The 56387-nt window shown below is 67.0% G+C and carries 49 protein-coding genes and 2 tRNA genes (1 of these 51 running past the window's edge); 24 read left to right on the forward strand and 27 right to left on the reverse strand.

Going from position 1 to position 56387, the window contains the following annotated elements:
- The first annotated feature begins 159 nt into the window (after positions 1-159).
- Together ABZ720_RS16850 and ABZ720_RS16855 are read left to right on the forward strand one after the other, a co-directional pair.
- Positions 160-792, forward strand: coding sequence for a class I SAM-dependent methyltransferase (locus ABZ720_RS16850; RefSeq protein ID WP_366556695.1), 633 nt, complete (start codon positions 160-162; stop codon positions 790-792).
- A 140-nt stretch (positions 793-932) separates the two neighbouring features.
- Positions 933-1568: an FMN-binding negative transcriptional regulator gene (locus tag ABZ720_RS16855; protein WP_366556696.1), complete on the forward strand. Its 636-nt coding sequence runs from the start codon at positions 933-935 to the stop codon at positions 1566-1568.
- A gap of 32 nt (positions 1569-1600) precedes the next feature.
- Here ABZ720_RS16855 and ABZ720_RS16860 read toward each other — a convergent pair whose 3' ends face one another.
- On the reverse strand, positions 1601-1987 hold the full coding sequence (locus ABZ720_RS16860) for a PilZ domain-containing protein (RefSeq protein ID WP_366556697.1): 387 nt from the start codon (positions 1985-1987) through the stop codon (positions 1601-1603).
- 274 nt (positions 1988-2261) lie between these two features.
- On the opposite strand from ABZ720_RS16860, the gene ABZ720_RS16865 reads away from it, so the two are divergent.
- From ABZ720_RS16865 to ABZ720_RS16885, 5 genes are all read left to right on the forward strand, one after another.
- Entirely contained in the window at positions 2262-3029 is a 768-nt protein-coding gene (locus ABZ720_RS16865) for a hypothetical protein (protein WP_366556698.1), read from the forward strand.
- A complete protein-coding gene (locus ABZ720_RS16870; RefSeq protein WP_366556699.1) occupies positions 3029-6568 on the forward strand; it encodes a hypothetical protein in 3540 nt (1179 codons plus the stop codon). The genes ABZ720_RS16865 and ABZ720_RS16870 overlap by 1 nt, the downstream gene beginning before the upstream one ends.
- Before the next feature lie 141 nt (positions 6569-6709).
- On the forward strand, positions 6710-7009 hold the full coding sequence (locus ABZ720_RS16875) for a hypothetical protein (RefSeq protein ID WP_366556700.1): 300 nt from the start codon (positions 6710-6712) through the stop codon (positions 7007-7009).
- Between the two features lie 54 nt (positions 7010-7063).
- On the forward strand, positions 7064-7246 hold the full coding sequence (locus ABZ720_RS16880; RefSeq protein WP_366556701.1) for a hypothetical protein: 183 nt from the start codon (positions 7064-7066) through the stop codon (positions 7244-7246).
- Positions 7247-7364: 118 nt separating this feature from the next.
- Entirely contained in the window at positions 7365-8042 is a 678-nt protein-coding gene (locus tag ABZ720_RS16885; protein WP_366556702.1) for an RraA family protein, read from the forward strand.
- A gap of 27 nt (positions 8043-8069) precedes the next feature.
- Here the strand turns inward: ABZ720_RS16885 and ABZ720_RS16890 are convergent, their stop codons facing one another.
- Both ABZ720_RS16890 and arsC read right to left on the reverse strand, forming a co-directional pair.
- Positions 8070-8786 (reverse strand): GNAT family N-acetyltransferase, encoded by a 717-nt coding sequence (locus tag ABZ720_RS16890; RefSeq protein WP_366556703.1) that lies wholly within the window; start codon positions 8784-8786, stop codon positions 8070-8072.
- A 117-nt stretch (positions 8787-8903) separates the two neighbouring features.
- Complete coding sequence (arsC, locus tag ABZ720_RS16895; protein ID WP_366556704.1) at positions 8904-9251, reverse strand: arsenate reductase (glutaredoxin); 348 nt, start codon at positions 9249-9251, stop codon at positions 8904-8906.
- A gap of 125 nt (positions 9252-9376) precedes the next feature.
- Here arsC and ABZ720_RS16900 point away from each other — a divergent pair, with 125 nt between their 5' ends.
- Both ABZ720_RS16900 and scpA read left to right on the forward strand, forming a co-directional pair.
- A complete protein-coding gene (locus ABZ720_RS16900) occupies positions 9377-10273 on the forward strand; it encodes a TIGR01459 family HAD-type hydrolase (protein WP_366556705.1) in 897 nt (298 codons plus the stop codon).
- A 123-nt stretch (positions 10274-10396) separates the two neighbouring features.
- A complete protein-coding gene (gene scpA, locus ABZ720_RS16905; protein WP_366556706.1) occupies positions 10397-12553 on the forward strand; it encodes a methylmalonyl-CoA mutase in 2157 nt (718 codons plus the stop codon).
- A gap of 144 nt (positions 12554-12697) precedes the next feature.
- Here scpA and ABZ720_RS16910 read toward each other — a convergent pair whose 3' ends face one another.
- From ABZ720_RS16910 to ABZ720_RS16955, 10 genes are all read right to left on the reverse strand, one after another.
- On the reverse strand, positions 12698-14125 hold the full coding sequence (locus ABZ720_RS16910) for a hypothetical protein (protein WP_366556707.1): 1428 nt from the start codon (positions 14123-14125) through the stop codon (positions 12698-12700).
- Positions 14122-15717, reverse strand: coding sequence for a GMC family oxidoreductase (locus ABZ720_RS16915; RefSeq protein ID WP_366556708.1), 1596 nt, complete (start codon positions 15715-15717; stop codon positions 14122-14124). The genes ABZ720_RS16910 and ABZ720_RS16915 overlap by 4 nt, the downstream gene beginning before the upstream one ends.
- The gene (locus ABZ720_RS16920) at positions 15717-16202 is read right to left on the reverse strand and encodes a hypothetical protein (RefSeq protein WP_366556709.1); all 486 of its coding nucleotides are present in this window, start codon (positions 16200-16202) and stop codon (positions 15717-15719) included. The genes ABZ720_RS16915 and ABZ720_RS16920 overlap by 1 nt, the downstream gene beginning before the upstream one ends.
- Positions 16199-16903 (reverse strand): phytochelatin synthase family protein, encoded by a 705-nt coding sequence (locus ABZ720_RS16925; RefSeq protein WP_366556710.1) that lies wholly within the window; start codon positions 16901-16903, stop codon positions 16199-16201. Before ABZ720_RS16925 ends, ABZ720_RS16920 begins: the two co-directional genes overlap by 4 nt.
- Complete coding sequence (locus ABZ720_RS16930) at positions 16900-17223, reverse strand: c-type cytochrome (protein WP_366556711.1); 324 nt, start codon at positions 17221-17223, stop codon at positions 16900-16902. Before ABZ720_RS16930 ends, ABZ720_RS16925 begins: the two co-directional genes overlap by 4 nt.
- Before the next feature lie 8 nt (positions 17224-17231).
- Positions 17232-18761, reverse strand: coding sequence for a multicopper oxidase family protein (locus ABZ720_RS16935; protein ID WP_366556712.1), 1530 nt, complete (start codon positions 18759-18761; stop codon positions 17232-17234).
- A gap of 187 nt (positions 18762-18948) precedes the next feature.
- Entirely contained in the window at positions 18949-20079 is a 1131-nt protein-coding gene (locus tag ABZ720_RS16940) for a Fic family protein (RefSeq protein WP_366556713.1), read from the reverse strand.
- A gap of 151 nt (positions 20080-20230) precedes the next feature.
- Complete coding sequence (locus ABZ720_RS16945) at positions 20231-21445, reverse strand: CaiB/BaiF CoA transferase family protein (protein WP_366556714.1); 1215 nt, start codon at positions 21443-21445, stop codon at positions 20231-20233.
- A gap of 161 nt (positions 21446-21606) precedes the next feature.
- The gene (locus tag ABZ720_RS16950; protein ID WP_366556715.1) at positions 21607-22269 is read right to left on the reverse strand and encodes a hypothetical protein; all 663 of its coding nucleotides are present in this window, start codon (positions 22267-22269) and stop codon (positions 21607-21609) included.
- A gap of 96 nt (positions 22270-22365) precedes the next feature.
- The gene (locus tag ABZ720_RS16955) at positions 22366-23652 is read right to left on the reverse strand and encodes a hypothetical protein (protein ID WP_366556716.1); all 1287 of its coding nucleotides are present in this window, start codon (positions 23650-23652) and stop codon (positions 22366-22368) included.
- A 167-nt stretch (positions 23653-23819) separates the two neighbouring features.
- Between ABZ720_RS16955 and ABZ720_RS16960 the strand changes: the two genes are divergently transcribed.
- Positions 23820-24518, forward strand: a complete 699-nt coding sequence (locus ABZ720_RS16960; RefSeq protein ID WP_366556717.1) for a winged helix-turn-helix transcriptional regulator — start codon at positions 23820-23822, stop codon at positions 24516-24518.
- Positions 24519-24573: 55 nt separating this feature from the next.
- On the opposite strand, the gene ABZ720_RS16965 is transcribed toward ABZ720_RS16960, so the two are convergent.
- On the reverse strand, positions 24574-25068 hold the full coding sequence (locus ABZ720_RS16965; RefSeq protein ID WP_366556718.1) for a DUF892 family protein: 495 nt from the start codon (positions 25066-25068) through the stop codon (positions 24574-24576).
- Between the two features lie 170 nt (positions 25069-25238).
- Here ABZ720_RS16965 and dinB point away from each other — a divergent pair, with 170 nt between their 5' ends.
- Positions 25239-26381, forward strand: a complete 1143-nt coding sequence (dinB, locus tag ABZ720_RS16970) for a DNA polymerase IV (protein ID WP_438264117.1) — start codon at positions 25239-25241, stop codon at positions 26379-26381.
- Between the two features lie 18 nt (positions 26382-26399).
- Here the strand turns inward: dinB and ABZ720_RS16975 are convergent, their stop codons facing one another.
- From ABZ720_RS16975 to ABZ720_RS16985, 3 genes are read right to left on the reverse strand one after another with little or no spacing between them, the layout of a single operon-like run.
- A complete protein-coding gene (locus ABZ720_RS16975; RefSeq protein WP_366556719.1) occupies positions 26400-27635 on the reverse strand; it encodes an osmoprotectant NAGGN system M42 family peptidase in 1236 nt (411 codons plus the stop codon).
- Between the two features lie 5 nt (positions 27636-27640).
- Complete coding sequence (gene ngg, locus ABZ720_RS16980; protein ID WP_366556720.1) at positions 27641-29323, reverse strand: N-acetylglutaminylglutamine synthetase; 1683 nt, start codon at positions 29321-29323, stop codon at positions 27641-27643.
- Positions 29324-29358: 35 nt separating this feature from the next.
- The gene (locus tag ABZ720_RS16985) at positions 29359-31134 is read right to left on the reverse strand and encodes an N-acetylglutaminylglutamine amidotransferase (protein ID WP_366556721.1); all 1776 of its coding nucleotides are present in this window, start codon (positions 31132-31134) and stop codon (positions 29359-29361) included.
- Positions 31135-31477: 343 nt separating this feature from the next.
- Between ABZ720_RS16985 and ABZ720_RS16990 the strand changes: the two genes are divergently transcribed.
- Positions 31478-31562: transfer RNA gene (locus tag ABZ720_RS16990), tRNA-Leu, on the forward strand.
- Positions 31563-31580: 18 nt separating this feature from the next.
- Here the strand turns inward: ABZ720_RS16990 and ABZ720_RS16995 are convergent.
- The 3 genes from ABZ720_RS16995 to ABZ720_RS17005 form a co-directional block, all read right to left on the reverse strand.
- Positions 31581-31952 carry a hypothetical protein gene (locus ABZ720_RS16995; RefSeq protein WP_366556722.1) on the reverse strand — a complete coding sequence of 124 codons (372 nt, stop codon included), beginning with the start codon at positions 31950-31952 and terminating at the stop codon, positions 31581-31583.
- Positions 31939-32475 carry a Panacea domain-containing protein gene (locus tag ABZ720_RS17000; RefSeq protein WP_366556723.1) on the reverse strand — a complete coding sequence of 179 codons (537 nt, stop codon included), beginning with the start codon at positions 32473-32475 and terminating at the stop codon, positions 31939-31941. The genes ABZ720_RS16995 and ABZ720_RS17000 overlap by 14 nt, the downstream gene beginning before the upstream one ends.
- Before the next feature lie 180 nt (positions 32476-32655).
- A tRNA-Val gene (locus ABZ720_RS17005) sits at positions 32656-32730 on the reverse strand.
- A gap of 169 nt (positions 32731-32899) precedes the next feature.
- On the opposite strand from ABZ720_RS17005, the gene ABZ720_RS17010 reads away from it, so the two are divergent.
- The 3 genes from ABZ720_RS17010 (at position 32900) to ABZ720_RS17020 (ending at position 36525) form a co-directional block, all read left to right on the forward strand.
- Positions 32900-33379 (forward strand): hypothetical protein, encoded by a 480-nt coding sequence (locus tag ABZ720_RS17010; RefSeq protein WP_366556724.1) that lies wholly within the window; start codon positions 32900-32902, stop codon positions 33377-33379.
- Between the two features lie 100 nt (positions 33380-33479).
- Entirely contained in the window at positions 33480-34655 is a 1176-nt protein-coding gene (locus ABZ720_RS17015) for a pyridoxal-phosphate-dependent aminotransferase family protein (protein WP_366556725.1), read from the forward strand.
- 43 nt (positions 34656-34698) lie between these two features.
- Complete coding sequence (locus tag ABZ720_RS17020) at positions 34699-36525, forward strand: S49 family peptidase (RefSeq protein WP_366556726.1); 1827 nt, start codon at positions 34699-34701, stop codon at positions 36523-36525.
- Positions 36526-36773: 248 nt separating this feature from the next.
- On the opposite strand, the gene ABZ720_RS17025 is transcribed toward ABZ720_RS17020, so the two are convergent.
- From ABZ720_RS17025 to ABZ720_RS17045, 5 genes are all read right to left on the reverse strand, one after another.
- Entirely contained in the window at positions 36774-37520 is a 747-nt protein-coding gene (locus ABZ720_RS17025; RefSeq protein WP_366556727.1) for a TlyA family RNA methyltransferase, read from the reverse strand.
- Positions 37517-38953, reverse strand: a complete 1437-nt coding sequence (locus tag ABZ720_RS17030) for an MATE family efflux transporter (RefSeq protein WP_366556728.1) — start codon at positions 38951-38953, stop codon at positions 37517-37519. The genes ABZ720_RS17025 and ABZ720_RS17030 overlap by 4 nt, the downstream gene beginning before the upstream one ends.
- A 189-nt stretch (positions 38954-39142) precedes the next feature.
- Positions 39143-40390 carry an ABC transporter substrate-binding protein gene (locus tag ABZ720_RS17035; protein ID WP_366556729.1) on the reverse strand — a complete coding sequence of 416 codons (1248 nt, stop codon included), beginning with the start codon at positions 40388-40390 and terminating at the stop codon, positions 39143-39145.
- 223 nt (positions 40391-40613) lie between these two features.
- Positions 40614-42884 (reverse strand): putative bifunctional diguanylate cyclase/phosphodiesterase, encoded by a 2271-nt coding sequence (locus ABZ720_RS17040; RefSeq protein ID WP_366556730.1) that lies wholly within the window; start codon positions 42882-42884, stop codon positions 40614-40616.
- 320 nt (positions 42885-43204) lie between these two features.
- Entirely contained in the window at positions 43205-43939 is a 735-nt protein-coding gene (locus ABZ720_RS17045; RefSeq protein WP_366556731.1) for a leucyl/phenylalanyl-tRNA--protein transferase, read from the reverse strand.
- A 123-nt stretch (positions 43940-44062) separates the two neighbouring features.
- On the opposite strand from ABZ720_RS17045, the gene ABZ720_RS17050 reads away from it, so the two are divergent.
- Both ABZ720_RS17050 and ABZ720_RS17055 read left to right on the forward strand, forming a co-directional pair.
- Positions 44063-44812, forward strand: coding sequence for an ImuA family protein (locus ABZ720_RS17050; protein WP_366556732.1), 750 nt, complete (start codon positions 44063-44065; stop codon positions 44810-44812).
- Positions 44748-46289 (forward strand): Y-family DNA polymerase, encoded by a 1542-nt coding sequence (locus tag ABZ720_RS17055; RefSeq protein WP_366556733.1) that lies wholly within the window; start codon positions 44748-44750, stop codon positions 46287-46289. The genes ABZ720_RS17050 and ABZ720_RS17055 overlap by 65 nt, the downstream gene beginning before the upstream one ends.
- 12 nt (positions 46290-46301) lie before the next feature.
- Here the strand turns inward: ABZ720_RS17055 and ABZ720_RS17060 are convergent, their stop codons facing one another.
- Positions 46302-46865 (reverse strand): TMEM165/GDT1 family protein, encoded by a 564-nt coding sequence (locus ABZ720_RS17060; protein ID WP_366556734.1) that lies wholly within the window; start codon positions 46863-46865, stop codon positions 46302-46304.
- Between the two features lie 273 nt (positions 46866-47138).
- On the reverse strand, positions 47139-47849 hold the full coding sequence (locus tag ABZ720_RS17065) for a hypothetical protein (RefSeq protein ID WP_366556735.1): 711 nt from the start codon (positions 47847-47849) through the stop codon (positions 47139-47141).
- 343 nt (positions 47850-48192) lie between these two features.
- Between ABZ720_RS17065 and leuA the strand changes: the two genes are divergently transcribed.
- The 7 genes from leuA to ABZ720_RS17100 form a co-directional block, all read left to right on the forward strand.
- Positions 48193-49863 (forward strand): 2-isopropylmalate synthase, encoded by a 1671-nt coding sequence (gene leuA / locus ABZ720_RS17070; RefSeq protein ID WP_366556736.1) that lies wholly within the window; start codon positions 48193-48195, stop codon positions 49861-49863.
- 343 nt (positions 49864-50206) lie between these two features.
- Entirely contained in the window at positions 50207-50701 is a 495-nt protein-coding gene (locus tag ABZ720_RS17075) for a polysaccharide biosynthesis/export family protein (protein ID WP_366556737.1), read from the forward strand.
- Positions 50702-50796: 95 nt separating this feature from the next.
- Positions 50797-53022 (forward strand): GumC family protein, encoded by a 2226-nt coding sequence (locus ABZ720_RS17080; RefSeq protein ID WP_366556738.1) that lies wholly within the window; start codon positions 50797-50799, stop codon positions 53020-53022.
- 260 nt (positions 53023-53282) lie between these two features.
- Positions 53283-53810 (forward strand): transcription termination/antitermination protein NusG, encoded by a 528-nt coding sequence (gene nusG, locus ABZ720_RS17085; RefSeq protein ID WP_366556758.1) that lies wholly within the window; start codon positions 53283-53285, stop codon positions 53808-53810.
- 168 nt (positions 53811-53978) lie between these two features.
- A complete protein-coding gene (locus ABZ720_RS17090) occupies positions 53979-55319 on the forward strand; it encodes a nucleotide sugar dehydrogenase (RefSeq protein ID WP_366556739.1) in 1341 nt (446 codons plus the stop codon).
- A 39-nt stretch (positions 55320-55358) separates the two neighbouring features.
- Positions 55359-56324, forward strand: coding sequence for a Gfo/Idh/MocA family oxidoreductase (locus ABZ720_RS17095; protein ID WP_366556740.1), 966 nt, complete (start codon positions 55359-55361; stop codon positions 56322-56324).
- On the forward strand, positions 56321-56387 hold the start of the coding sequence (locus tag ABZ720_RS17100) for an acyltransferase (RefSeq protein WP_366556741.1). 479 nt of this gene lie beyond the right edge of the window; the window shows 67 of its 546 coding nt (coding positions 1-67); the start codon lies at positions 56321-56323; its stop codon lies beyond the right edge, outside the window. The genes ABZ720_RS17095 and ABZ720_RS17100 overlap by 4 nt, the downstream gene beginning before the upstream one ends.

Here is a 56387-nt window from a genome sequence, read left to right on the forward strand (position 1 = left end):
TCACAGCCATCATGCGCAAGCTCGTGATCCTCGCAAACGCCCTCCTCAGAGATCAGCGTCCATGGGTCAACTTTCCTTCTTGATCAACACGGATACTCTGGTCTTCAATATAGGTGCGAGTGTCTTCTTATCTTGCCTTTGGCACAGAGACGTCAAAGCTTGAATTACTTCATATTATACGGGAATAGATATGTGCCACGCTCGCTAATTAAGCGCAGTCGGGTTGTCCTGCCTGAGTTTATCACCCGCCGCCTGGAGGGCGATTATTACAAGGATCTGAAACTGGGCCTCACGGGCAAGAAGGATCCGCGCGGGCGTCTCGAAGCGATCCTGCCTCTCGCGCAGCGGGCGGCCGGGCGGTCCGTGCTGGATCTGGGATGCGCGGAAGGCCTGATGCTGCAGCCCTTTCTTGCCAACGGTGCGCGTTTTGTCCACGGAGTGGATGAGAGCGCGCGCCGAATTCAGTCGGCCCGAAGGCGGGTGGGTTTCGGGAATTGTCGGTTCGACGTGGTCGACTTGAACCGCCCGATGGTCATTCGAGACCGGAGGATCTTCTGCGAGAGCTACAACATCGTCCTCTTCCTTGGCATCTATCAACACCTCGAGAACCATGTCCGCGAGCGATCCCTGTCCTTCGCCCTGTCACTCGCTTCCGAATGGTTCGTCATTCGCTGCCCCCGCCCGCTGTTCGAAGGCGCGATGAGGCTGATCACGAACCAGGGCTTCACCATAGAGGAATGCGTCTCCGGAGGCGGAAACGGCAGGCTCGCGATCTGCAAGCGGGTGGGATAGACACAAAGCCGGAAAGCGGCAGTCTGCTGTTGAATGGCATCGCGATTGGTTCCTGCATATTACTGGAACCGGACGTTTCCCTTGGACCGGTTTCGCTGCCAAAGTCTCGGCGAGCAGGATCGGATTCCAAGAGGTAGAGCATGTACACGCCACCGGCTTTCCGCGACGAGGATGTCGAGAGTCTCCGGGCCACCATTCGTGCGGCGCGCCTGGCGCATTTCGTCACCGCGACGGCCGAGGGACCGCTTGCCACACCCCTGCCGCTGTTTCTCGACGAAAGCGAAGGGGAAGGCGAAGCTGAGTGGGGCGTGATCTACGGCCACTTCTCGAAGGCGAACCCGCAATGGCGCCAGCCGCCGCTGGGCGATGCGCTGGCGATGTTCATGGGGCCCGATGCCTACGTCACGCTCTCCTGGTACGAGACCAAGCGCGAGACCGGCAAGGTGGTCCCCACCTGGAACTATGTGGCGGTCCACGCCTATGGCCCGGTGGAGTTCTTCGAGGATCCGGACCGCCTGCTGGAGGTGGTCACCCGCCTGACCGATCTGCAGGAAGGCGCGCGCCCGGAGCCCTGGGCCGTGTCCGACGCGCCGGCCGATTTCATCAAGGCACAGCTGCGTGGAATCGTCGGCCTGCGCATGCCGGTCACCCGCCTGGAGGGTAAGCGCAAGCTGAGCCAGAACCGCAGTGCCGCGGATCGTGCTGGTGTGGCGGCCGGTTTGGCCGAAAGCGACGACCCCACCGATCGAGCGATGGCGGCGCTGATTCCTCGATAGTTTGATCCCAGGATAGCGCCGGAGGCTGAGGGTCAGACCCGTGTGGTCAGTTCGCGGATGCGCGCTTCCAGTGTCTTGACCGTGGCTTCCAGGGTGCCGACCCGGGCGCGGAGCAGGTCGACTTCGCAGGGTTCCCCGGCGGCCTCGGCGAGTGTTTCCGCAAACTCCACCCCCACCTCGCGGCCGCACTTCCAGACGACCCGCACCCGGCTGTTGACCTGGAGCTTGGGGATAGAGAGGAGGAGGTGCTCCGGCAGTGCCTGGATCATCTCCAACTGGAGCAGTGCGCCGTGCTGCGAGATGTTACGGATGATTGCGTCGAGCGGCGGCTCGTCCGCGCGCAGGGTGAGCTGCGCCGCCAGCAGCGTGCGCCGACGCGTTGAGCGCCGACTGTCCTCGGTCAAATCGTTCCCATTCATGCTATCGCCCCCCAGGGCCCCGTCCCGCGAGCCTACCGCCTGCCCGGCCGCTCTCATCGACCCTGGAGGATCATGGCATATCCGGCGCATGAGACAATCATAAAGTGCAGTGGCGAGCGGAGGAAATCGCCCCTGCCCCTTCGAACGCAGGGGGCCTTGGGGGCGGGACTTTGCTAGCCTGCCTTGAATTTTCCGCCGGCCCGAATGCACCCGCTTCGGGCCGGCGCCCGCGCGTTCGATCCCTGTGCCAATGATCAAGGAGGCCATGATCCCAATGATGCGACGCTCGCTGCTTTCCTCGTCCGGCGTTCTCGCCGCCGCAATGCTGGTCGGTTCGGCCCTGGCCCAGGACATGAACTTCCCCGAGCACGACTTCGAGGCGCCGGACGAAGTGGAGATCCTCGGCCATGTCAGGGCCACGCTGGACGGCGAGGATCGGGAGTGGGTGACCATCTACGGCGTCGCCGGCGGCGAGGCGGGGGCCAGCGCCAATTGGAGCAGCGGCTTGCCCGGGGGAATGCCCGGTGGCTCGCAAGACGATGCCTTTGCGCAGTTGCAGGAAGAGGGGAGCCTGTCGCCGCAGGAGCAGGCCATGCTGGAGTTGATGCAGGAACGCATGGCGCAGCAGCGCGCGGCCCTGCAGGAAACGGTCGACGTCTCCATCGCCGGCCACGATCCGGCCAGCGACAAGCTGCTGACCGAAGGCGTACTCTCCCTGCAACCCCAACTGTTTGGGGCCGGCCCGGAGGAGTGGCAGGCCAAACTCGGGGCGCCGATGGAGGCCGAAATCCTCTATGTGATTGAAAGCAATCGCGGCATGCCGGCGGTTTTCTATACCACCGATACCGACATGAACGCCCACGGCGAGATCACCTTCACCGACTTGAGCCTTGAGGAGCCCTTCGGCACCGCTGCCGGCACCTTCAACGCACGCCTCTGCCGCGTGGAGATGCCGAGCATGATGGAGATCAACACCTTCCCCGATGACTGCGTCGAGGTCGACGGCACCTTCGAGACGGAGCTCTTCGCGGAGCGCTACTGATGCGTCTCGGGCTGGCGGCAGGGCTGGTCGCTGCGCTGCTCCTGGCGGCCACCGCTGTCCAGGCGCAGCGCGAAACCCTGCCACTCTCGCCGGAAGCGCTGGAGGACGTCCCGAAACCGCCGGCCATGGACCTGCCGGAGATGGACCTCGAGTCCCTCGGCGGCATCTTTCAGGCCATCGAGGACATCGCCGGCGGCGAGTGGGTCGAGGCCCCGGACTACGACGATTGGCGCCTTTTCATCAACGAGTGGGCGGAGGATGCGGTCCTGCCGCCCCTGGTGACCATTCCCGTGGTCTGGGGTTGGCGGGCGCATGGTGACTGGTCCTCCGAGCACAGCGGGCAGGGCCAGCTCACCGGCATCGTCTTCCGCGATCGGGTGCAGCTGATCGCGCCCCTGCGGGCCGAGGGCTTCGACTTCCCACACCTCTTCTGGTCGTCCGTTCCGAACGAGAGCCCCGACATCTTCCACGCGCTCTTCCATCACGCCGAGGGTCGGGGCGGCACCGGCCTGGAGGCGATCAGCGACGATCTCTTTGCCAGCGAGCGCTTCCGGAACATCCCGCGCGAACAGCTGCATGCCGGCACCTTCGAGTCCCTGACCGGAGACTCGATCTTCGAGGGGCCGGAAACCCGAGTGGACGGCGGGCGCGTGCGGGTCGATCAGAGCCATGCCGCCGGCCCGGCCATCCAGTTCACGGCTTACGTCTCGGAGTATGCGGACGGGGTGGACGTCACCCCGCAGCCCACCGGTCGGAGGGCCGAGATCAGCGGCTACATCTGTCCCATCGAGGTTTGGGAAGCGGTGCCGGACTTCTGCCAGCCGGGCTTGAGGGTGGATGCGGTGCAGCCCCCGCCGGGGCGCGAGAACGTCAACTATCACGACCCGGGCATCGCGGTGACCTTCAGCGAGCCCGTCGACCCGGACTCGCTGGAGAACGGCTTCCGGCTGTACACCCGGGCGGCTGACGGCGAAGAACTGGAAGTGGAGGGTCGCTGGGAGCAGGGCGATGGGCCGACCAACTATCGTTTCGAGGCCACCGGGGGCTTCGAGATGCGCTCCGGGATCGTCATGGCGGCGCGCATCGCCGGGGGCGAGGAAGGGGTGACGACCACAGATGGGGAGCGGTGGCTGCAGCAGGATGAACCCTGGCGCTTTTCGACCCTGCTCAACATGGCGAAAGAAGACAATCCGCAGGATTTCTCTGGGCGGCTGCATAGTTTCCAGGTGGTGCGCGACGCACCGCTCACCCGGGGTAAGCCGAGCCTGACCCGGCTCTATCTGGATTGGCAGTTTCACGACGATATCGACGAGAACTGGCAACCGCGCAGCTATCCCACACGGCTCCAGATCACGCCGGACCACCCCCGTCTGGTGGGGCAGTACGGCATCCTGCCGCGCGAGGCTCCCGATGTGGTGCGGATCTGGCGCGATGAGGAGTTCGGCGAGGAGCGACGGCGTCTGGCAGAGCACACGGTCAACTTCTTCGGCTGGAAGCCCGAGCGCGGCACCCGCGAGATCGTGGTGAAGGCGCGCGCCCACGAGCCCTTTCCGTCGGCCAGTGCCGCCGATGAGGGACGGATCGACAAAAGCGTCGAAGTCTGGCGCCACGATCCGGCGCCGCACACCCTGCATTTCACTGCGGCCATGGTGGGAAGCTGGCGCGACGGCATCCCCGCGGGGCAGTGGCGGCGCATGCTGGCGACACTGGACGCAGCGCGGGTCATGGCGCCGCAGTTCTTCCCCTACCGCTCGGTGCGGGCGCGCTCTGCCAGCTTCATCCTGCTGGACGACGAGGCGCAGAATGAGGCGGACAGCCTTCGCAGCTTCAAGGTCAACGACCTGGTCTTCGGCACCCAGCCGGTCGGGGAAGAGGCGTCGAGCAGCCTCCTGCACGACGCACTGGAGAATGACGCGCTCATGCGCCTGCTGGGCTGGGACGAGGTGATCCCGGAGCATGAGCGCCGGCAAATACCCAACCAAGAGGAGCACGCCGCCGACTTCGCGGAGCAGGTCCGCAAGCTGATGGTGGCCTTTCTGGTGCAGCTCGACCGCCTGGCACGGACCATGTCACCCAACGACACCTTCCTGGTCTTCGTGCCGAGCGATTTCATGGACGCCTTGGGCGTCGGCGTGGGGTCCATGGTGCGCGCAAAGAACGATCCCGGGGTCTTTGTGGTCCCGGGCATGCGCGCCGCCCTGGTTGCCATTGGAGACGAGTACTGGCGCGGGGTCGACGACATGGCCCAGGTCCTGCTGCACGAGCTGGGCCACGAACATGGCCTGGCCCACAATCCCGGCGATGCGGATCGCATCCCGCCCGGCATGAAGCACGTGTCCCCCATCGAGATAGAAGCCTGGCGCATGGACCCGGGTGGACTCTCGGGCTTCAACAAGTCCTCCAGCGAGGGCAACGGCGAGCACCGGCAGGTCCTGGTGCCGATGATGTGGCCCTACATGATCCCCACGCGCGAAATGTCCATGACCGACGCCGAGTACCGCACCCTGCTTCGCTCGATCGAGGGGGGCACCGATGCCGTGCGCTTCGGATCTGCGGCGCCGCTCGAGCCCTATCGTGTGGCGGCTGCGGCGGAAACCAGCATGGTGGACCTGCCGCAGGCGCCGGCCGAACGCCTCGTGCTGCGCGGTCGCATTGCCGCTGACGGTGAGACGGCCGAGTTTACCTCCCTGGACCTGAGCGCGGCGCCGCAGCCGGCCAACGCAGAGGGCCCCTATCGCGCGCAGCTTCTGGATGAGCGGGGCGCGCCCTTGGCGGAGGTGACCTTCGGTCTCTACGACCCGCTCGACCCCGAGATTTGGGGCGAAGGCGGGGGAGCGCCCGAAGCATTGACGCGCTGGTTCAGCGTGAGCCTGCCGTGGCGCAGCGCTGCGGCTTCGCTTGTGGTGAGTAATGAAGGCCGCGAGTTGCTCCGCCTGGAAGCGCCGGCCCAGGCGCCGAGTTTCGCCGTGCCCCCGCAGGTTTTGGCTGAGGACGCCAATGCCCTGTTCGTCGGTTGGCGCATGCAGGATCCCGACCTGACCTACGACCTCGCCTACAGCCCCAACGGCACTGCGCCTTGGCAGGGGATTGCCTTCCGGCAGCAGGGCAATGCTGCCTTGCTGCCGCGCGCTCTACTGGAACCGGGTTTGGCGCCGACGCTTCGGGTCACGGTGCATGACGGTCTGCGCTTCCAAAGCGCCACGCTGTCACTGGCCGAGAGCCTGGTGCCCGAGATCCGCCTGGAAACGCTGCCCGACGGCGCGGCCCTGGCCGAGGGGGCGCCGCTCACTCTGGCCTACACCGCACCGCTCGGCCCCCAGGAACTCGAGCGGGGATTGCGGTTGGTTGATGCGCAGGGGGATGCGGTGGCGGCACGCTTCTACACCAACCCTGCCGCCAAGCGGGCCAGTTTCTTCCTGCCCGCCGGCCAGGCACTTGCCGAGCCCCTGACCCTGGAACTGGCACCGGAATTGGGCCGCCTGGTCGGGCTGGATGGCAGGACTGTGTCGCGGGTGACCATGCCGACGCGCGGCGAGTAGCGCTGCACTGGCGGGATGCGGTCGACGCAGGCGCGACTCTTTGTCGCCATTTGTTGATAATGCCTCGCAATAACCTTCCTGAGTGACCACATTATGGGTTAGGCCGCAGTGGCGGCCGTTCGGCAGAAGGAGACCGAGCCCATGTGGATGATCTATCCCGTTGCCGGCCCTGAGGACGCCCGTTGGCAGGGCCGCCCGGTGTGGGAGCGCGTCGTGGTGCAGGCCGAAACCCCGGCCCTGGCACGCTTGCGCGCGGCCGCCCTGGAGCGCCCGGCGGAAGAGGCCCGTCTGGGCAATGAATCCCTGCGCTTCCGCAGCGCCTTCGAGGACGAAAAGCTCTATTGGGTGCGTCCCCTGCGTGCCGCCGAGGCGGCGGCCTGCCGCGGCCGGGCACCCGACCCGCCGCTTGCCGACGTGCTGGCCGTGCTGCCGCGCCAGTAGGAGACGGCCTGACGCGGGCGCGGCTGGATAGAGTGGATGGAAAGGAGAAGGACAATGACTTTCTGGACGGACGGCGCAGGGTTGCGCCCGCGCTACGAGATAGACAGGCGCGACACCCGCGAGTACGGGCCGATGGAGCCCGTTCACAGCTTCTGCCTGTCGAACTGGGAGAACGAGGGCGGCGCTCTGCCGCCGTCGGAACCCCTTCTGGCTGACCGGACAACCAGCGCCCCCTGAGAGTTCGTGCCTGTTGCAGGTGCGGCTTGGCCCTCCCATACTCCGCCCACCCTCGTTCCGCCCTGCCACTCACAGGCATGGAGCCGGGCGAGAGAAATTGATTAGGGGAGGATAGGCGATGCCGGCGTCACAGGCGCTTTTGGAGACCATTCGCAGCAAGCTGTTCAGCGCGGTGATCGGCGATGTGCTGGACAGTCGCGGGTACCACCATCAGTTCCTGCCGCCGGAGATCCGGCCGCTGACCCCCGACATGGTCGTGGTGGGCCGGGCCATGACCGTGCTGGAGGCCGACTGCACCGGGGACCGGATGGGCCATAGCGGCGAGGCGGCGGCCTTCGGCCTGATGTTCAAGGCGCTGGACGAACTGCAGGCCGATGAGGTCTATCTCGCCACCGGCGGCTCGCCGGACTATGCCTTCTGGGGCGAGATGATGAGCACCCGCGCCCGGGTGCTGGGGGCCGCCGGCGCGGTGCTGAACGGTCCCCACCGCGACACCGCCGGCGTGCTGGAGCAGGGCCTGCCGGTCTTCTCCGTCGGCGCCTTCGCCCAGGACCAGCGCATGCGCGGCCGGGTGATCGACTACCGCTGCCCCATCGAGTTCCCCAACCGCACCCGGGTCGAGCCGGGCGACATCGTCGTGGGCGACCGCGACGGCGTGGTGATCATTCCCAGTGCCGTGGAAGCGGAGATCGTGGAACTCGCGCTGGCCAAGGTGGCCGGAGAGCAGGACGTGCAGCGTATGCTGGAAGAAGGTGTGAGCACCCAGGAGGTCTTCCGGCGCACCGGCATCATGTAAGGCGGATCGACGGGCCGTGCGGCCCGATCACGGGGCGGCGCGGCAGTCCGCAAGACTGCGCCGCTGCCGCCCCTCCGCGTCGAAGTTGGCGGGGTCGAGCCAGGCTTCGAAGCCGGCTTTGACCGCCGGCCAGTCCCGGTCGACAATCGCGAACCAGGCAGTGTCGCGGTTGCGCTGCTTGTAGATCGTCGCCTGCCGGAAGATGCCCTCGTAGACAAAGCCCAGCCGTTCCGCTGCGCGGCGGGAGGGGGCGTTCAGCGCATCGCACTTCCACTCGTAGCGGCGATAGCCCAGTTCCTCGAAGGCCCGGCGCATCATCAGGTACATGGCCTCGCTCGCCAGGCGGCTGCGCTGCAGCGCCGGAGCGAAGTTGATGTGGCCCACCTCGATCACCCCCACCTCCGGCTGCAGCCTAAGATAGCTGGCCACGCCGACCGCCCGGCCGCTCTCGCCGTCCAGGATGGCATGGAAGAAGGGGTCGCTGCCCCCGGCCGCCGTCTCCAGCCAGGCGCGATAGGCGCTTTCCTCGGCAAAGGGGCCGATGGGCAGGTAAGTCCAGTTGCGGCCTTCGCGGTCGGCGGCATTGGCGGCGAAGAGCTCGGCAGCGTGGCGTGCGGCCTCGAGCGGCTCGACCCGTCCGTAGCGCCCGACCATGGGGCTGCGCGGCGGCAGCGGGCGGGCCGCCCAGTCGGGCAGGGGCTCGCCGATGGGCTGACCGAGATCGTTGATGCGCGGGGAGGGCATGGCGGTTCCGGGCTGGTGGAAGCGGCTTTCCCACCCCTTAACCTTTCGATCACCCAGGCGACAGAGCCACTTGCCGTGCGCAGACGGCGCCAAAGCAAGCGGGCAGGGGCCTTCGGATCAGAGAACCGACAGCACCTGTTCCGGCGGGCGGCCGATGGCGGCGCCCTTGGGGCCGACCACGATGGGGCGCTCGATCAGGATGGGGTGCTCGACCATGGCGGCGATGATCTCCGCCTCGCCCTTGTTCGAATCGTCGAGGCCGAGCTCCTTGTAGGGCGCTTCCTTGCGCCGCAGCAGGTCGCGTGCCCCCATGCCCAGCAGCGAGAGCAGGTGCGTCAGCGTCTCCGCATCCGGCGGCGTGCGCAGGTATTCCACCACGCGCGGCTCGATCCCCTGCTCTTCCAGCAGCTTGAGGGTCTGCCGCGATTTGCTGCAGCGTGGATTGTGGTAGATCGTGACAGGCATGGTCCAGACTCCCGCTTCGGGCGGTTAGCTAGCCCGCTTCGCGCGTCTGGCGCAAGGGCGACCTGCGTCGCGGTGCCGGCAAAGCGGCTTTTCGGATGGGGCGGGCTGTGGCAGAAGTTCGGCCCATGAGCCAGACAGAAACCACTGCGGGCCGGCCGGTCGTTCTCGACGGCTTTGCCTCCCTCGCCGAGCGCTATGATGCGCTGATCTGTGACCTCTGGGGCGTGCTGCACGACGGCGTCGTCGCCTTCCCCCACGCGCTGGACTGCCTGGAGCAGCTGCACAGCCGCGGCACGCGCATCGTCATCCTCTCCAATGCCCCGCGCCGGGCCGCCGAGGTCGAGGCGCGGATGAACGAACTGGGTATTGCGCCGCGCTTCTATGACAAGGTGCAGTCCTCGGGCGAGGACACCTGGCAGCATCTGGCCACCCGCCCCGACGCCTTCTACCGCGACCTGGGTCGCCGCTGCTTCCACTTCGGCCCGGACCGGGACCGCGGCATGCGCGAGGGCCTCGACCTGGATTTCGTCGAGGAGCTGGAAGCGGCCGATTTCGTGCTGAACACCGGCGCGCACATGGCCGAGGACACCATCGACACCTACGGCAAGGAACTGGAGGCCGCGGCGGCGCTGGGCCTGCCGATGATCTGCGCCAACCCCGACCTGGAGGTGATCCGCGGCGGCAACCGCGAGATCTGCGCCGGGGCCCTTGCCGCGCACTATGAGGCGCTGGGCGCGCCGGTGCGCTATCACGGCAAGCCGCACCGCTCGATCTACGAGACCTGCTTCGCCGCGCTCCCGGACGTGCCGCGCGAGCGCATCGCGGCGGTGGGCGATTCCCTGCGCACCGACATTGCCGGCGCGCAAGGGGCCGGTATCGACGGGGTGCTGGTCGCCGGTGGCATTCACGCCGAAAGCCTCGGCATCCGCGAAGGCGACATGCCCGATGCGGAGAAGCTCGCGCGCCTCTTCGCCGCCGACGAGCAACAGCCCGTAGCCACCCTGCCGGTCTTCCGCTGGTAGGCGGCCGGCGAAGCCACCGACGGATCGCTGTGAGGCGGGTGCGCCCTGCCGGGCGTTGGACAGGCGGGGGCACAAGGATTTAAATGCCGGCAAGACTGCAGCTTCCTCAAGACGGGTAGGACCATGGCCGATTTTCCCAAGCGGAGCCTCGACGACTGGAAGGAACTGGCAGGCAAGGAGCTGAAGGGCGGCGACCCGGAAAGCCTCGTCTGGCACACGCCCGAGGGCATTGCGGTCAAGCCGCTCTACACGGCGGCCGACCTGGAGGCCATGCAGTTCGAACCGGGTCTCCCCGGCTTCGAGCCCTTCATGCGCGGGCCGCGGGCCACGATGTACAGCGTGCGGCCCTGGACCCTGCGGCAGTATGCCGGTTTTTCCACCGCGGAAGAGTCCAACGCCTTCTACCGCGCCAATCTGAAGGCGGGACAGAAGGGCCTGTCAGTCGCCTTCGATCTCGCCACCCACCGCGGCTATGACAGCGACCATCCCCGCGTCGTCGGCGATGTGGGTAAGGCCGGGGTGGCCATCGATTCCGTCGAGGACATGAAGGTCCTGTTCGACGGCATCCCGCTGGACGAGATGTCGGTCTCCATGACCATGAACGGGGCGGTGCTGCCGGTGCTGGCCGGCTACATCGTCGCCGCCGAGGAGCAGGGCGTGCCGCCGGAGAAACTGAGCGGCACGATCCAGAACGACATCCTCAAGGAGTTCATGGTCCGCAACACCTACATCTATCCGCCCGAGCCCTCGATGCGGATCGTCGCCGACATCATCGAGTACACGGCGCAGAAGATGCCGCGCTTCAACTCGATTTCGATCAGCGGCTATCACATGCAGGAGGCCGGCGCGACCGCGGTGCAGGAGCTGGCCTTTACGCTCGCCGACGGGCTGGAGTATGTGCGCGCGGCGACCTCCAAGGGCCTGAAGGTCGACGCTTTCGCGCCGCGGCTGTCCTTCTTCTTCGCCATCGGCATGAACTTCTTCATGGAGGTGGCAAAGCTGCGCGCAGCGCGCCTGCTCTGGGCGCACTACATGAAGGACCTGTTCGGCGCCGAGAACCCGCGCTCGCTGATGCTGCGCACCCACTGCCAGACCTCGGGCGTCAGCCTGGCCGAGCAGGATCCCTACAACAACGTCATCCGCACCACGGTCGAGGCGCTGGCCGCCGTGCTGGGCGGCACCCAGTCACTGCACACCAACGCACTGGACGAGGCGGTCGCCCTGCCCACGCCCTTCTCGGCTCGCATCGCCCGCAACACCCAGTTGATCCTGGCCGAGGAGACGGGGGTGACCAACGTGGTCGATCCGCTCGGCGGCAGCTACTACGTCGAGAGCCTGACCTCCTCGCTGGCCCAGGAAGCCTGCAAGCTCATCAAGGAGGTCGAGGAACTGGGTGGCATGACCAAGGCGGTCGAAAGCGGCATGCCGAAGATGCGCATCGAAGAGTCCGCCGCCCGCCGCCAGGCCAGTATCGACCGGGGCGAGGAGACCATCGTCGGCGTCAACAAGTACCGCCCGGAAACCCGGGACGAGGTGGAGATCCTCGACATCGACAACCGCAAGGTCCTGTCGCAGCAGATGGAGCGCCTCAAAAAGCTCCGGGCCGAGCGCGACGGGGAGGCGGTGCGCGTCGCGCTCGACCGTCTTTCGGAGGCGGCCGAGAACAAGAGCGGCAACCTGCTGGAACTGGCGGTGGAGGCCACCCGCCACCGCGCAACGGTCGGGGAGATTTCCGATGCACTGGAACGGGTATTCACCCGCCACCGCGCCGTGATCCGCTCGATCTCCGGCGTCTATGGCGCTGCCTGGGAAGGCGATGAGGGCTTCAAGCGCATTCAAGACGAGGTCGAGGCCTTCGCCAAGGAGGAGGGGCGGCGCCCTCGCATGCTGGTGGTCAAGCTGGGCCAGGACGGCCATGACCGCGGCGCCAAGGTGATCGCCACCGCCTTTGCCGACATCGGCTTCGATGTGGACGTGGGCCCGCTGTTCCAGACCCCGGAAGAGGCGGCGCGCCAGGCCATCGAGAACGACGTGCACCTGATCGGTGTCTCCAGCCAGGCGGCCGGGCACAAGACCCTGGTGCCGGCGCTGGTCGAGGCGCTGCGCGCCGAGGGCGCGGGCGAGATCCTGGTGGTCTGTGGCGGCGTCATCCCGCCCGCGGACTATGCCTTCCTGCAGGAGCAGGGCGTGGCAGCGGTCTATGGCCCCGGCACCAACATCCCCCAGGCGGCCCATGAGATTCTCGAGATGATCAGCAAGGCCCAGGGTGGCGCCGAGTAGTGCAGATCGCGTTCCACTAGAATCGCTTTGCGATCCAAGTGGAACGCGTGAATCTGCACTATCTCTTTAATGTTAGACCGGATTCACGCGTTTAATCTGAAACCCTTGTGGTTCAGATTGAACGCGATCCGGTCTAATCTCTGCTCAGGCGGTCTGTTGCCGGGCGCTTAACCCGGCGGCCAGGCTCCGCAGCCCGGCCAGCAGCGGCAGCGCCGCTACGGCGACGGCGGCGATCTGCAGCAGGAAGACCAGTCGGTAGGCGCCGAAATCGTTGGCGCCGAAGGCCTTGGCGACAGCGAAGGCAATCTCCAGCAGTTCGAGACCCGCTTCGGTGCCGATCATGATGGCGCCGGCGGGGAGCAGTGCCAGCAGGGCGTAGCGGTCGGCCTGCCGTGTCGCCGTGACCACCACGGTGGCGGTCACCAGACCCATGCCCAGACTGGTGGCCAGTCGTGCCCCGATGAACAGCCAGTCTTCCGGCACCGTCGGATAGAAGGCGTAGCCCACGATGCCGAGGAACACGAGCGGCAGGCTGGCGGCGATCAGCGGCACCGCCAGCGCGGCATTGCGTGCGACCAGGGCACCGGCCAGCAGCACCGCCACTGCCTGGCCCAGGGCGCCGATGCTGGCCCGGTCGGCGATCAGGCTGGCGCTGCAGAGGTGACGCACCAGATAGACCGTGTCGAAGAACCCCGTGGTGGGTATCTGCAGCAGGAAGAGGCCGAGCAGGAGCAGCAGGGGCGTGTTGGGGATCCCGGACAGCGGCTTGACCCGGTGCATGTGGCTGGCGGTGACGAAGAGCGCTCCGGCGAAAAGCGCGAGCGCTGCGACGGTTGCCACACTGCTCCAGCCCACCAGCGTGCCCAGGGCGGTCGCGATCTGGAAGGCGAGGACGCTGCCGACGAAGAACAGGATGCTGCGCCGGTCCAGGGCCAGGCGTTTTGCCTGGGCGTTGCGGTCCCGTCCGGCGATCCGCCGCAGCGAGGGCAGAGCGAAGAGGAGATAGGCCAGCGGCAGCAGGGCGAAGATCAGGAAGAAGTTGCCGATGCCGATGTCGTGGGCCGTGTACTTCACCAGTTGCGGCGTGACCAGGAAGGCGAAGGGCGTGGCAAAGGACCAGAGGGTGGTCAGCATGCCCTGGGACTTCTGATCATCCAGCGCGCTGATATGGAACTGTGCCAGGGGCGCCAGCAGGCCGAGCGAGAGGCCGCCGGCGACAAAGGAGAGTGCCACCCCGAGTTCGCGCACCGGCAGACTCGGCTGGGTGTTGAACAGCAGCCCGAGCCCGGCAAAGGCCGCCGCTGCCAGCATCGAGGCCAGTGCCGCCAGATAGGGCGCCCGGCGCCGGGTGATCAACAGTGGCGCCAGGGCGAGCGCGATCACCATGCTGCCGACGATCAGCTCGACGATGAAGTTGGTGCGCTCGACCGAGATGGTGAGGAAGCTGGCGAACTCCCCCTCGGAGATGAAGAGCGTCGAGGTGATGACCGACTTGAGGCCGTTGCCCAGCAGGGCGGCCATGCCGAGGCCGCCGAAGGCCAGCACTCCGAAGCCTGAAGCCCGCTGTGTCACAGTCGGCGTTGCACCTCTTCGGCGGCCCGGATGGCCAAGGCAGCGACGGTGAGCGTTGGCGCGTTGACCGGCGCGGTGATGTGCGTGCTGGTGCCCAGGATGAAGAGGTTGGTGTGGTCGTGCGCCACCATCTGCGTGCCCACTACTGAGCGCGTTGGATCCTCGCCCATGCGCGTCGTGCCGCCGATGATGGCATTGGAGAGATAGGGCTCGTTCGACTGCACCTCGGTGGCGCCCAGCGCCTCGAAGATGCGGCGGTTCAGTTCCTCCGCCTCCTCCAGGCCGCGGCGGGTGTAGTCGTCCATGTGGACCGTCACCTGCGGCTTCGGCACCCCGGCGCTGTCGCGCTCCTCGGCCAGCTCGACCCGGTTGTCGGGGTCGGGCAGAATCTCAGCCGAGGAGTTGAGACGCAGGTGGCGGGAGACCTGCTCCGCCACCGCCCGCGCCAGCTCGGGCCCGCGCTTGCCCTCGCCAATGAGCTTCTTCGCCAACTCCGTGGCGTCGCTGTTGCCTGACCAGCCGCTGTTCATGAAGGAGGTGCCGATGGCGGCCTTTTCCCCGCGGAAATCGCCATCGCGCAGTTCGATCAGGCCGGCGGTCTGCTGCGGTCCGCGGTAGGGGAAGACCGGCTCTTTCGTCAGACCCCAGGTGTCCTGATTGGCCTGGGTCAGGAGATAGCGGCCCACCACCCCGGAGGAGTTGGCCACGCCCTGGGGTGCGGCCTCCTGGGCGGAGTTGAGCAGCAGGCGCGGGTTCTCGATGGCATGGCCGCAGAGCGCGAAGATGCGGCCCTCGACCCAGAAGTTCTCCCCGTCGGGGCGGCGCACCTTCACGCGGCGCACCTGCTGCGCCTCGTCCAGTTCCATGAAGGTGACCAGCGCATCGCACTCGACCCGCGCGCCCAGGGCCTCGGCCTTCTCGGCATGCATCGAGGCGTCGTACTTGGCGCCGATGGGGCAGATGGGCACGCAGGTGTTGTTGCCGCAGCAGGGCGGCCGACCGTCGAACTCCACGGAGTTGCGGGCGTGGGAGAAGGGGCCGGCGTGCAGGCCGAGTTGGTCCAGCGCCTTGATCACCTGCTGGTCCATGTAGCTCATGGGCACCGGGGGCAGGGGATAGGGCTCCTCGCGCGGGGCGCCCCAGACGTGATCGGGGTCGCCGGCCACGCCCCAGCGCCGCTCCGCCTGCACGTAGTAGGGCAACAGGTCCTCGTAGCCGAGCGGCCAGTCATCGGCCACGCCGAAGCGGCTGCGCATGCGGAAATCGTTGGGGCGCAGGCGGTCGGCGAAGCCGGTCCAGTGCCAGGTGGTGCCGCCGAACAGGCGCAGGTAGGCGCCGATGAAGGAGATGGAGCCCTTCTGAACGTAGAAGTCGTCGTAGCCGCCGTCTTCCGGGTGCGGGGCGGAGGGCGCGCTGGGATAGGCGGCTTGCGGGCCCTTCACCGGATTTTCGTAGAAATGCTTCACGTGGGCCGAGCGCGGACGCCGGGGGCCGGCCTCCAGCATCAGCACGTCCACACCCTGCTGCACCAGGGAATAGGCCAGGTGCGCGCCGGCCATGCCGGCGCCGATGATGACGACGTCGGCGCGCATCAGGCCGGCCCCTTGTCGGCGGGGGCGTCCTGCCAGTGCCCGAAGGGCATGCCGCAGAGCCCCGGCGCCGTGGCGAAGCCGAGACCCGACCAGGCCAGCGCCCAGGGATACCAGGCAACGCGCGTGCTGCCGTCGTCGCGGGTGACCTCTCCGGTGTAGAGGAAGGCCGCAATCCAGCGCAGCTGATCTTCCAGGTCAGTGTCGCTCACCCCGGTCTGTGCGGTGGCCGGTGGGCCCAGGGCATCCAGCGGCTGCCCCGCAACGGCCTGCAACAGCGCCGGCACGGCTGCATCGCCGTAGTGCTTGCGAAAGGCCGCGGCGCAGCCCTCGACCAGGATGTCGGGGATCGCGCTCAGACCGCCGACCGCCCGGATCACCTCGGCAAAGGCCGCGGCTTCGCGGTCGCTGCCCAGCGGACCGGCCAGCGCGCGGCTTGCCGGCAGGGCGGCGAGTGCGGCCAGCAGGCTGCGGCGGGTGACATTCATGGCGTGCGCACCACCACCAGGCCGCGGGCGAGGCCGGAGCCGCTGTCCACCGCCTGCATGGCGGCCAGCATCTCGTCCAGCGGCAGCCAGGAGGGGGGATACTTGTACTTGGCGACGTCGAGCACCAGCAGGCTGTCGCTCTCCGGGTGGTAGGCGCCGATGGGCGAGACATGGCCGGCGCCGATCTGGCCGATCACCTCGCGGGTGTAGTTGACGATCAGGCGGACGTCGGGATCGGCCAGCGTGTCCTGAGCGATCCGGCGCAGCGCGTCCGTATCGAGCTTGTCGGCGTAGTGCACCTCGGCCTCGACACCCAGGTTGGTGAGGAAGGTCCCGATCTCCTCAAGGGTCATGCCCTCGTGCTCGACCTTGGCGTAAGCCTTCACCGCCTGGTTCTCCTTGGTGAAGATCGAGTCCTGGGTGAACAGCTCGAAGGGGTAGATGCGCAGCGGCTTCGGTCGCTCGATGTCCAGGCTGTTGAGCACGCCGGCCATGGTGGCCGGGGCGCAGAAGGTCTGGATGTGCTCGTACTCGAGGTAGGTGGCGAGAGCGATGTAGTCGTTGAGCGGCTCGCTGGCGAGCAGTCGCTCGTCGCCCTCGGGAGTGGTGAGGTAGACCGGCTCCGCCGCCGCAGGCGCTGCCAGGACGAGCAGGGCACCCAGCGCCGCGCCCTTGAGGGCCGAAAGGACGCTCACTTTCATCGTTGTTCTCCAAACCATTTGGCCAGGGCCTTGATGTCCTCGTCGCTGAGGTCGGCGGCGATGCCGGACATGACCAGGGCGGGGCCGCCGTTGCGCAGCCCCTCGCGGTAGCTTTTCAGCGCGCGCTCCAGGTAGGCCGGCTGCTGCCCCGCGATGATCGGCACCTCCGGCAGCACCGGGCGGCCTGATGCGCCGTGGCAGGAGAGGCAGGAAGCCGCCGCCTCCGGCATGGCGTTCGCGCTCTTGTCGTCGTTCGCCAGCGCTGCTGCCGGGCTCAGGGCCAGCAGCAGGCCGGCCAGCAGGATGCCGTGTCGCGCCATGGCCCCGGTCACTCCTCGATGTTGATGTTGAGCATCATCCCCAGGTCCTCGTGCGGCAGGATGTGGCAGTGCATGACGAAGCGGCCGGTGAAGTCGGTGAAGCGCGTGCGGATCGTCACCGTCCCGGCAGCCGGAACGGCAATGGTGTCCTGCCAGTGCTTGTACTCTTCCGGCTCGCCGTTGATCGCCACCACCTGGAAGGGATTGACGTGGATGTGGATCGGATGCGGGAAGGGTGTCTCGTTGATGAGAACCCACTCCTCCGCCGTGTTCAGCTTCGCCACCACGTCGTCGCGCCGCGGGTCGAAGGCCTCGCCGTTGATGGTGAAGGTCATGTTCTTGTACATGCCCTCCACCGTGCGGGTGCCGAGCACGAACTGCCGCTGTGCGACGATCTCCTCGTCGGTGATCTCGGTGAGGATGCGGTTCTCCGGCAGGACACCGGAGGGCAGGGCCGTGGCCATGGGAATGGAAGGATCGACCCGGTCGGAAGCGGCCGGCAGCACGATGACGTCGGCCAGATGCATCTCCGGGAGCGCCTGGATGCCCTGGTGGAAGGCGGGGCGGCGCAGCTCGTAGTAGCCGGCCTTGCCGGCCTTGACCATGAGGTTCACCCGGTTGCCCGGCGCCAGGTCGACCTCGGTCATTTCCTCCGGCTCGTCCAGGGGATTGCCGTCGCGGCCGATCTCCAGGATCGTCAGGCCGTCGAGCGTGAAGGGCAGGAACTGTGCGTCGCCGGCGTGCAGCACGCGCCAGTGCTGCACCTCGCCCTCGCGCAGATAGATGCGCGGGCGGTACTGGCCGTTGATGAGGAAATCGCGCTCGGCGGTGAGCTCCCAGATCGAATCCATGGATTCGATCAGCCCGCCCTCCACGGCAATGGGGGCCTGGAGCACAAGGATCCGCTCCACCGCATCGCGCACCTCCGGCACCTCGTCCAGGGTGCCGTTGACGATCATCATGCCGGCGGCGCCCGAGGCGACCTGGGCGGCGACCGAGCCGTGGCGATGGGGGTGGTACCAGTAGGTGCCGGCGGGATGGTCGTCGGGGAGCTGCACCACGTAGTTGAAGGTCTGCCCGGGCTCAATCTCCAGATAGACGTTGTCGCTGTTGCCGCGCGGGCTGACGTGGAAGCCGTGGAAATGCAGGTTGGTGCTGTTGAAGCGGTTGGGGGTGTTCATCACCGGCGTGCCGCGGTCGGGATTGGGCGGCAGGCGGTTCTCGAGCCGGATCTCCAGGGTGTCGCCCGGGTGAACGCGCAAGGTCGGGCCCGGCAGGGCGCCGTAGTTACGCAACTCCGTGGCGCCGTCCGGCAGCGTCACGGATTGCAGCGCCATGCGCAGGGTGGCGCGCAGAACGCCCTCGCTGGCGTGAATTTCCGGGGGATTGGCCAGATCGTCGGCCAGGCCGAGCGGGCTTGCCGCCTCCACTGTGTCGCTACCGTCCGCGGCCGACAGGCCCCTCAAGGGATAGTAGGCAAGTCCGCCGACGGGCAGCAACAGCCCGGCGGCCAAAAGTCCGCGGCGTGATAAGCCCATCCCCGCCCCTTAGTACTTCGTTTTATCCGGGAAGGAATCCTATGAGCGCTCGCAGTCGAGCGCAAGTGTGCAGTGGCCCGGTCTTGGCCAATCAAGCCCGCCGCCAACTTGCTATGTTTACTTTACGAAAGGATGCCAACCAATGGTCGTGGCATGCAATCGGACAGGTAGATCGGGCCGGCTGCTCTCACCGTTCCGTTTCTGCAAGTTCACCCCGGTCCGGCAACCTGTAACTGCTGCTGCGGCCGCCGCCTGGATTTCGGACCAGCACGCCTGCATCAAGCAACTCCCGAATATCGCGCAGTGCCGTGTCGGCGGAGCACTTCGCAAGCTTGCCGTACTTCGTGCTCGTCAAGTGGCCTTCCCAGCCCTGTTCGAGCATGCGGTTGAGCACCAGTTGCTGGCGTTCATTCAGGGGGCGGCGATTTGCCGTCTCCCAGATAGTGGCGCGGTGGTGCACTGCGTCGAGTGTCACCCAGGCCAGCTCGAGGGCGCGCCGAAGGCAGACGAGAAACCAGGTCAGCCACGGCGTGATGTCGAGGCCATTGTGCTTCTGGTCCTCGAGGCGGCTGTAGTAGTCCTTTCGCTCCGCTTCGATCTGCGCGGACATGCTGTAATAGCGCTCCTGGGACCCGTCGGCGCGCGCGAGTGACATGTCGGCAATGGCGCGCGCTATCCGACCATTGCCGTCCTCGAAGGGATGGATTGTCACAAACCAGAAGTGCGCGATCCCGGCTTTCAGCACCGGGTCGAGGGCCAAGTCTGCGTTGAACCAGGCGAGAAAGCGCGCCATCTCGCTCTCCAGACGGTCCGCTGAGGGCGCCTCGAAGTGTATCTTTTCGCGCCCCGGCGGGCCGGAGACGACCTGCATCGCGCCCGCTGTCTCAGGCCGCCAGGCACCCACCGTGATCCGACGCAGCCCGCTGCGACCGACGGGAAAAAGCGCCGCGTGCCAGGCGAAGAGCCGTTCCTGGGTGAGGGGCTGTGCGAAGTTCCGCGTGGCATCAAGCAGCATTTCGACAATGCCGTCGACAGCCCGGCTCGATGGCACCAGACCGCCCGCCTCAATCCCCAGGTGCCGCGCAATGGAAGAGCGCACTTCCTCGGCGTTCAGCGCCTCGCCTTCGATGGCCGAGGATTTCACGACGTCATCGGTCAGGGTGCCGAGATTGGCTTCCTGCCGATGCGCGAACCCCAACGCTCGCATCCGGCCAAGAATCTCGCCCTGCCGGAAGCGCAAATCGGAGAGCCTGGGCGAAAGCGCGGTGCTGTCCCAGGTGAAATGCGGCCAATCCGGCTGCTCGTGGATATAGGCCATCGTTGCATTGCCTCCTGGCGTGACAATGCATCGAGCGTGCCTTGGCCGCAACAATCACCGCAAAGTTTGCGGTGATTACCGGCCTAATCACCGCACATTCTGCGGCGAATAGCGCGCTCAATCACCGCAAGCGCGCAGGCCGGCTTGGCTTTCAGAGGACGCCCTTGTCGCGCAGCTCGGCGATCTCCTCCTCGGACAAGCCGAACTCGCGCAGCACCTCCTCGCTGTGCTCGCCCACATGCGGGGGCGGCCGGCGATAGGCCACGGGGGTCTCGGAGAACTTGATGGGGTTGCCGATCAGGTCGACGGTGCCGGTCTCGCTGCCGGGGAAGGGCAGGGAGACCTTCATGCCGCGGTGCAGGATCTGCGGGTCGGCAAAGACGCGGTCGATGGTGTTGACGGGGCCGGAGGGCACGCCCAGTTCCGCCAGTCCCTCGACCCACTCGTCCAACGTCTTGCGGCGGGTGAGCGGCGGCAGCAGCTCATAGAGCGCATCGCGATTGGCCACGCGCAGCGAGTTGGTGAGAAAGCGCGGGTCCTCGGCCAATTCCGGCGCACCGGCGAAGGCGCAGAAGCGCTGGAACTGCCGGTCGTTGCCCACGGCGATGATGAAGTGGCCGTCGGCGCAGGGCAGCACGTTATAGGGCACGATGTTGGCGTGCTCGGTGCCACGGCGATGCGGCACCTTGCCGGAGGTCAGGTAGTTCAGCCCCTCGTTCACCAGCCAGGCCACCTGGGTGTCCAGCAGCGCCAGGTCGATGTACTGACCCTGGCCGGTCCGATCGCGGTGACGCAACGCGGCCAGGATCGCGACGCTGGCGTACATGCCGCACATGATGTCGGCGATGCCCACACCCACCTTCATGGGCTGGCCGTCGGGTTCGCCGGTGATCGACATCATCCCGCCCATGCCCTGGGCCAGGTAATCGTAGCCCGCGCGCGGCGCATAGGGGCCGGTCTGGCCGAAGCCGGTGATGGAGCAGTAGACGATGTCCGGCTTGACCTCCTTCATGGCGAGGTAGTCGAGACCGAACTTGGCCAGTCCGCCCACCTTGAAGTTCTCCGCCACCACGTCGCAGGAAGCCGCCAGCCGCCGGATCAGCGCCTGGCCCTCGGGCGCGGCGATGTCGACGGTGAGCGAGCGCTTGTTGCGGTTGGAGGAGAGGTAGTAGGCGCTGGCATCGCTGTCGCTGCCGTCGGCCTTCTTCACGTAGGGCGGGCCCCAACGCCGGGTGTCGTCGCCTTCGCCCGGCCGCTCGATCTTGATCACGTCGGCGCCGAGATCGCCCAGCAACTGGGTCGAGGTCGGTCCGGCGAGGATGCGCGTGAGGTCGAGAATGCGAAGGCCAGATAGGGGTCCGGACATGGGCGCCTGCCGTTGGAGGGTCTCAAGAAAAGCGGAGCCGTCTTGTCGCCCGCCCCCCAGCGGGGGTCAAGGGAGGCGCTGCGGGGAATGTCCTCACGCTTTACGGTTCAGCCTTGCGGTGCCGGTGCAGGGCAGCATGAGCTACAGGATCGGAAGGTCTGTCACAGACCGGCAAAGTAGGTGTCTGCCGGCACGAAGCCCGGCAGACGCAGCGCCGCGGCCCGCTGCTGCTCCAGGAAGCCGTCACCGATCATGATGACCTGGGCCGGCGCCAATCCCTGGCGTCGCAGCAGCGCCTCGCCGCCTCCAGCCGGAGAATCGGGGCCGCGCCAGCTGACCGGTTCCTCCAGGTCGAGCTGACGGTCGTTCAGCCGGCCCTCCAGAGCCGTCGCCACGCTGTCGAGGCAGGCATCGAGTTCCGGCTGCAGCGTCGCTTCCTGCGGGCCGAGTGGGTGGCCGCCCAGCACGAGAATGCGGCAGTCTTTCAGTCGGTCCAATTTCGCCAGCCGCGCCTGCAGCAGCTCCGGCCGCCCGTGCCGATCCACCCAGATGCGTCCGTTCATGCCCCGCACCAGCGTGCCGCCCATGCCGAACAGCAGGCTGTCGGGCCAGCGGCCAGTGTCCTGGATGGCCGCGTTGAAGACGGCGAAGGACAGACCCAAGTCCGCTGCCGCCCGTGCCCGCCGCGTCGCGATCCGGGGCAGCAGCTTAGCCTTCTGCTGCGTGTGGGCCTGCGTCCAGCAGTAGTAGGCCCAACCGCCTCCAGAGGAGGTCAGCGGCGGGCCCTGGTTGTGCCCGAGGAGAGAGGAAGTGGCGACGACCATTCAGAAAGTGTGCTGCAAAGCGCGCGCAGCGGCAAGCGAGCAGAGCAAGGTGTGCAGTGACTGAAGGGGCGCGTGAGTGGCGGTTGCCGTTTGTCCTCAGTCCCCATGCCAGTGCTGCATGTGATCGGCGTGGGTATCGAGATAGGCACCTTGGCGGTAATGGCTGTCGTAGAAGGCCGTGTCGAGATGCACGGCCTGCACGAAGCCCGGCAGCACGATTGTCGTGAAGGTGCCGGGAAAGCGCCCTTCCGTCTCCAGGATATAGCGGGCTACTTCCCCGAGGCACTCGACGAAGGCCTCGCTGTAGGGCGCGACCCCCGCCTTGACGCGCGCAGCATGCTTCCAGGCGCCGGGCGTTGCCGGATCATAGGCGCCGCCGGGCCCGAACTTGCGCTGCACGAAGGCCGCCACGGCCGCGCTCATGTCCGAATAGAAGGGCGGGCAGAGCGCCTCGTAGACCCCGTCGAGACCGACTGGATCGGGCAGGGTCCAGCGCGCGTCGCGCAGGAAGCGGAAGCCGAAGCCCGCCACGCCCTGTTCGGCAAAGGCGCCCAGGATGCTCCAGCGGTTCAGTCCGTTGAAGTAGAGACCACCCAGGCCCATGGCTTGCAGAGTCAGCACCATGTTGTGGCCCATGAAGGCGAGTTCTGAACAGTTCGCTTCGTAGGCGGACTGCCGGAGCACCGACAGCGGCATGCGCTTGTTCCCGTCGAGCAGGCCGCTGCGGATGAAGGGCTCGAGGTTGCCCGCCGGGCGCCCGTACTGGTCATCCATGAGGACGTTGCCGTTGCCGATGGCCATCGCCATCAGCGCCAGTACCTGCTCACTGGCGTCACCAATGGGCATGAAAAGGGTCGACCCCGGCGCATTGGCCATCCAGAGATTGGGCTCCAGCATGTGCGGCGGCGCGGCGGGCAGGTCGAGGCGCCTGTCCGAGAGCTTGACGGTATGAGCGCGGGCCACGGCGATGATGCGCTCCGCATCGTCGCGGATGCCCTCGAACTCGCGCATGCGTTCGGGCTGCACGTCGCGGGTGTTGGTGATGTAGCAGCCCTCGTCGTCGGTAAACAGCAGGGCCGGCGTCCCGAAACCACCGGCGGTCGGCGCCGTCCTGCCGGTAAAGCGCAGCGTATAGTGCGCGTGCTGCTCCGGGCGGTCGGGACCGTGTGGCACGCCGAAGCTCCAGCCGGTCACTCCCGTGGCGGCGGCAATCAGCACCGCCCGCTCCAGTTCCGACAGCGGCAAAGGAGCGTGGCGAGAGCGAAAGGCAAGTGGGCCCGAAGTGATCTCCATGCCGAGGCCGAAGCGACGCGCCCGGCGTCCCAGAATGGCCTCGAGCAGGGGATAGCGGAGCAGCCGATCCAGTGGAGCTTGGTGTTTCATGACACTGCCTCAGTCGCGCGGTTCAGGTAGAGTGGCTTGCGATGCCGGCTGCGCGAGCGCCGACGGGATGCAGCGTCGCAGTGCGGCAGCGGCACGGACAACTTCTGGATCTGTAGCGATCGGCCTTTTTGTCGGCGTGTGGATCAAGCCAGGAAGGATTCCGGGGCATGAAGGGTTACGGACAGTTCTGCCCGCTGGCGCTCGCCTCCGAGATCGTCGGCGCTCGATGGACGCTCTTGGTGCTGCGAGAGCTCTGTCTCGGCAGTCGGCGCTTCAACGAGATCCACCGCGGTGTGCCGCGCATGTCGCCGGCCCTGCTCTCGCGCCGGCTGACAGAGCTCGAGAACGCAGGAATTCTTGAACAACGATATACCGGCAGGCGCAGCGAGTACCGGCTGACCGAGGCCGGCCAGGCGCTGGTGCCGACCATCGAAAGCCTGGCAAGCTGGAGCAAGCAGTGGCTGCCAGCCACCCTCAGCAGGGATCGGGCCGATCCCGATCTCGTGATGTGGGACATGCACCGCCGCATGCATTGCGAGCGCATGCCAACGGCGCGCACGGTGATCCAGTTCGAATTCACCGATCAGCCGGAGACCAGGCGCTGTCGCTGGATCGTGGGGGAAGCTGGCGGTGTCGAGCTTTGCATCACCGACCCGGGCTTCGAGGTGGACCTTTTCGTGACCACGGACAGCCGCACCGTGACCCTGGTCTGGTATGGCGACATTCCACTCCGCCGCGCCCTGGCCGACGGCAGGATCGAGGTGCACGGACCCAGGCAGCTCTGCCGGGACTTCCCCTCCTGGCTGCAACTCAATCTGCTGGCGGAGGTGCCGAGGCGGCACGCCGTTGGCGAGGATCGGCTTTAGCCAGGATGGAGGACGGCCCCGATACAGAAGAGCAGGGTGAGCGTTCTGCTGCGCGCTATGTCTCCCCGTCAGCCGGATCCTTTGCCTGCAGGGCAAGATCCCCGAACTGCCGGTCCCAGCGCTGACCTTCTTCCAGGGCGCTGGCGAGCTGCTCCGCTGCGGGTTCATCGCCCAGGCGGGTGGTGAGCAGGTGCAAGTTGGCCCAGCCGGCGAGGCAAAGGTGCTGCAGGCGGCGGGCGGCCGCCGCGGCTGCGAGTTGCTTCAACTCCGACGTTCCGGCTGCCGCGATCATCCGTCGCGTGTCCTGCACCAGGGCCGCGATCGGTTCGTTGTGGACCTGGCCCTCCTCCTCGCTGTGGAGTTCCAGGCAGCCGCGGATGTCGCTCAGCACCCGTTCACCTTCGCAGCGGCGCTGATCCAGCAAATGCTGCAGCCGGGAGCTGGGCGTGGCGGACAGCAGACTCGGCATGATGTCGCGCAGCTGTTCCTCGGCGTTCTCGGCCAGGCGCAGCTCGTGCAGTAGCAATGCTTGCGGACTGTTGATCACCATGCTCTGCGCACCTCTCGCCCTTGCCTGACCTCGCTCCGGTATAAATCGCCTGTGCGGGCCGCAGTTCCGCACAGGAGAGGCAGTCGCGGCCTTCTTTCGCACGGGAGGGACTTGCGAACAAAAGGGGAAAAGAGTTCTCTGCCGCCTGGGATTGAAGGTAGGCAGTGTGCGTGGCGGGCGCAACGACGGTGACGCAGCAACAGGCGGCAGCAGAGCAGGGTAACGCGGCTCAAGGTCAGGCAGAGCCGCTGCGCAAGATCATCCACATCGACATGGACGCCTTCTACGCTTCGGTGGAGCAGCGCGACGATCGGGGCCTGCGCGGTCGTCCCGTGGCGGTGGGCGGTGCACGCGAGCGCGGGGTGGTGGCCGCCGCCAGCTATGAGGCGCGCCGCTATGGCGTACGTTCGGCCATGCCCTCGGTCACGGCGCGGCGCAAATGTCCGGAGCTGATTTTCGTCAAGCCGCGCTTCGAGGTCTACCGCGCGATTTCGCGGGAGATCCGTGAGATCTTCGCCCGCTACACGCCCCTGATCGAGCCCTTGTCCCTGGACGAGGCCTATCTCGACGTGACCGAAAACCTGAAAGGCCTGCCTTCCGCGACCCACATCGCTCAGGCGATCCGTGCTGCCATTCGGGCAGAGACCGGGCTGACCGCCTCGGCCGGGGTCTCCTACAACAAATTCCTGGCCAAACTTGCCTCCGACCAGCGCAAGCCCGACGGGCTCTTCGTGATCACGCCGGCCGAGGGCCCGGCTTTCGTCGAGGAGCTTCCGGTGGGGCGCTTTCACGGCGTCGGTCCGGCCACCACGGCGAAGATGCAGGGGCTGGGCCTGCACAGCGGCCGCGATCTGCGCGGCTGCAGCCTCGCCTTCCTGCAGGCGCATTTCGGCAAGGCCGGGCCGCACTACTACTGGATTTCCCGCGGCATCGACCGTCGACCGGTGAAACCGGATCGGGTGCGCAAATCCCTGGGCGCGGAGAACACCTTCTTCGAGGACCTCTACACCCCGGAGGACCTGCGGGCGGCCCTGCAGCCGATCCTGGACAAGGTCTGGAAACACTGCGAACAGGCGGGCCTGCGCGGGCGCACCGTGACCTTGAAGGTGAAGTACGCCGATTTCCGCCAGATCACCCGCAGCCGCACGCTGCTGCAGCCGGTGGCGAACCGCGAGGAACTGGAAGCGGTCAGCGTCGCCCTGCTTTCGGCCCTGCTGCCGGTGCCCAAGGGCGTGCGCCTGCTGGGGGTGACGCTTTCATCCCTGCTCACGCCTGCCGAAGACACCGACAGGGAGGGATTGCTGCCGCTATGAGGTTCGGGGCTGACAGCCTCAGCTGTTGCGCCAGGCCTCGGGGTAGGGCTCGGTCTGGGCGGTGGCGGCTTCCGGGCCGGGGTCCGGGTGTTCCCCGGCCTCTTCCATGGGCTGCTGGTTGAAGTCCTCGCGATGGGCCAGCTTGCGCTGGTCGCTGGAGGAGACCGGCGGAGCCTGCATGTAGGCGGAGAGCAGGCGCGCGACGCCTTCCAGGGCGTGCAGGTGCGTGCGCTCATAGCCGTGGGTCGCGTCGGTGCCGAAGCAGACGATGGCGGTGCGGATGTCGTTGCCCGCCTCCAGGGCCGCTGCCGCGTCGCAGCGATAGAAGCGGAAGACGTCGCGCACATGGGCGATGGAGTTGACCTGGGACAGCGCGATCAGCTTGCGCGTCAGGTGCCAGTCGAAAGGCCCGGAGGAGTCGCGCATGCCGATGGTGACCCGGGTCTCGATCGACTCCTGCCCCGGCGCCTGGGGCGCGGTGTCGATGGCGACCATCTCGGCCACGTCCTGGTGCAGCACCGCCGAGGCGCCGACCCCCACCTCCTCGGAGATGGTGAAGAGCGGATGGCAGTCCACCGGCAGCACCACGCCGGAGTCCATCACCGCCTTGACCGCGGCCAGCAGGCAGGCCACGCCGGCCTTGTCGTCAAGGTGGCGGGAATCGATGAAGCCGGCCGGCGTGACGCGTGGGTTGGCGTCCACGGCGACAAAGTCGCCCACCGCCAGGCCCAGCATCTCCAAATCGGTGCGGGAGTAGACCTGCTCGTCGAGGCGCAGTTCCACCTGGTCCCAGGTGACCGGCTGGGTGTCGACGGCGGTGTCGAAGGCATGGCCGGACGCCAGGAGTGGGACGATGGTGCCGCTGCGCGAGCCCTGATCGGTATAGACAGTGACCCGCGCGCCCTCGGCAAAGCGGCTCGACCAGGTGCCGATGGGCGTGATGACCAGCCGGCCATTGTCTTTCAGGCCGGAGACCATGGCCCCGATGGTGTCCAGGTGCGCCACGATGGCCCGGTCCGGGGCGCGGCGGCTGCCCTGGATGTTGGCGCGGATGGCGCCGCGGCGGGTCAGTTCGAATTCGACCCCCAGGCGCTCAAGCTCCTCGCAGGTCCAGTGCACCACCTGGTCGGTGTAGCCGGTGGGGCTGGGCAGCTCCAGCAGGGCGAGCATCACCTGCTGGAGGTAGTCCATGTCGATGGGAAGGGCTTGCGGCAGGTCTTGGCTGAAGCCGGTGGGTATCTGGTGTAGGTCCATGGACCCTAGCTTGCCAGATGAGGGAACAGTAAGTCCATGAAGCGTTGTGCGGTGGGTGCCGGCTCGTGGTTGGCCAGCCCGGGACGCTCGTTGGCCTCGATGATCACATAGTCGCTGCCTTCCGGGCTGGGCACCAGGAAGTCGAGGCCCACCACGGGAATGTCCAGCGCCCGCGCCGCCTGGACAGCCGCCTCCTCCAGTTCGGGATGCAGCTGCTCGGTGACGTCGTGGATCGTGCCGCCGGTGTGCAGGTTTGCGGCCTTGCGCACCACGAGGGTTTCCCCCTCGGGCAGCACGGATTCCATGATGTGGCCGGCCGCCTTGACGCAACGCTCGGTCTCCTCGTCCAGGGGGATGTGGCTTTCGCCCTGGGTGGCGGCCTCGCGGCGTCGGCTCTGCTTTTCGATCAGCTGCGCCACGCTGTGCCGCCCGGTGCCGATGACCTCCGCCGGTCGCCGCACCGCCGCAGCGACGACCTGGAAGTTGATGACGATGATGCGCAGGTCCTGGCCTTCGACGAACTGCTCGAGCAGCACGGTGTCGCAGTGCTGACGCGCGGTGGCGACGGCGGCTTCCACATCCGTCGCCCGCTGCAGGTCCACGGCCACGCCCTGGCCCTGCTCGCCGCGCAGGGGCTTGACCACCACCCGGCCGTGCTTCTTGAGGAAGGCCGCGTTCTCCTCCGGCGTGCCCGCCTTCTGCTGCGCCGGTACCTTCAGGCCTTCACCCGCCAGGATGCGGTGCGTGACCGCCTTGTCGTCGCAGCGGCTCATGGCCACGGCGGTGGTCAGTTCCGACAGCGATTCCCGGCAGACGATGGAGCGGCCGCCGTGGGTCAGGCGGAAGAAGCCGCCCTCGGCATCCAGGATCTCCACGGCGATGCCGCGGCGGCGCGCCTCGTCGACGATGATGCGGGCATAGGGGTTGAGGGTCTCTTCCGGCGGCGGGCCGATGTAGAGCTTCTCGTTGATGGAGTTGCGGGTCTTCAGCGCAAAGCGCTGCACAGGATAGAAGCCCAGCTTCTCGTAAAGCGCGATGGCCTCACTGTTGTCGTAGAGCACCGATAGGTCGACGAAGGCGCGCCCGCGCGCCTTCAGACGCCGGGCGAGATCCAGCACGAGCGACACACCGATGCCCGGATAGGGCGCCTGGCTGTCCACCGCCAGGCACCAGAGGCTGGAGCCGCGCTCCGGGTCGCCGAAAGCCGCCTCATGGTCGATGCCGGTGACCGTGCCCAGAACCTCGCCGGAGGCCGCATCGCAGGCCACCAGGTGCAGATAGCGCTCGTCGCCGCGGCAGGCGAGCAGGAAGTCCCGGTCGACCTCCACCATGCCGCGCCGGGCATAGCAGTGGTTGAGCGCCTCGGCATCGGCGAGGCTTTCCAGCGGCCGGATGACGAAGGGGGGATCGCGCTCCTCCGGCAGTTCCCGGTGCAGGTCGAGGCGGTAGGTGTGGGAGGGGTCGAGGAAGATCTGCTGCGGTCGGCGCGACAGCAGTACATGCGGATCGTCCACATAGAAGGCGATGTCGCGGCGGCCTTCCTCCTCGCTGAGCAGCGCGTCCAGCAGCGCTTCCCCATCGGCGAAGGTCTGGGCGAAAAGCAGCCGGCCCCAGCCGCAGTCGAGAATGATGTCGCTCTGCGTCGGGGGTGGCTGATGGCGGGCGACCATTTCACTACGCGGAAGCATGACCTCGTCTTCCTCATCCTGCATGGCGGAGGGGCTCACAGTTCGTGGGTTTGCATCCACGACTCGAGCAGGGCGATCTGCCACAGCTTCGAGCCGCCAAGCGGCGTGATGTGTTCGCTGGGGGCCTGGAGCAACTGCTGCACGTAGTCCTCCCGGAAGAGGCCGCGGCTGCGGGCCTGCGGGTCGTCGAGTACGCCGCGCACGAAGTTCAGCGCCTCACCCTCCAGGTACTTGAGCGCCGGGACCGGGAAGTAGCCCTTGGGACGGTCGATCACCGCTTCGGGGATCACCTGGCGCGAGGCTTCCTTGAGGACGTACTTGCCGCCCTCGCGGATCTTCTGCTCCGCCGGGATGCGCGCGGCCAGTTCCACGAGCTCGTGGTCCAGGAAGGGCACGCGCGCCTCCAGGCCCCAGGCCATGGTCATGTTGTCGACCCGCTTCACCGGATCGTCCACCAGCATCACCGTGGTGTCGATGTGCAGCGCCTTGTCCACCGGCCGGCTGGCCCGGGCGCGGGCGAAGTGCTCCTCGACGAAGCGCCGGGCATGGTCCTCGCCGACCAGTTCCGGGTTCACCGCCTCGGCGAAGCCGCGATGGTCGCGGTCGAAAAAGACGCGAGCATAGTCGGCCACCGGGTCCCGGCTCTCCAGCATCGGCGGATACCAGTGATAGCCGCCGAAGATCTCGTCGGCACCCTGGCCGGACTGGACCACCCGCACATGCTTCGAGACCTCCTGCGAGAGCAGGAAGAAGCCGATGGCGTCGTGGCTGACCATGGGCTCCGACATGGAGGCGATGCAGTCGGGCAGGCTGGGCAGCAGCCGCTCGCGGCTATCGACGAAGATCTTGTGATGGTTGGTGCCATAGCGCTCGGCGATGATGTCCGAGTACATGAACTCGTCACCGACCTCCTCGCCCACGGTCTCGAAGCCGACGGAGAAGGTCTGCAGGCCGCTCTGGCCTGCCTCGGCCAGCAGGCCGACCACCAGCGAGGAGTCCACGCCGCCGGAGAGCAGCACGCCGACGGGGGTGTCGGCGACGAGACGCCGCTTGACCGCCGCGCGCATCTTTTCCAGCACCAGATCCTGCCAGTCGCGCTCGCTGAGGGACTCGTCCCCCGGCTGCGGGCCGAAGGAGAGCTCCCAGTAGGAGCGCTGGTCGCGCGTGCCGTCGGGCTCGATCTGCAGGGTGGTTGCGGGCGGCAGCTTGCGCACGCCCTTGAGGATGGTCCAGGGCGCCGGCACCACGGCATGGAAGCTCATGTAGTGGTTCAGCGCCTCGGGGTCGACGCTGGTGTCGACGCCGCCGCTCTTGGCCAGGGCCGGCAGGTTGGAGGCGAAACGCAGGCCGCCGGGCACTTCCGAGAGATAGAGCGGCTTGATGCCCAGGCGGTCGCGCGCCAGCAGGACGCGACCCGAGTCCCGCTCCCAGAGGCAGAAGGCGAACATGCCGGCGAAGCGGGTCACGCAGTCGCGGCCCCAGGCGTGATAGGCCTTGAGGATGACCTCGGTGTCGCCGTTGGTGAAGAAGTGGTAACCGAAGCCCTCCAGCTCCTGCTTGAGCTCGGCGAAGTTGTAGATTGCGCCGTTGTAGACGACGCCCAGCCCCAGTTGGGGGTCGAGCATCGGCTGCTGGGAGCGCTCCGCGTGGTCGATGATTTTCAGCCGCCGGTGGGCGACAGCCAGCCCGCGCTGGGAATAGACGCCCAGGGCGTCTGGCCCGCGCCTGGCGATGTGTTCGGACATGGCATGGACGCGCGCGAGGTTGGCCTCGGCGCCGTCAAAACGAATCTCACCGACAATTCCACACATGGGTTCGGCGGTCTGCTCCTTTCGTGTGGGGCGCCACCGAAATGAGGGCGGGCGCGTAAAGTCTCCCTCTTGCCCGGCCGATGTTCCGCCGCGGCCCCGAGATTTTCTGTTTCTCAAGCAAGCGATGTGGGGAAGAAGTAGGCAGAGGCAGGAATGTTTCAAGGGAAAAGCGCGCTTGCTTCAGTGCGCAGGCCCGAGCGAAGTCATTGTTATGACAGTAAAAGGCCGATCGATGGAGCCGCATGTACCTCGATCAGCGCGACCGCTCCCGGCCCCCGCGCCCCGCCACCTGTTGCTTGCATTGGCCCGCGCCTCGATTAGACTGCGGCCCGCTTGGTGTTCGGCCCCTGTGGCGGAACCGGTAGACGCGCGCGACTCAAAATCGCGTTCCGAGAGGAGTGGGGGTTCGAGTCCCTCCAGGGGCACCAAGACCTGTTCGGCCGGCTTCAGCGCCGAGAGAACGCATCCCGGATCAATTGGGCATGACGTGTAGGCAGTGTCTCGATGCCCGCCTCCACCATCTGCACGATTCGTTCGCGCAAGGCATCCGATATCGTTCCCCGATGACGAGCCGTCGCGATCTCGTTGGGCGAGAAGCAGGTCAACCTGGAGAGGTCGAGATAACAGTCGTGGCTGAGTGCGGGGTGGTCTTCGGCCGTGCAAGGAAGTTGACCGAAGCCGTGCGGCTGCGGTTTGGTATTGAACCAGAGGAAGTAGTTTTCTCCCGCGGCGACGCAGATGGTTATCTTGTCCTTGGGCAGAGGCTTGTTCAGCGTGGTTCTGACCACGTAGACATGACCTACCTCAAGCGACGCCATACTGCGCAAATTCCTCAGCCACTAGAACGAGGCTTTCGCGCTGATCGCCCTCGATCATCAGCAGTGGATCCATTTCGCAGTTCAGGTTTGCTGCCTGCCAGGAGGGGTCACGGTGGGTGACCGACGAGAGATAGCCGAAGTCTTTCCCGCGGCAAAAGGCGACGGCCTGCTCGAGCGCGGCCACGTCCGACGGTGAGAAGTATGAGAGATCGGCGGCACGCTTAGCTGTGGCAGTGGGGGGACGCCTATTGTGATTGAACTCGACAGCGTCGCTGATGGCCGCAGGGTCCTCCATGAGATCGAGGTTGCCCTTGAACCAGTCGTAGATGACCGAGGGCACCGGACCGTTCTGCATCGCGATGTAGCGATCTCCGACAACCGGGCGGCCGTACCGGCTTAGATGGTTCTTGTCGGCGAGGAAAAAGATCTTTGCGGCATAAAAAGGGGTGATGCCCGGCCAAGCCTTCGCGACCAGGACCACGGCCTCCAGAGCTTTTTTCTCGTCAAACGGAAATCGCAGCATGCAAATTTCTCCCTCGCCCTTATACCAGCGTCGCCTTCCTCACTCAATCTTGAGGCCATAGAGCGTCCTAAATATGCTGTTGCGCGTGCGTCTTGCTGACGTCGTGGTGACACGGAAAAAGGGGATTCTTGAACTGCCTGATCGGTAGCTTTGATGTGGCCGATTTTTCAGGAAGTTAGGTGGTGGGCGCGGCTGGGATTGAACCAGCGACCCCTACGATGTCAACGTAGTGCTCTCCCGCTGAGCTACGCGCCCTTACCTGCGCCGAATTTCGGGACTGCGGGGTTCCCGGCGGCGCGGCAGGTGAGTAGCATCGGGTTTGGCCTTTGGCAAGACCCGCGTCGCGCCCGGCCCGGCGGCATCTTCCGGTGCCGGAAAGCGGTCAAGGACGGCGCGAAGGACGCATGGATTAAGGAAGGTTTGCATGAAGCTCGGTCTCACGATTTTCGCCCTCGGTACGGCGCTGCTGCTGGGGGCCTGCCAGACCACAGGGGAGGGGGATTCCGCCTCTTCCGAACCCTCGCCCCAGGGCGCCGGCACCATGACCAAGGCGGAGCTGCTCGCCGGCGAAGGCATGGAGGAGGTGAGCAGCGAGGAGGTGCGCAGCCACCTTGCCGGCAACACCGCCTTCTGGGAGCCGGTGGGCGGCACGCCGCAACTCTTTGCCTCCTACTATGACCCCTCGGGCAGCCAGCGACAGCGCGAGCGGCGCGCCACCGAGGTGATGGCCGGTTCCTGGCGCGTCGAGGAGGAGCGTTTCTGCCACCAATTGGGCGACAGCAATGACGAACGCTGCGGCTCCTTCGTGGCTACGCCCGAGGGTATCCTCGCCTTTTGTGCCGAGGGCGGACGCTGTGACTGGCTGGTCGTGGGGCTGAACGAGGGCAACAGCCTCGAACTCTGAGCGGGGGCGCGCGGCCGCTGGCCCGGCTTGCCGTGGCGGGGCGGACATGCATTGAATGTCCGCACGCAAAGGGTGAGAGACAGTTCGAGGACCAGCCCCCATGACCTATCACAGCGGTCGCCATTTTCTGCAGATTCCCGGTCCCACCAACGTGCCGGATCGGGTGCTGCGGGCCATCGACGCGCCCACCATCGATCACCGCGGGCCGGACTTTGCCCGCCTCGGGGCCGAGGTGCTGGAGGGGCTGAAGCCGGTGTTCGGCACACGGGGCCCGGTCGTCATCTATCCCGCATCGGGTACTGGGGCCTGGGAGGCGGCGCTGGTCAACACGCTCTCCGCCGGCGACCGGGTGCTGATGTTCGAGACGGGGCAGTTCGCAACGCTCTGGAAGCAGCTGGCCGAGCGCCTGGGGCTGGAGGTGGAACTGCTGCCCGGCGACTGGCGCAGCGGTGTGGACGTGGCGCAGGTGGAAGCGCGCCTGACGGAAGACCGGGAGGGCGCGATCAAGGCGGTCTGCGCCGTGCACAACGAGACCTCCACCGGCGTCACCAGCGACATTCCCGGCCTGCGCCGGGCCATGGACCGCGCCGAACATGGTGCGCTGCTGTTGGTGGACACCATTTCTTCGCTCGGCTCGATCGACTATCGCCACGACGAATGGGGCGTGGACGTCACCGTGGCCGGCTCCCAGAAGGGGCTGATGCTGCCGCCGGGCCTCTCCTTCAATGCCGTGAGCGAGAAGGCGCTGACCGCCTCCAAGCAGGCCGGGCTGCCCCGGTCCTACTGGCGCTGGGAGGAGATGCTGGGGCCGAACGCCCGCGGCTTCTTCCCCTACACCCCGGCGACAAACCTGCTCTACGGCCTGCGCGAGGCGCTTGCCATGCTGCAGGAGGAGGGGCTGGAGCAGGTTTTCGCCCGCCACGCCCGCCACGGCGAGGCGACCCGTCGGGCGGTGCAGGCCTGGGGTCTTGAGGTGCTCTGCCGCAATCCCGCGGAGCATTCCAACTGCCTGACCGCCGTCCTCGTACCCGAAGGGCACTCCGCGGACGCGCTGCGGCAGACGATCCTGGAGCGGTTCGACATGTCGCTGGGCGCCGGGCTGGGCCGGCTGGCCGACAAGGTCTTCCGCATCGGCCATCTGGGCGACTTCAATGATCTGACCCTCGCCGGCACCCTGTCGGGCGTGGAGATGGGCCTGGGCCTGGCCGGCGTGCCGCATCAGCGCGGCGGCGTGCAGACCGCCCTGAGCCACCTTGCAGAAACGAGCGCTGCCTGAATGAGCGGCTCAGCCTGCAGCGGCCGGACGGGAAGGGACTGACGTGGACCGGATCCTGCTCTTCCTGCTGAAGTCCCTGGTGGCGCTGCTGGCCACCCTGGGACTGGTGCTGGTCGTGGTCGCCATCGGCCTCTGGTTCTTCTGGCAGGAGGTGCGCGACTGGCGCCTGGCCGATGACGACGGCTTGCCCGAGCGCATGGTGCTCACTCTCGACACCGCCGAGGGCTTGCGCGAAGGCCCGAGCCAGGGGCCCTTGGGGCTGCCGGGTCTCGACGGCACCCCCAGCCTGAACCAGGTTCTGGAAGCGCTGGAGCGCGGCGCCGAGGATCCGCGGGTTGAAGGGGTGGCGCTGCGCTTGGGCTATGGCGCGCTGTCGCCGGCACAGGCGCAGGAGATGCGCGGCGCGCTCCTTCGCTTCCGCGAGTCGGGACGCTTCGCCATGGGCTTTGCCGAGAGTTTCGGTGAGGCCGGCGACGGCAACGAGCACTACCACCTTGCCACGGGCCTGGAGGAGATCTGGCTGCAGCCCTCGGGTGACCTCGATCTGCTGGGCTATCACCTGGAGCAGCCCTTCCTGCGCGATCTGCTCGACGACTGGGACCTGCGGGTGCAGGCGGACCAGCGCGAGGACTGGAAGGGGCTGGTCGATCTGGCGAATCGGCGCGAGCTCGCTGAGCCGGTACGCGAGAATCTGCAGGCAGTGGTCGACTCGCACTACGAGCAGCTTGCCGCCGCCGTGGCTGAGGGGCGCGGCCTGAGTCCCGCCGAAGCCGCGGACCGGATCAATGCGGGTCCATACACCGCCGAGGCGGCGCTGGAGGCCGGTCTGGTGGATCGTCTCGACTATCGCGACCGCTTCGAGGCCGCGGCCCTGGATGCAGCCGGGGAGGCGGCCGGGGACGCTGCAGGCCTGGTCGGGGTGCAGGACTACCTGGACGGCGCACCGGAACCGGCAGCCGATGCCGCGACGATTGCGCTGCTCTATCTCGAGGGGCCGCTGCGCCTGGGCGGTGAGACCGAAGGGCTGGCGCCGGGGGTGACCGGTGCCGAGGCCTTGGTCGGGCAGTTGCGGGCAGTTGCCGAGGACGAAGAGATCGCAGCCGCGGTGCTGCGCATCGACAGCCCCGGGGGCTCGCCGGTGGCCTCGGACATGCTCTGGCGCGCGGTGCAGCAGGTGCGCGAGGCCGGCAAGCCCGTTGCAGTTTCCCTGGGCAGCGTTGCGGCCAGCGGCGGCTACTATGTCGCCGTGGCCGGCCAGCCGCTCTTGGCTCAGGGGGGAAGTCTCACCGGCTCCATCGGCGTCGCCGGCGGCAAGCCGGTGCTGGCTGACTTCTGGCCGCACCTGGGCCTGAGCTGGGACGGGGTGCAGGCCGGGCGCAACGCTGGCATCTGGTCCACCAACCGGGACTTCACGCCCGAACAGTGGGAGCACTTCCAGGCCAGCCTCGACCGCACCTACGCCGATTTCACCGCCAAGGTGGCGGAGGGCCGAGACCTGGAGGGTGCCGCGCTCGAGGCGGTGGTGGGCGGCCGGGTCTTCACTGGAGAGCAGGCCCTGGCCCTCGGCCTGGTGGACGAACTGGGTGGCCTGCGCGAAGCGGCGAGGGCGGCGGCGCGCGAGGCCGGGCTGGAGCCGGAGAGGCCGCTGGTGCTGCTGGACTACGCCGAGCGGGGGCGGGGCTTCGGGGCGCTGCTCACGGACCTGCTGCGGGGTGAACTTTCGGGAAGCACCGCAGGCGAAGCCGAGGCATTGCGCCTGCTGGTCGAGCTGCAGGCGCTGCTGCGCCCGTTGCGGCAGGCTCTGGCACCCTTCTCGGCCGATCCGCGCGAGAGCGTGCTGCAGGCCCCGGCGCTCGGCTCAGGCGAGTGATCGGGTCCCACTCTCGCTCCAATGGGTCGCCGGCAAAGCCCAAAGCGCCGTCACTGCGAACCCCTAACTCCGCTGGACGGTGGTTGGTCTGGGAGGGGCCCTTTATCACAACTGTCATTGCGAGGAGGCGAAGCCGACGCGGCAATCTAGGGCGGCTGCCTGTGGCCCTGGACTGCCGCGCTCCCTGCGGTCGCTCGCAGTGACGGCGGGGTGTGCCCTGTCGGCGTCGCACTGCCTGCTCGTTCTCCTCACGGCCCGAGCTTCCGGGCGGCCAGCAGGAACTCGCGATTGCCATTGGGGCCGGTGATCGGGCTGTCGGTCAGCCCCAGGATCTCCCAGCCCGAGCGCGCGGCCAGCCAGTCCCGTACCCGGGCGCAGGCGCGCTGGTGCAGTGTCGGGTCACGCACCACGCCGCCCTTGCCCAGGGCCTCGCGCTCCAGCTCGAACTGCGGTTTCACCAAAACCAGGAGCCGTCCGCCGGGGGCGACCAGTTCCAAGCCGGCGGGCAGCAGCAGGGTGAGGGAGATGAAGCTGGCGTCGCAGACCAGCAGGTCCACCGCGTCGCCGATCTGCGCCGCGTCCAGATAGCGGGCATTGACCCCCTCCAGTGAGACCACCCGCGGATCGGCGCGCAGATTTGCCGCCAACTGATCGCGGCCCACGTCGACGGCATAGACCCGCCGCGCGCTGTGGTGCAGCAGCACGTCGGTGAAGCCGCCGGTCGAGGCGCCGATGTCGAGGCAGACGGCGTTACGTGGATCGATGTCGAAGTGTTCCAGTCCGTGGGCCAGCTTGAGCCCGCCGCGCGACACCCAGGGGTGGTCGCGGCCGGTGATGGCGAGCGGCGCGTCGACCGGCAGCTGCTCGCCTGGCTTGGTAATGACCCGGCCGTCGCATTCCACCTTGCCGGCGGCGATCAGGGCCTGGGCCCGGCTGCGGCTTTCCGCCAGCCCGCGATCCAGCAGCAGGCGGTCGACGCGAATGCGCTCGCTCATGAGGTCTGCGCCCGCTCCAGCAGGGCCAGGCGTTCACGCCGGGCGAAGCGGCGCACCAGCAGGATGGCGGTGGCGGACAGGCCCAGCGCCCAGCCGATCCAGATGCCGACGCCCCCCACGCCGAGCGGAAAGGTCAGCAGCCAGGCCGAGGCGAAGCCGATGATCCAGTAGCCGACGGCGCTGTAGACCATGGGCACACGCGTGTCGGAGAGGCCGCGCAGCACCGAAGTGCCGATAACCTGGGCGCCGTCCGCCACCTGGAAGAGCGCGGCCACGGCCAGGAAGCGGATGCCGAGCGCGATCACGGCGGCGTTCTCGACATCGGAGAGGTCGAGGAAGAGCCCCATCAGGGTTTCGGGCAGCAGCCAGAAGGCCAGCGCGGCGATACACATGAAAGCCGTGCCCAGGGCGAGCGCGCTCCAGCCGGCCCGGCGGACGCCTTCGGGGTCGCGCCCTCCGGCGGCCAGGCCGACGCGCACCGAGGCCGCCTGGCCCACCCCTAACGGCACCATGAAGGTGACGTGGGTGCACTGGGCGGCCACGGCGCTGGCGGCCAGGGCGGCAGTGCCGACCCAGCCCATCATGAATGTGCCGGAGGTGAACAGTCCCACCTCGAACAGCAGGATGAACCCCACGGGCCAGCCCACCCGCAGCAGTGCGCGCATGCGCGGCCAGTCGCTGCGCCCGAAGCGGGCCAGCAGGTAGTAGCGCCGCAGGCGTCGCTCGCGCTGCACATAGGCCAGCATGCCAAGGAACATGACGGTCTGCACCAGGGCCGAGCCAAGGCCGGCGCCGGCCACCTCCATCCGGGGCAGGCCGAAGTTTCCGAAGATCAGGCCGTAGTTGACCAGGGCGTTGAGCAGCACGGCGCCGAGCATGGCCACCATGGCCGAAACGGGCCGCGAGAGGGCGGAGACGAAGCCGCGCAGCACCACAAAGCCCATGGAGGGCACGAAGCCCCAGAGCGCCATGCGGGCATAACCGCCGGCGGTGTCCGCCAGGCCCGGGTCCTGTCCCACCAGACGCAGCAGCGCCGGCGTTTGCCAGAGCAGCAGCATGGCCGGCAGCGAGAGTCCCATGGCCAGCCACAGTCCCTGGCGCACGGTGCGGCGGACGCCGCGGCGGTCGCGCGCGCCCAGCGCCTGTGCGGCCAGGGCCGGCACGCCACTGAGCACGCCCAGGCAGAAAAGCCAGGGCAGGATGAACCAGTGCATCGCCAGGCTGCCGGCCGCGAGGGCTTCCGGGCCCAGCCGCCCCATCATGACCACGTCGGTGGTGTGGATGCCGACCTGGCCCAGCTGCATCAACACCAGCGGCCCGGCCAGCCGCAGCGTGGCGCGCAGTTCCACAAGCCAGGCCTCGGCCGCAGCGGAGCGGGCAACTGGCAGCGAAGCGCGCTGGGAAGGGGGGCGAAGGCGGCGCAGGAGGCTCATGCCGTCACTCTATCCTTGGGTCCTGCGGTCGCCCAGCGCCAGCAGCACAGACCAGATGACGAAAAGCATCATTTACGAAAACAAGGGGCCCGCACCGGTGCTTCGGTACGGGCCCCTGTCGGAAGCTGCGGCTCCTGCCGTGGCCTCCGGCTTGGGTTCCTTGTCAGACCGCAGCCTGCGCGGTCTGTATTACTCGGCGCTGGGGTCGAAGACCCGCACGGTGGCGATCTCGCCGTCCTGGATCGCCCAGTGCTCGAAGGTGCCGGAGACGTCACCGTTCTCGTCGAACTCCTGGTCGCCGGCGGCGCCGAGATAGTCGATGTCGGTGCCGGCTGCGATCAACTCGCGTGCCTTTTCCACTTCGCCCGGAAGGATGACTTCGCCCGGGGCGTTGGAGACCTCGCGGATGGCGTCGCGAATGGCGGTGCCATCGGTGCTGCCCGCCTTCTCGATGGCCAGGAGCAGGATCATGGCCGCGTCATAGGCGGAATCGATGTAGGGCAGCGGCGGCAGTTCGCCGTACTCTGCTTCGTAGGCCGCACGCCAGAGCTCGCTGGCCTCGCTCTGCACGCCGCGGGCGGCGGTGCCGTAGGCCCCTTCCAGATACTGGGCGCCGATCTCGGTCAGCAGGCCCTCGGCCTTCATGCCGTCGGTGAAGACGAAGCGATCGAAAAGGCCTTCCTCAAGCGACTGGCGCACGATGGTCAGGCCGCCGTCGTCGGGATAGGCGATCAGCACCAGGGCCTCGGCTCCGGTGCCGGCCAGCCCGGAAAGCTCGCTGCGATAGGAGGCCTGGTTCGGTTCGAAAGCCTCGGAGCGGGTGACGGTGCCGCCGGCCTCGGTCAGTGCCTCCTCGAAGGCCTCGGCCAGGCCTTCGCCATAGTCGTTGTTGACGTAGAGCACGGCGACGTTGGTGTCGCCGGCCTCGGCCGCGATCTGCGCCAGGGCCACGCCCTGATAGGCATCCGAGGGAACGGTGCGGAACAGGAAGTCGTCATCCTCCAGCGTGGTGAGCGCCGGTGCCGTCGAGGCGTTGGAGATCTGCGGAATGCTGTTGGTCGAGGAGACGGTCTGCGCCACCGGAATGGTGTTGCCGGAGCCGAGTGCGCCAACGATGCCCGCCACGCCTTCCACCGATACCAGTCGCTGTGCCGAGTCCACCGCCGGCTGTGGGCTGGTCTGGGTGTCGCCGACCACCAGTTCCACCTCACGGCCGTCGAGCAGACCACCAGCGGCATTCACCTGCTGCACCGCCATGCGCACACCGCGCATCGATCCCTCACCATAGGACTGCAGGCCGCCAGTGAGCGGGATCAGCGCACCCAGCTTGACCGTCTCCTGCGCCGAGGAGGTGCCGGGCTGCATGACCGCGACTGCAGCGGCCATGGCAACGCCGAATCCAAGCGCTGCGCGTCGCGAAAAACGGGAACCAACCATCCAGGACATGCTCTCCTCCGAGTGTAAGTTTATCGATCTTGTGCTGACCGCAGCCCCTGCGCGGCAGCAAATCTCTTTGAAAGTAGACCCGATCCACGCGATTGAGCGGGGGGTGTTTGTTCCCGCTCAACTGCGATCGGGTCTAACCTATCCAGCAGTCTGAAACCGCGCAACCAGTGCTTCACAGTTGCGCGCAGCATTCCACGCGGTGGCGGCCGGGCTGTCAGGAGGCCTGTTGCCTGCTGTCATCGTCGGAGGTCTGGTCCATGCCCGCGGTGTTGCCCAGCCGCTCCGGCGGGTGCAGATGGAAGCCCTGGCCGAAGTCGACGCCCAGGGCCCGAAGATGGTTGAGCGCTTCCGTAGAGGCGACGGACTCGGCCACCACACTGATCCCCATGTTGTGGGCGATGCGGGTGATGGATTCGACGATCAGCGCATCGGTGGAACTGGTCAGGCTGCGTTCGATCAAGGCGCCGTCCATCTTCACCGCATGCACCGGCAGCTGCTTCAGGTAGGAGAAGGAGGCCATGCCGCTGCCGAAATCGTCCAGCGCGAAGCGGAAGCCCCGGTCCACCAGGTGCTGCATGACGGTGGCGGTCTGCTGCAGGTTGTAGATCGCGGCTGTTTCCGTCACCTCGAAGCAGATCTGTTCCGGCTGTACCTGGGGGAAAGCCGCAAGCAGATCGTCGACCAGGGCGAGGAAGTCGGCGGAGCCAAGAGTGAGGCCGGAGAGATTGACCGAGTAGCGAACACGGCAGCGGGCTTCCGGTTGCATCTGCGCGATCAGGGCGAAGATCCGGCGCAGGACATAGGCATCGAGCTGCGTGATCAGGCCGAAGCGCTCCGCGGCGGGGACGAAGCTGTCCGGTGGAATCAAGGGTCCCTCGGCTTCCTGGAGGCGGGTGAGCACCTCCCAGCGCCTGACGCCATCGATCTGATCCGTCTGCAACTGCACAATCGACTGGGCGAAGAGGACGATCCTGTCCTCGCGCAGGGCGTCCTGCAGCCTCTTGTTCCAGTCCATGTCCCGCTGCTGCCTGCTGATATCGATGTCGCTGGGCTTGCTGAGCTGGGTTCTGTTGCGTCCCTTCTCTTTCGCTAGAAAGCAGGCGGCGTCGGCAAGACTGAGCGCTTCGGCGTAGCTCAGCCCATGGTCCCGGCCGAAGAGAACCAGGCCGATGCTGATGGTCACCCCGTAGCGCTGGCCCTCCCAGAAGAAGTCGAGTTCCCTGACCTCGCGACAGAGACGCTGGGCGAGATTGAGAGCGCCTGCCTCGTCGCTCAGCCGCAGGACCAGGGCGAACTCGTCTCCGCCCAGGCGGGCGAGCAGGACTTTCTCGCCGACGGACCGGCGTAGCAGGGTGGCCACCTGCTGCAGGAGCGCATCGCCGGCGGCGTGGCCGCAGCGGTCGTTGACGATCTTGAAGTGATCCAGATCCATATAGAGCAGCGCGTGCGGGCCCGGATGCCGCTCGATGTCGATGATGGCCTGCGCCAGGCCGCGCCGGTTGCTGAGGCCGGTCAGGGAGTCGTGGGCGGCCTGATAGGATACCTCCTGCGCCAGTTCGTGGGCTTCGGTGACGTCGTGTCCCTGCACGAAGATGCCGCTGATCGCGCCCTCGAGCTCGCGGATCGGCTGGTAGATCAGATCGATGTAGCGCTGTTCCAGGCCGCCGCCGGCCACCCGCTGCAGCTTGATCGGGACGGCGCGGCCGATGAAGGGCTCGCCGGTTGTGAAGGCGCGGTCGAGCTTGGCCAGGAAGCCCTGGCCGACCACTTCGGGCAGCACCTGCGCCAGAGGATGACCGATGATCCGGCGGTGGCCGATGAGCTGGTAGTAGGCGTCATTGGCCAGTTCGTAGATGTGCTCCGGGCCGCGCAGCACGCAGATGAAGCCCGGCGCCTGCTGGAAGAGCTGTTGCAGGTGCGCACGCTCGGCCGAAAGAATCCGCTGCACATCACGAGCCCAACTCTCTAGTGAGTTTGTCGCAGGGCTCGAATCCTCCGCCCTTTCTGTGGTTCCTCGGCGCGCACCAGAGGTCTGATCATCCGGTTCGGCCGGCGGCTGGATTTCCTGCTGCTGGGCGAGTTCGGTGATGTCGGTCGGCTGATGCAGGATGGCCCAAAGCTCGCCCTCGTCGTTCAGCAGCGGCAGGTTGGAGATCATCCAGTAGCGATCCTGGATGTAGGCCCCCTCTGGTGCCTGCGGCACCGTCACCGGATAGTGCAGCAGTGGAATGTGGTGCGGCCGGCGGTGGGCGATGACGTAGGCGAAGGAGGCGCGCAGGACCTTCTCGCCCGGCGATCCGTGGCCGGGGAAGGTGGAGAAGACCGGCCGGGAGATAATCGCTTCGCGCTGTATGCCGCCGGCGGCCTCGTAGGCCTGATTGCAGTCGAGAATGGTCAGATCGGGACTGAGGATGGCCGCAGCGTTGGGCGCACGGTCGAAGATCTGCTGATAGTTGGCCGGGGCGAGCGGAGCGTGCGGGCGCATGGTGGGCGTTCCTGACGGCGAAGCGACTGGGGTGTCGCAATCCTGCGGGTGATCGTGCTCTGGCTCCGCAACGCTTCTGCCCCGCCGGGGAACGCCGTCGTGCGGCTTCCTGGAAAGGTTCGGCATGCCGTCACGACCCGAGGTTGGCTAAACTACGGTCTTCTCTTGCCTCAATAGCACGAGTCCTGCTTTTGGGGTCAAGTGGATTCGGTGCTACTTGGCTTCATCTTATGGTGTTCTGTGACCGCTTTGCTTGTGTCATGTGCCAAGGGTTCGTTAGAGCCATCCGATCCCCATTAAAGAGATAGAGACGGTCGGCTCTAGTCGCACTTCGGCTTGGCGCTTGGACTGCGCAGGGCCGCCAACTGCTCGGCAAAGGCCTCCTCGCTCAGTTCCACGGGGAAGACCGCCGTCTCGCGCAGGGCGCGGCCGAGCAGCGCCTTGTAGTGGGCGCGCGGCAGGTCGATCGCGCCGAATTGGCGCAAATGCGGCGTGGTGAACTGCGTGTCGAGAAGCTGGAATCCCCCCTGGCGCAGCCGCATGATCAGGTGTATCAGCGCCACCTTGCTGGCGTCGGTGACGCGGGTGAACATCGATTCCCCGAAGAAGGCCGCGCCCAGCCCGACACCGTAAAGGCCGCCGACCAGCCGCCGGCCGTTTATTGCCGGAACGTTGCTGCTTTCTTCCGTGAGGGCGGCGTCTGACGGATCGGCCGGTGCTTCAGGCAGCCAGACCTCGATGGAGTGGGCAAAGCCCATGCGGTGCAGTTCGCTGTAGAGCTGCTCGATGGTGCTGTTGATCCAGGTTTCCGGCCGGTTCTCCATGGGTGCGGCGCAGGCCTGGATGACAGCGGGAAAGTCCTGGTTGCAGGTGACCAGGAAAGCATTGCATCGCAGCCGGCGATGGAGGCGACGCGGCAGGTGCACACTTTCGAGCGGCAGCACGCCGCGCAGATCGGGGTCGACCCAGTGCAGCTCCTCTGCCTGGCGATTCTCCGCCATGGGGAAGACGCCGAGCGCATAGGCGCGTAAAAGCAGGTCGGGGGTAAGCCGCATGTTCCCAGTTTAACCGCGTACAGGCCCGACGGGAACGACGAAGACGCAAGGCCTGGGGCTTGATCGCTGGAAAAAACGAGAATAGAACATATCACGAACATTGATGGGTGATGCAGACTGCGAATGACAGGAAGTGAGCCGGAGAATCTCGAGGTCTTACGCGCGCGTATCCGCCGGCTTGAGCAGGGCGGCGGGGCCAGGAGGGGTGGGGCGACCCTGTCCCTGGGGGCAGTGGCGCTGGACCGGCGGTTGCCCGGCGGTGGCCTGCCTCTGGCCGGTTTGCATGAGGTGCGCCCGGCACACCCCGAACTGGATGATGGCCCGGCCACGGGCTTTCTCCTGCTGCTCACCGCCCGCCTGCTCGCGGCACGCGCCGGCCGGCTGCTCTGGGTCAGCCGCGCCGACGATCTCCATGCGCCGGCTGCGGCGGTGGTCGGCCTGTCTTCTGCGCGCCTGCTGCGGGCCTGTGCGGCCCGGCGGGAGGATCTGCTCTGGGCACTGGAGCAGGGGCTGGAGTGCGCGGCCCTCGCCGGAGTGGTGGGCGAGGTCGATGCCGTGGATGCGGTGGCGACGCGCCGCCTGCAGTTGGCGGCCGAGAAGGCCGGGCGTCCCTGCTTCCTGCTGCAGCGCTCTGCTGCAGCCGCGACACAGCGGGGCGCCGGCAGTCCGGCGCTGACCCGCTGGCAGGTCGCGGCCCTGCCGAGCGATCCCGGCCTGCCTTTCGATCTGGTGGGACGGGCCCGCTGGCAGCTTGACCTGCTGCGCTGTCGCGGCGGCCGGCCGGCCAGTTTCGAGGTGGAATGGAACGATGCGACGGGTGATCTCGCTCTGGCTGCCCCGCTTCGCAATCGAGCGGCGGCGGGCGTCGCCTGACAGCGCGCCCTTTGCGCTGTTCCAGCGTGAGGGCGGGCGCGAACTGCTCTTTGCCGTCAATGCGGCGGCCGAAGCGGGCGGCCTCCTGCCGGGGATGACCCTGTCACAGGCCCGGGCGCTCTGTCCTGGTCTGGGCAGCGAGGAAGCGGCGCCACAGCAGGACAAGGCCGCTCTGGCCCGCCTGGCAGACTGGGCGGAGCGCTTCACCCCCTGGGTCGCCCTGGACGGCCTGCCGCAGCCCGGCGGCGGGGCCGGGCTCTGGCTCGACATCACCGGCTGCGCCCATCTCTTCGGCGGCGAGGAGGCGCTGCTGCGGGCGCTGCTGGCCGGCTGTCGGCAGCAGGGCTACGCCGGGCGGGCCGGGCTGGCCGATACGCCGGGGGCCGCCTGGGCGCTGGCCCGGCATGGCTGTGAGCCGGGAAGCAATCGGCGGCGGATCGAGACCGGCGCGCAGCGAGAGGCTCTGGCCCCGCTGCCGCTGGCGGCTCTGCGTCTGCCGGCGGGCAAGGCGGAGTTGCTGGCCCGTTTCGGGCTGCTGCGCATCGGAGACCTGCTGGCGCTTCCGCCGGCGAGCCTCACGACCCGGCTCGGGCCGGAAGTGGCGGCGCGTCTGCGCCAGGCGCTGGGCGAAAAGGGCGAGCCGCTGTCTCCGCGCCGTCCCTCGCCGCCGCAGGAGGTGCGGCTGGCCTTCGGCGAGCCGTTGGCCGCGGCGGAGGACCTTGCCCGTGCGGTGGATTGCCTGATCGGGCGGCTGTGCCGCCGGCTGGAAACGGCCGGGCAGGGCGTGCGGCACCTGCGCCTTACGCTCTTCCGGGCCGAGGGCAGCCGCCAGGAACTCGAACTGGCCACCAGCCGCGCCACCCGCGAGCCGGCGCATCTCGCCCGCCTCTTCGCGCAGCAGCGCGAACGGCTGCAGCCCGGCTTCGGCCTCGATGCCCTGGCGCTGGCGGCCTGCGTGGTCGAGCCGCTCAGCGCCTTGCAGATGAGCCTTGTGGCAGAGCTGCCCGGAGAAGCGGTGTCTCCGGTCGGCCAGTCTACCGCCTCCGGGCCCGAGGAAGCGGCTTTGGCGTTGCTGATCGACCGGCTGACCCTGCGGCTCGGGGCGGGTGCGGTCGGCTGTCAGGCGCCGCGACAAAGCCATTTGCCGGAGCGCGCGGTGACCCGCCTGCCGGCCCTGCCGTCACGACGTGCAGGAGAGTGGCACCCGGCCCCGCCGCGGCCTCTGCGCCTTCTGGCCCGTCCGGAGCCGGTGGAGGTGCTGGCGCCGGCGGCTGAGGGTGTGCCGGCCCGTTTTCGCTGGCGCCGGCGCTTGCACCGGGTGGCCCACGCCGAAGGTCCCGAGCGGCTTTCTGCGGAGTGGTGGCATGATGGCCTGGCCGGCTCGCGCGACTATTTCCGCATTGAGGATCAGGACGGCCGGCGCTTGTGGCTCTACTGCCAGGCCGAGCGCTGGTTCCTGCATGGGCTCTTCGGGTAGCGGCGAAGAGACTCAGAGGCCGAAGAGAGCCACCCAGAGGCCCAGCAGCAGGAAGAGCAGGGCGGCGATCGCGCGGATCGTCTTCAGCGGCAGCCGGTCGGCGAGCAGATGCCCCATCATCACCACCGGCGCATTGGCCGCCAGCATGCCGAGCGTGGTGCCGAGGATGACCAGTTCCAGGGCCTCGAAGCGCGCGCCCAGGGCCACGGTGGCGATCTGCGTCTTGTCGCCCATCTCGACCAGAAAGAAGGTAAGCGTGGCGGCCAGAAAGGGGCCGGCTCGCGACTTCTTGACGTTCTCACCGTCGTCGAGCCGGTCCGGCACCAGCACCCAGGCGGCCATCCCCAGGAAGGAGGCGACCAGCAGCCAGCGCAGCATCTGCTCGGAAACCAGCTCCGTTGCCATCTGCCCCACCAGCGCGGCCAAGGCATGATTGGCCAGGGTGGCAAGCGTGATGCCCGCCAGAATCTGCCAGGGCGCACGAAAGCGCGTCGCCAGCACCAGGGCGAGCAACTGTGTCTTGTCGCCGATCTCTGCAACAGCGACCAGCAGCGTGGAGAGGAGGAGGGCTTCCAAGGGCGAAGGGGCGAGACGATGTGCGGGAAGGGGGTGGAAACGGAGCCTATGCTTTATCCTTCAGCCTTTGTCCAGCCGGCCTTATATCCTATACGGGAGGCGATTGCAGGTGCCTCAAGCCGCCTCTTCGACAGACTCCGACGTGGCAGAGTGTTTCCAGTTCCGCTTGAACCAGGACACATTCTTAAGATCTGGGCCCATGTCCCGCACCGTCCGTAGGGCAGCGAGATACAACTGCTGGTATGTCATTGCGGCACTCCTTGGGCCAATCCGTTAAACGGAGACGTTGTCAATATGAAGCCAATTTCCCTTGACTGCAACAGAAGTCGGAGTCTCTGCATGATCAAGATGGCTTACCAGTCCTGCTGCCAGCCTTCGATCCGCCCGGTTTGGCAGATGCATTTTCAAATGGTTGGCGCGCAATTCACCTGCAGAGCAAAGCTCGAGTGACGCAAAGATCAACCCTGCTATGAGTGCAGCGCTCTCCTCTTCCTTGATGTCTTCGTAATCATATCGAGGCGCGAGCAAAGCCCACAGCACGCGCAAGGTTATCCCGTTCGTTCTCGGCAGGCAGGCTCGGTTGAAATGGGCCAATCCATGTAAGATTCCCTCTCCGTCGACTAACACGAAGACCCCGTAGTTTGTATCGGGTGGTTCCTCGCTTGCGATACGTCGGGCGTGATCTAACTGAGGAGCGGCATAATCCTCATCACCATAGAGTTCCGCTTCCGCAGTCCACTCAGCTTCTAATCTATCGAAGACCCTGTTGGTGATCGTGGCTCGTTTCAAGCACAGGCCCGTCTCATGTCTTGTCATATCCGACCACCTTTGCATATTTCCTACATTCCAAAATAGCAATATACAAGGGATATGGCTACCTTTGCGCTGAGATTTTTCTGGCTTCGTGATCGCCGCTATCTCCAGAAAAGCCGTGAATTCTGATCGTTGCACCAAACCCGCAGGCAGTGATGTCGCAATGAGCAAGAGTGCTCCGACGGCAAAGCTCTTGCACTTTCGGGCCAGGCCCCTAAAGTCATGGACCATGGACAGAGCGATGACCCAGGCCCTTCGACTTCTCCGCCCGGCTTCCTGAGGGAGCCGGGACAGCCCGCGTCGAACCGCCACCTTTCCGCCGGTCCAAAAATGAACAGCTTTTCCAAACCCTTCTCTGCCACGTTCGCCTGTGTGAACCTCGGTGCCGCTCTGCGACTTATCGGCGGTCGTTGGGCCTGACGGCCGCCCGCGACCGCAGCGCTTGTGCGCCGTCCGCCTCTGAGCGCAGTCAGAACCGAGACAGACATCCAGTACCGAACGGAGCCCGCAGGCCATGTTGAGCCATCCCGAAAGCAAGTACCGCGCCTTTACGCCCATCGATTTGCCGAACCGACAGTGGCCCTCGCAGGTCATCACCCAGCCGCCGCGTTGGCTGTCCACCGATCTGCGCGACGGCAACCAGGCGCTGATCGATCCCATGGACGGCAGCAAGAAGCAGCGCTTCTTCGATCTGCTGATCAAGTCCGGCTTCAAGGAGATCGAGGTCGGTTTCCCCTCGGCCTCGGCCACCGACTTCAACTTCACCCGCAGCCTCGTGGAACAGGAGCAGGTGCCGGAGGGCGTGCTGATCCAGGTGCTGACCCAGTCGCGCCGGGAGCTGATCGAGCGCAGCTTCGAGTCCTTGCGTGGCAGCCGCGAGGCCATCGTGCACCTCTACAACGCCGTCTCCCCAGCCTTCCGCCGCGTCGTCTTCAAGATGAGCCGGGAAGAGGTGCGGGACATCGCGATCAAGGGCGCCGAGATGTTTCTGGCCGAGGCCGAGAAGCAGCCGGAGACGAACTGGCACTTCCAGTATTCGCCGGAAACCTTCAGCACCGCGGAACTCGACTTCAGCCTGGAGGTCTGCGAGGCGGTGCTCGACATCTGGCAGCCGACGCCGGACAAGCCGGTGATCCTGAACCTGCCGGCCACTGTCGAGGCCTCTACACCCAATATCTATGCCGACCAGATCGAATGGTTCTGCCGCAACATTTCCCGCCGGGACTCGGTGGTGATCAGCGTGCATCCGCATAACGACCGCGGCACGGGCGTCGCAGCGGCCGAACTGGCAGTGATGGCCGGCGCCGACCGCGTCGAGGGTTGCCTCTTCGGCAATGGCGAGCGCACCGGCAACGTCGATCTCGTGACCCTGGCGCTGAACCTCTACACCCAGGGTGTGCATCCGGGACTGGACTTCTCGGACATCCAGTCGGTGGTCGATGTTGTGGAGCACTGCAACCAGCTGCCGGTACACCCGCGCCACCCCTATGCGGGCGAGCTGGTCTTCACGGCCTTTTCCGGTTCGCACCAGGATGCCATCAAGAAGGGCTTCGCGGCGCGCGAGCAGCGCAACGACGATATCTGGGACGTGCCCTATCTGCCGATCGATCCCGCGGACCTGGGCTGCTCCTACGAGGCGGTGATCCGCGTCAACAGCCAGTCGGGCAAGGGCGGCGTCGCCTGGGTGCTGCAGCAGGAAAAGGGCCTGCAGCTGCCGCGGCGTCTCCAGATCGACTTCAGTCATGTGGTGCAGGAGGTGGCCGACTCCACCAGCCGGGAACTGACCACCGCCGACATCTGGAAGACCTTCCAGGAAACTTTCCTGCAGGAGAACGGCCGCTTCGCGCTGGAGGACTATGACAGCACGGCGCCACGCCGCCCGGGCCAGGAGCGCGCCTTCGTCGGCCGCATCCGCGTCGACGGCAAGGAACGCTCGATCAGCGGGCGCGGCAACGGCCTGATCTCCAGCCTGCTCGCCGCCCTGCGCGATGACTGCGGCCTCAGCCTGGAGGTGGTCGACTATCACGAGCACGCCTTGGGTCGCGGTTCCGGCGCCCAGGCGGCCTGCTACCTGGAATGCCAGACGGCGGATGGCCAGACCGTCTGGGGCGTGGGCATCGACGAGGATGTCTCCACCGCGTCGGTCAAGGCGGTGCTTTCCGCGGCCAATCTCGCGGGCGCCTGAAAAGGCGTTTAAACCCCCCGTCGCCGTCGCGGTGATGGGGTAATTCCCGGCGCTTTCGGTAGGGGGCGGCCTTCCTTTTGCTACGGCAGGGGAGGCCGCCCTTTACTTTGCGCGACATTCCCTTCGGAAGAGGGGTAGCCCGCAACGATTCCGGCGGCCGGCTACCTCATACTCGAAGGCCGCTCACCCCACTGCCACCCTCTGCAAGGTCCGCGCCTGCGCCTAGGCTTGCTGCCATCGTCCAACTTCGGTGAGGCAGCGACAAATGCGGCAGACAAACAGCAGGAACAGGTGGCGGCACTGCCTGGCAGGGGCTTTCTCTGTCCTCCTCGCGGTTGCCGTCATGACCATCGCCTCCGGGCTCGCACTGGCCCAGGAGGCGGAGATCTATCGCCTGGGGCCCGGGGATAAGGTGCGCGTCAGCGTCTTCAACGAGCCTTCGCTCTCCGGCGTTTTCGAGGTGGATGGTTCGGGCCATGTGGCATTGCCCCTGGTCGGCGAGATGCCTGCACGCGGCATCACCGTGCGCGAACTGGAGGGGCAGCTGACCAACGTGCTTGCCGGCGGCTATCTCGTTTCGCCGCGGGTGGCGATCGAGGTGATCAACTACCGGCCCTTCTACATCATCGGCGAGGTGCGTGAGCCGGGCCGCTATCCCTATGTCGACGGCATGACGGTGATGAACGCCGTGGCCATGGCTGGCGGCTACACCTACCGGGCCCGCGAAAGCCGGGCGGAGATCAAGCGTCAGGGCAAGGACGAGGTGGACCGCGACGCGAGTCCCAACGCCACGGTCATGCCGGGGGACGTGATCACCATTCCCGAGCGCTTCTTCTGAGTACTCGAGGCCGGCGGCTGCACGCTGGTGCAGCCGCGGCTCACCGTGGGGACTGACGCGCATCCGCCGTATCGGGTGTTGCCTGGAGGGTGCAGATGAGAACACCGAGTGAAGTATCCTATCGCGACACTGTGACCGAGGAGCCCCGGGGCGATGGCGCCCAGCTGGCCTCCACCCTGCAATTCATGCGCCGACGCTTGGGGATCATTCTGGGCGGCTGCCTGCTGGTCACGGGGCTCAGCGCATTGCTCGCCTACAGCTTCACCCCGCAGTACACCGCACAGGCGCAGCTCATGATCGATGCGCGCCAGGTGCACGTGACCGACGTCCAGTCGGTGCTGTCCGGGCTTTCGGCCGAGAATGCGGTGCTCCGTTCAGAACTCGACGTGCTCAACTCCGTACCGTTGATGCGCCGGGTGGCCGAACGGCACGATCTCTACAACGACCCCTACTTCAATCCGCCGGAGGAACCCAGCCGCTGGGCCGAGTGGCGCGACGAGGGACGCAAGTTCCTGGCTTCGGTCCTGCCAACCAACCTCGTGCCTGCCTGGGCCCTAGAGCTGGAAGGTCCGCCCGTAGACAACCTCGATGAGGAAGCCGAGCGACGCTGGGTCATCGACCGCCTGCTTGCCAAGCTGAAGACCGACAACGACGGGCGATCCTACACCATCAAGCTCAGCTTCACCTCCCCGGACCCCGAGAAGTCGGCCGAGGTGGTGAACGCCATCGTCGAGCAGTACCTGGAGGATCAGCTCGAGGCCAAGCTGGATGCCACGCGCTCCGCCAACGAGTGGCTGGTGCAGCGGCTCAACGAACTCGGCGCCGAGGTGCGCGAGGCCGAACTGGCGGTGCGGGAGTATCGCGAGGCGCATGGCCTGATCGAAAGCCGCGGCGAGACGGTCGGCGAGCAGCAACTGGCAGAGATCAACGCCCAACTCGTGATGGCCCAGGTGGAGCGCTCCCAGGCCGAGGCACGCCTGCGCGCGGCGCGTTCAGGCAACCCCGAAGGTCTGCGCGATGTCGAAGGGGCAACGATCCTCTGGCACCTGCGCTCCGAGGAAGCGGCCCTGCGTCGGCGCGAAGCGGAACAGGCCTCGCGCTATGGGCCGCTGCACCCCGAGATGCAGAAGATGCAGGCTGAGCGCGCCGACGTGCAGGCGAAGCTGCGCGAGGAAACCGGCCGTGTGGTCCAGTCGCTGAGCATCGCCGTGCAGGAGGCCATTGCGAAGGAGGAGGCGCTTGCCACCGCCCTGGCCGACCTGCGCAAGGACAGCAGCGGGACCCAGCGGGCCGAGGTCGAGCTGAATGAACTGATCCGCCAGGCGGAATCGATCAGCGCCATCTATGCCAACTTCTTGCGCCGCTATCGCGAGACCTCGGAACAGGAGGGCTTGCAGCGTCCCGACGCCCGGGTGGTGTCCAGCGCCGAAACCCCGTCGGTTCCCTCCTTCCCGCGTCCGGCCTTGATGATGGGCGCCGGCGGCATGCTGGGCCTGTTGCTGGGCTTGATGATCGCTGCGGTGCTGGAGCTGATCGATCGTGGCTATCGGCTTTCGAACCAGCTCGAGCGCGACACGGGCCTGCCAGTGCTCGGGGTCGAACCGCTCCTGCGCAGCCGCCTCGAGCCCTCCACCTACGCCCTGGCCAAGCCCTACTCCGCCTTCAGCGAGGGTGTGCAGGGCTTGCGTATGAGTCTGCAGTTGACGCCGGAGGAGGGGCCGCATCGGGTCATCATGGTCACCTCCTCCGTGCCCTCGGAGGGCAAGACCTCGCTTTGCCTGACGCTGGGGCGGATGGCGGCGCGCTCGGGCGCGCGCACCCTGCTGGTGGAGGCCGACCTGCGCCGCCCCCGCATGGCCTATCGCCTGAAGCTGCGGCCGCGGGCCTTCCTGGCCGACGTGCTGGACGGAACGCATCACCTCGACGAGGCGGTGGTCGAGGACAAGTTCAGCGGGATGCACATCCTGGCTTCGCGCCATGGCGTATCCAGTCCGCTGGAGCGGGTGGCATCGCGACGCATGGCGGCCTTCATCGAAAGCGTGCGCCATCGCTACGACCTGGTGCTGCTGGATACGCCGCCGATCATGGCCGTGGCCGATGCCGGGCCCCTGGCGAAAATCTCCGACGCCGTGGTCTTTGTCGTTCGCTGGGGCCAGACGCCGCGCGACACGGTCAAGGCGGCACTACGTAAGCTGGCGGTGGTCGATATCGCGGTCACCGGCATCGTGCTGTCGCAAGTGGATCTGCGCAAGCAGGCCACCTATGGCTACGGCGACTATGGCTATCACTACGACCGCTACAAGGGCTACTACGCCGAGTGAAGAAGCGGGCCAGGGAGTCGTCGATCAAAAGATCGAGAACCCTAATATCCGCGACTCAAAGAGAGAATTCAAAAAAGTAAAGAAAAGCCCTAAGACCCAGGTGGGTATGTGGTTTGTTGTTCAGGGATGTTACTTTTTAATACCGACGAACAGAAAATAACCCTTTTGATTTTTAGCGCACGATCCGCAGGTTTGTTATTTGTAGTTCTATGAGTTTCGGTTCTGGTGTGAATGGGTAGATCAGAGGGAGGGGCATCTTGGTGGAGCGGGAGCAGGTCGAGGGACGGGGCGGTTGGTACTGCGTCCACAGCCAGGTGGGAAAGGAAGCCCTGGCGCTGCAACATCTGCAGCAGCAGGCGTTCGAGGCTTTCCTGCCGCTGCTCGCCCGCACGCGCCGCCATGCCCGTCGCAGCGATACCGTCCTGGCGCCGCTCTTCCCCTGCTACCTCTTTGTCCACCTTGATCCACAGCGCCAGGCTTGGCGCTCCGTCAACGGCACGATCGGCGTGGTCCGCCTGCTCACCTCTGGCGAGCGCCCGCTGCAGGTTCCGCCGGGTGTGGTCGAAGCGTTGGTGGCCGCAAGCGACCGGCGCGGGCTGTTGCAGGCCGAACGTCTGGAGCGTCTGCAGGCCGACGACGCGGTGCGGATCCTGGTGGGACCTTTCGCGGACCATCTGGCTCGGGTCGTCCGGCTTGAGCCGGCGGGCCGGGTCAGGGTCCTCCTCGAGCTTCTGGGTGGCCGAGTGCCGGTCACCTTGCCGCTGAACGCGGTGCGCAAGAGCGCCTGACGGCGCATCGGTCCTTTGTTGGTCCTGTAACCGGTCGCTCCTGCGGAGCGGCCGCCGTCCCCGGCTGAAAGCGCGAGGCTTTCACCCGGACTGCGGTAGCGTGGCCGCCGCTCAGGGGCGCCGCCCGCATCACAGCACCCTTATCAACCGGGATGTGGAGACGAGCGAATGTCGATCCTGCTGCAACCCTCTCCGGTCCAGGACTGGCTGTCCGACCTGCTCGGCGCCTTGCAGGCACGCAGCGCGCGCATCGGCATCGTCGGGCTGGGCTATGTCGGCCTGCCCCTGGCCCTGCGCAGCGCGGCGGTCGGTTTCCCGGTGCTTGGGTTTGACATCGACGAAGAGAAGGTTGAGCGTCTCAACGCCGGCCGCAGTGACATCGAGCACATCCCATCCGAGCGCGTGGCGGCGATGCGCGCCGATGGCTTCGAGGCCACGGCGGATTTCGCCCGGGTCGGCGAGGCCGATGCGCTGATCCTCTGTGTGCCGACACCGCTGACCCGACATCGCGAACCCGACCTGGGTTTCGTGCTGCGCACGATGGAGGCCCTGCTGCCGCATCTGCGCCCGGGGCAGCTCATCTCGCTGGAAAGCACGACCTATCCCGGGACCACCGCCGAGGAGTTGGCGCCGCGCATCGCCGGCGCCGGCTTCGCACTGGGAGAGGAGATATTCCTGGTCTACTCGCCCGAGCGCGAGGATCCGGGCAACGGGCACTTCGATACGGCTTCGATTCCCAAGGTGGTGGGCGGCCACAGCATCGCCTGTCGCCAGGCCGGCGTCGCGCTCTATGAGCAGCTCGTGGAGACAGTGGTGCCGGTCAGCTCCACCCAGGCGGCGGAGATGACCAAGCTGCTGGAGAACATCCACCGGGCGGTCAACATCGGCCTGGTCAACGAGATGAAGCTGGTGGCCGATCGCATGGGCATCGACATCTTCGAGGTGATCGACGCCGCCGCCACCAAGCCCTTCGGCTTCACGCCCTACTATCCCGGCCCCGGCCTTGGCGGGCACTGCATTCCCATCGATCCCTTCTACCTGACCTGGAAGGCGCGCGAGTACGGCATCAACACCCGCTTCATCGAGCTGGCCGGCGAGATCAACCAGTTCATGCGCGAATGGGTCGTGGTCAAGCTGTCCGAGGCCTTGAACGAGCGCGGCAAGTCCCTGAAGGGCAGCCGGGTGCTGGTGCTGGGCGTGGCCTACAAGAAGAACGTCGACGACATGCGCGAATCCCCTTCGGTGGAGATCCTCGAGCGGCTGGTGGCCAAGGGGGTGCTCGCGGACTACAGCGACCCCCACGTTCCGCGCTTTCCCAAGCTGCGCCAGTATCGCCTGGAGATGGCCAGCGTCCCGCTGACCGCCGGCAGCCTGGCCCGCTACGACGCGGTGCTGCTGCTCACCGATCACGACCGCTTCGACTACGAGCTGATCCGTCGCCACGCGGCGCTGATCGTCGACACCCGCGGACGCTTCCGTCGCCTCGACGCCTGCGTGGTCAGCGCCTGAGCGCAGAAAACTTCAGATCTGTTCGAGAAGGAGAAGGGAATGGTTGCCTTCGCGCTGATCGGCGCCGCCGGCTACATCGCGCCGCGCCACATGCGGGCGATCCGGGACTGTGGCGGCCATCTGGCGGTGGCCTGCGATGTGAGCGATTCCGTCGGCGTCATCGACGGCCTGGCACCCGACGCTGCCTTCTTCACCGAGTTCGAGCGCTTCGAGGACCAATGCTACCGCTTGCGCCGTCCGCGGGGCGAGGGGCTCGACTTCCTCAGCGTCTGCACGCCCAATCATCTGCACCATGCCCATGTGGCGGCCGGACTGCGGCTGGGCTGCGACGTGATCTGCGAAAAGCCCCTGGTGCCGACAACGGCCCTGCTCGACGATCTGGTCCAGCTGGAAGAAGACAGCGGAGCACGAGTCAGTACCATCCTGCAGCTCCGGCTGCATCCGGCGATCCGCGCGCTGCGCAGCCTGGTGGGGCAGGCGCGGCCCGGGGCGATGCACGAGGTCGAACTGACCTACATCACCTCGCGCGGCGCCTGGTATGACACGAGCTGGAAGGCCGATCCGCGCCGCTCCGGCGGCCTGGCCATGAACATCGGCATCCACTTCTTCGACATGCTGCACTATCTCTTCGGCGAGCGGCAGCGCAGCGTGCTGCATCTGGCAGAGGACCATCGGGCCGCCGGCTACCTGCGCTTCGAGCGGGCGCGGGTGCGCTGGTTCCTCTCCACCGATGCGGCAGACCTGCCCCGGCAGCGTGCGCCGGGCCAGACCACCTTTCGTTCCATCACCCTGGACGGTCGGGACGTGGAGTTCTCGGACGGCTTCGCCGACCTGCACAGCCGCAGCTATGCGGAGGTGTTGGCCGGGCGCGGCTTCGGCTTGGCCGAGGTGCGGCCCTCCATCGAAACGGTCGAGGCCATCCGCAACGCCCAGCCGCTGGCGCCCGAGCCCGGGGAGGCCCATCCCTGGCTGCGCACCGAAGCGCGCGAAGCGGTGCCGGCATGACAGCTGCCCGACACTTCCATCCCTCCGCCTGCGTCGATCCCGGGGCAGAGCTGGGCGAGGGAA

The organism is Aquibaculum sediminis, from assembly GCF_040712085.1.
Classification (GTDB): Bacteria; Pseudomonadota; Alphaproteobacteria; order Kiloniellales; family DSM-21159; genus Aquibaculum; species Aquibaculum sediminis.

Coding starts and splice junctions, on each gene's coding strand:
- ABZ720_RS16925 (WP_366556710.1), bottom strand. CDS start 16,903: ATGAAAGTGAGCGTCCTTTCGGCCCTCAAGGGCGCGGCGCTGGGTGCC.
- ABZ720_RS16955 (WP_366556716.1), bottom strand. CDS start 23,652: ATGAAACACCAAGCTCCACTGGATCGGCTGCTCCGCTATCCCCTGCTC.
- ABZ720_RS16915 (WP_366556708.1), bottom strand. CDS start 15,717: ATGCGCGCCGACGTCGTCATCATCGGCGCCGGCATGGCCGGCGCGCAC.
- ABZ720_RS17035 (WP_366556729.1), bottom strand. CDS start 40,390: ATGGTTGGTTCCCGTTTTTCGCGACGCGCAGCGCTTGGATTCGGCGTT.
- ABZ720_RS17095 (WP_366556740.1), top strand. CDS start 55,359: ATGGTTGCCTTCGCGCTGATCGGCGCCGCCGGCTACATCGCGCCGCGC.
- ABZ720_RS16930 (WP_366556711.1), bottom strand. CDS start 17,223: ATGGCGCGACACGGCATCCTGCTGGCCGGCCTGCTGCTGGCCCTGAGC.
- ABZ720_RS16880 (WP_366556701.1), top strand. CDS start 7,064: ATGACTTTCTGGACGGACGGCGCAGGGTTGCGCCCGCGCTACGAGATA.
- ABZ720_RS16920 (WP_366556709.1), bottom strand. CDS start 16,202: ATGAATGTCACCCGCCGCAGCCTGCTGGCCGCACTCGCCGCCCTGCCG.
- ABZ720_RS17080 (WP_366556738.1), top strand. CDS start 50,797: ATGAGAACACCGAGTGAAGTATCCTATCGCGACACTGTGACCGAGGAG.
- ABZ720_RS16860 (WP_366556697.1), bottom strand. CDS start 1,987: ATGAATGGGAACGATTTGACCGAGGACAGTCGGCGCTCAACGCGTCGG.
- ABZ720_RS16935 (WP_366556712.1), bottom strand. CDS start 18,761: ATGGGCTTATCACGCCGCGGACTTTTGGCCGCCGGGCTGTTGCTGCCC.
- ABZ720_RS17000 (WP_366556723.1), bottom strand. CDS start 32,475: ATGCTGCGATTTCCGTTTGACGAGAAAAAAGCTCTGGAGGCCGTGGTC.
- ABZ720_RS16900 (WP_366556705.1), top strand. CDS start 9,377: ATGAGCCAGACAGAAACCACTGCGGGCCGGCCGGTCGTTCTCGACGGC.
- arsC (WP_366556704.1), bottom strand. CDS start 9,251: ATGCCTGTCACGATCTACCACAATCCACGCTGCAGCAAATCGCGGCAG.
- ABZ720_RS17075 (WP_366556737.1), top strand. CDS start 50,207: ATGACCATCGCCTCCGGGCTCGCACTGGCCCAGGAGGCGGAGATCTAT.
- ABZ720_RS16945 (WP_366556714.1), bottom strand. CDS start 21,445: ATGTCCGGACCCCTATCTGGCCTTCGCATTCTCGACCTCACGCGCATC.
- ABZ720_RS17025 (WP_366556727.1), bottom strand. CDS start 37,520: ATGAGCGAGCGCATTCGCGTCGACCGCCTGCTGCTGGATCGCGGGCTG.
- leuA (WP_366556736.1), top strand. CDS start 48,193: ATGTTGAGCCATCCCGAAAGCAAGTACCGCGCCTTTACGCCCATCGAT.
- ABZ720_RS16975 (WP_366556719.1), bottom strand. CDS start 27,635: ATGGACCTACACCAGATACCCACCGGCTTCAGCCAAGACCTGCCGCAA.
- ABZ720_RS16890 (WP_366556703.1), bottom strand. CDS start 8,786: ATGCCCTCCCCGCGCATCAACGATCTCGGTCAGCCCATCGGCGAGCCC.
- scpA (WP_366556706.1), top strand. CDS start 10,397: ATGGCCGATTTTCCCAAGCGGAGCCTCGACGACTGGAAGGAACTGGCA.
- ABZ720_RS16870 (WP_366556699.1), top strand. CDS start 3,029: ATGCGTCTCGGGCTGGCGGCAGGGCTGGTCGCTGCGCTGCTCCTGGCG.
- ABZ720_RS17055 (WP_366556733.1), top strand. CDS start 44,748: ATGCGACGGGTGATCTCGCTCTGGCTGCCCCGCTTCGCAATCGAGCGG.
- ABZ720_RS16960 (WP_366556717.1), top strand. CDS start 23,820: ATGAAGGGTTACGGACAGTTCTGCCCGCTGGCGCTCGCCTCCGAGATC.
- ABZ720_RS17045 (WP_366556731.1), bottom strand. CDS start 43,939: ATGCGGCTTACCCCCGACCTGCTTTTACGCGCCTATGCGCTCGGCGTC.
- ABZ720_RS16885 (WP_366556702.1), top strand. CDS start 7,365: ATGCCGGCGTCACAGGCGCTTTTGGAGACCATTCGCAGCAAGCTGTTC.
- ABZ720_RS16985 (WP_366556721.1), bottom strand. CDS start 31,134: ATGTGTGGAATTGTCGGTGAGATTCGTTTTGACGGCGCCGAGGCCAAC.
- ABZ720_RS17030 (WP_366556728.1), bottom strand. CDS start 38,953: ATGAGCCTCCTGCGCCGCCTTCGCCCCCCTTCCCAGCGCGCTTCGCTG.
- ABZ720_RS16855 (WP_366556696.1), top strand. CDS start 933: ATGTACACGCCACCGGCTTTCCGCGACGAGGATGTCGAGAGTCTCCGG.
- ABZ720_RS16875 (WP_366556700.1), top strand. CDS start 6,710: ATGTGGATGATCTATCCCGTTGCCGGCCCTGAGGACGCCCGTTGGCAG.
- ABZ720_RS17090 (WP_366556739.1), top strand. CDS start 53,979: ATGTCGATCCTGCTGCAACCCTCTCCGGTCCAGGACTGGCTGTCCGAC.
- ABZ720_RS17015 (WP_366556725.1), top strand. CDS start 33,480: ATGACCTATCACAGCGGTCGCCATTTTCTGCAGATTCCCGGTCCCACC.
- ABZ720_RS17040 (WP_366556730.1), bottom strand. CDS start 42,884: ATGCGCCCGCACGCTCCGCTCGCCCCGGCCAACTATCAGCAGATCTTC.
- ngg (WP_366556720.1), bottom strand. CDS start 29,323: ATGCTTCCGCGTAGTGAAATGGTCGCCCGCCATCAGCCACCCCCGACG.
- ABZ720_RS16940 (WP_366556713.1), bottom strand. CDS start 20,079: ATGGCCTATATCCACGAGCAGCCGGATTGGCCGCATTTCACCTGGGAC.
- ABZ720_RS16995 (WP_366556722.1), bottom strand. CDS start 31,952: ATGGCGTCGCTTGAGGTAGGTCATGTCTACGTGGTCAGAACCACGCTG.
- ABZ720_RS17050 (WP_366556732.1), top strand. CDS start 44,063: ATGACAGGAAGTGAGCCGGAGAATCTCGAGGTCTTACGCGCGCGTATC.
- ABZ720_RS16865 (WP_366556698.1), top strand. CDS start 2,262: ATGATGCGACGCTCGCTGCTTTCCTCGTCCGGCGTTCTCGCCGCCGCA.
- ABZ720_RS16965 (WP_366556718.1), bottom strand. CDS start 25,068: ATGGTGATCAACAGTCCGCAAGCATTGCTACTGCACGAGCTGCGCCTG.
- ABZ720_RS16950 (WP_366556715.1), bottom strand. CDS start 22,269: ATGGTCGTCGCCACTTCCTCTCTCCTCGGGCACAACCAGGGCCCGCCG.
- ABZ720_RS17010 (WP_366556724.1), top strand. CDS start 32,900: ATGAAGCTCGGTCTCACGATTTTCGCCCTCGGTACGGCGCTGCTGCTG.